Annotated in this window: 53 protein-coding genes and 2 tRNA genes (2 of these 55 cut by a window edge); 19 read left to right on the top strand and 36 right to left on the bottom strand. The window is 63.2% G+C overall.

The window, feature by feature from the left end; translation table 11 throughout:
- The 10 genes from serS to FJ958_RS07185 all read right to left on the bottom strand — a co-directional run.
- Positions 1-193, bottom strand: the beginning of a protein-coding gene (gene serS / locus FJ958_RS07230) for a serine--tRNA ligase (protein WP_140741079.1). It extends 1280 nt beyond the left edge of the window; the window shows 193 of its 1473 coding nt (coding positions 1-193); the start codon lies at positions 191-193; its stop codon lies beyond the left edge, outside the window.
- A gap of 204 nt (positions 194-397) precedes the next feature.
- The gene (gene tatC / locus FJ958_RS07225) at positions 398-1273 is read right to left on the bottom strand and encodes a twin-arginine translocase subunit TatC (RefSeq protein WP_140741077.1); all 876 of its coding nucleotides are present in this window, start codon (positions 1271-1273) and stop codon (positions 398-400) included.
- Positions 1270-2070 (bottom strand): Sec-independent protein translocase protein TatB, encoded by an 801-nt coding sequence (tatB, locus tag FJ958_RS07220; RefSeq protein ID WP_140741075.1) that lies wholly within the window; start codon positions 2068-2070, stop codon positions 1270-1272. The genes tatC and tatB overlap by 4 nt, the downstream gene beginning before the upstream one ends.
- A gap of 86 nt (positions 2071-2156) precedes the next feature.
- Positions 2157-2378 (bottom strand): twin-arginine translocase TatA/TatE family subunit, encoded by a 222-nt coding sequence (locus tag FJ958_RS07215; RefSeq protein ID WP_140607559.1) that lies wholly within the window; start codon positions 2376-2378, stop codon positions 2157-2159.
- A 179-nt stretch (positions 2379-2557) separates the two neighbouring features.
- A complete protein-coding gene (scpB, locus tag FJ958_RS07210; RefSeq protein WP_140741073.1) occupies positions 2558-3325 on the bottom strand; it encodes an SMC-Scp complex subunit ScpB in 768 nt (255 codons plus the stop codon).
- Complete coding sequence (locus FJ958_RS07205; protein WP_140741282.1) at positions 3322-4125, bottom strand: ScpA family protein; 804 nt, start codon at positions 4123-4125, stop codon at positions 3322-3324. Before FJ958_RS07205 ends, scpB begins: the two co-directional genes overlap by 4 nt.
- A gap of 62 nt (positions 4126-4187) precedes the next feature.
- Complete coding sequence (gene nagZ / locus FJ958_RS07200; protein WP_140741071.1) at positions 4188-5207, bottom strand: beta-N-acetylhexosaminidase; 1020 nt, start codon at positions 5205-5207, stop codon at positions 4188-4190.
- Between the two features lie 179 nt (positions 5208-5386).
- A complete protein-coding gene (locus FJ958_RS07195) occupies positions 5387-8881 on the bottom strand; it encodes an SPOR domain-containing protein (RefSeq protein WP_140741069.1) in 3495 nt (1164 codons plus the stop codon).
- 103 nt (positions 8882-8984) lie between these two features.
- Entirely contained in the window at positions 8985-10742 is a 1758-nt protein-coding gene (gene argS / locus FJ958_RS07190) for an arginine--tRNA ligase (RefSeq protein ID WP_140741067.1), read from the bottom strand.
- A 62-nt stretch (positions 10743-10804) separates the two neighbouring features.
- The gene (locus FJ958_RS07185; protein WP_140741065.1) at positions 10805-12019 is read right to left on the bottom strand and encodes a deoxyguanosinetriphosphate triphosphohydrolase; all 1215 of its coding nucleotides are present in this window, start codon (positions 12017-12019) and stop codon (positions 10805-10807) included.
- Positions 12020-12122: 103 nt separating this feature from the next.
- Between FJ958_RS07185 and erpA the strand changes: the two genes are divergently transcribed.
- From erpA to FJ958_RS07165, 4 genes are all read left to right on the top strand, one after another.
- Positions 12123-12470, top strand: a complete 348-nt coding sequence (gene erpA / locus FJ958_RS07180) for an iron-sulfur cluster insertion protein ErpA (protein ID WP_031259639.1) — start codon at positions 12123-12125, stop codon at positions 12468-12470.
- Positions 12471-12474: 4 nt separating this feature from the next.
- Positions 12475-12864 carry a VOC family protein gene (locus FJ958_RS07175; RefSeq protein ID WP_140741063.1) on the top strand — a complete coding sequence of 130 codons (390 nt, stop codon included), beginning with the start codon at positions 12475-12477 and terminating at the stop codon, positions 12862-12864.
- A gap of 10 nt (positions 12865-12874) precedes the next feature.
- On the top strand, positions 12875-13669 hold the full coding sequence (gene xth, locus FJ958_RS07170) for an exodeoxyribonuclease III (RefSeq protein WP_140741061.1): 795 nt from the start codon (positions 12875-12877) through the stop codon (positions 13667-13669).
- Between the two features lie 134 nt (positions 13670-13803).
- Positions 13804-14058: a hypothetical protein gene (locus tag FJ958_RS07165; RefSeq protein ID WP_246676873.1), complete on the top strand. Its 255-nt coding sequence runs from the start codon at positions 13804-13806 to the stop codon at positions 14056-14058.
- Between the two features lie 62 nt (positions 14059-14120).
- On the opposite strand, the gene FJ958_RS07160 is transcribed toward FJ958_RS07165, so the two are convergent.
- The 9 genes from FJ958_RS07160 to FJ958_RS07120 form a co-directional block, all read right to left on the bottom strand.
- Positions 14121-14948: a tetratricopeptide repeat protein gene (locus FJ958_RS07160; protein ID WP_140741058.1), complete on the bottom strand. Its 828-nt coding sequence runs from the start codon at positions 14946-14948 to the stop codon at positions 14121-14123.
- Complete coding sequence (ilvD, locus tag FJ958_RS07155) at positions 14935-16659, bottom strand: dihydroxy-acid dehydratase (RefSeq protein WP_140741057.1); 1725 nt, start codon at positions 16657-16659, stop codon at positions 14935-14937. The genes FJ958_RS07160 and ilvD overlap by 14 nt, the downstream gene beginning before the upstream one ends.
- 290 nt (positions 16660-16949) lie before the next feature.
- Positions 16950-18086 (bottom strand): outer membrane protein transport protein, encoded by a 1137-nt coding sequence (locus tag FJ958_RS07150; RefSeq protein WP_140741055.1) that lies wholly within the window; start codon positions 18084-18086, stop codon positions 16950-16952.
- Between the two features lie 359 nt (positions 18087-18445).
- Positions 18446-21229 carry a valine--tRNA ligase gene (locus tag FJ958_RS07145; protein WP_140741054.1) on the bottom strand — a complete coding sequence of 928 codons (2784 nt, stop codon included), beginning with the start codon at positions 21227-21229 and terminating at the stop codon, positions 18446-18448.
- A gap of 260 nt (positions 21230-21489) precedes the next feature.
- Positions 21490-22323, bottom strand: a complete 834-nt coding sequence (locus FJ958_RS07140; protein WP_140741052.1) for a PopZ family protein — start codon at positions 22321-22323, stop codon at positions 21490-21492.
- A 215-nt stretch (positions 22324-22538) separates the two neighbouring features.
- Positions 22539-23915, bottom strand: a complete 1377-nt coding sequence (locus FJ958_RS07135) for a TolC family outer membrane protein (RefSeq protein WP_140741050.1) — start codon at positions 23913-23915, stop codon at positions 22539-22541.
- Positions 23916-24095: 180 nt separating this feature from the next.
- Entirely contained in the window at positions 24096-24764 is a 669-nt protein-coding gene (locus tag FJ958_RS07130; RefSeq protein WP_140741048.1) for a protein-L-isoaspartate O-methyltransferase, read from the bottom strand.
- An 89-nt stretch (positions 24765-24853) separates the two neighbouring features.
- A tRNA-Cys gene (locus FJ958_RS07125) sits at positions 24854-24927 on the bottom strand.
- Between the two features lie 502 nt (positions 24928-25429).
- Positions 25430-25690: a hypothetical protein gene (locus FJ958_RS07120; protein ID WP_140741046.1), complete on the bottom strand. Its 261-nt coding sequence runs from the start codon at positions 25688-25690 to the stop codon at positions 25430-25432.
- 219 nt (positions 25691-25909) lie between these two features.
- On the opposite strand from FJ958_RS07120, the gene FJ958_RS07115 reads away from it, so the two are divergent.
- The 4 genes from FJ958_RS07115 (at position 25910) to FJ958_RS07100 (ending at position 28663) form a co-directional block, all read left to right on the top strand.
- Positions 25910-25984 (top strand) — tRNA-Asn (locus FJ958_RS07115).
- 155 nt (positions 25985-26139) lie between these two features.
- Positions 26140-26433 carry a hypothetical protein gene (locus FJ958_RS07110; protein WP_140741044.1) on the top strand — a complete coding sequence of 98 codons (294 nt, stop codon included), beginning with the start codon at positions 26140-26142 and terminating at the stop codon, positions 26431-26433.
- Between the two features lie 116 nt (positions 26434-26549).
- Positions 26550-26849, top strand: a complete 300-nt coding sequence (locus tag FJ958_RS31535; protein ID WP_181176313.1) for a hypothetical protein — start codon at positions 26550-26552, stop codon at positions 26847-26849.
- Between the two features lie 1382 nt (positions 26850-28231).
- Positions 28232-28663 carry a cupin domain-containing protein gene (locus FJ958_RS07100; RefSeq protein ID WP_140741042.1) on the top strand — a complete coding sequence of 144 codons (432 nt, stop codon included), beginning with the start codon at positions 28232-28234 and terminating at the stop codon, positions 28661-28663.
- Positions 28664-28761: 98 nt separating this feature from the next.
- On the opposite strand, the gene FJ958_RS07095 is transcribed toward FJ958_RS07100, so the two are convergent.
- Together FJ958_RS07095 and FJ958_RS07090 are read right to left on the bottom strand one after the other, a co-directional pair.
- Positions 28762-29217, bottom strand: a complete 456-nt coding sequence (locus FJ958_RS07095) for a carboxymuconolactone decarboxylase family protein (protein ID WP_140741040.1) — start codon at positions 29215-29217, stop codon at positions 28762-28764.
- A 110-nt stretch (positions 29218-29327) separates the two neighbouring features.
- Positions 29328-29759, bottom strand: coding sequence for an SRPBCC domain-containing protein (locus FJ958_RS07090; RefSeq protein WP_140741038.1), 432 nt, complete (start codon positions 29757-29759; stop codon positions 29328-29330).
- A gap of 200 nt (positions 29760-29959) precedes the next feature.
- Between FJ958_RS07090 and FJ958_RS07085 the strand changes: the two genes are divergently transcribed.
- The 3 genes from FJ958_RS07085 to FJ958_RS07075 all read left to right on the top strand — a co-directional run bounded on the left by FJ958_RS07085 (position 29960) and on the right by FJ958_RS07075 (position 31762).
- Positions 29960-30718, top strand: a complete 759-nt coding sequence (locus FJ958_RS07085) for a copper homeostasis protein CutC (protein WP_181176312.1) — start codon at positions 29960-29962, stop codon at positions 30716-30718.
- Entirely contained in the window at positions 30715-31203 is a 489-nt protein-coding gene (locus tag FJ958_RS07080; RefSeq protein ID WP_140741034.1) for a GNAT family N-acetyltransferase, read from the top strand. Before FJ958_RS07085 ends, FJ958_RS07080 begins: the two co-directional genes overlap by 4 nt.
- A gap of 67 nt (positions 31204-31270) precedes the next feature.
- Positions 31271-31762, top strand: a complete 492-nt coding sequence (locus FJ958_RS07075) for an SRPBCC family protein (RefSeq protein ID WP_140741033.1) — start codon at positions 31271-31273, stop codon at positions 31760-31762.
- A gap of 82 nt (positions 31763-31844) precedes the next feature.
- Here the strand turns inward: FJ958_RS07075 and FJ958_RS07070 are convergent, their stop codons facing one another.
- The 4 genes from FJ958_RS07070 to FJ958_RS07055 all read right to left on the bottom strand — a co-directional run bounded on the left by FJ958_RS07070 (position 31845) and on the right by FJ958_RS07055 (position 37117).
- Entirely contained in the window at positions 31845-32867 is a 1023-nt protein-coding gene (locus tag FJ958_RS07070) for an acyltransferase (protein ID WP_140741017.1), read from the bottom strand.
- A gap of 377 nt (positions 32868-33244) precedes the next feature.
- Positions 33245-34042: a xanthine dehydrogenase family protein subunit M gene (locus FJ958_RS07065; protein ID WP_140741015.1), complete on the bottom strand. Its 798-nt coding sequence runs from the start codon at positions 34040-34042 to the stop codon at positions 33245-33247.
- A 128-nt stretch (positions 34043-34170) separates the two neighbouring features.
- Positions 34171-36519, bottom strand: coding sequence for a xanthine dehydrogenase family protein molybdopterin-binding subunit (locus FJ958_RS07060; protein WP_140741013.1), 2349 nt, complete (start codon positions 36517-36519; stop codon positions 34171-34173).
- A 94-nt stretch (positions 36520-36613) separates the two neighbouring features.
- Positions 36614-37117, bottom strand: coding sequence for a (2Fe-2S)-binding protein (locus FJ958_RS07055; protein WP_140741280.1), 504 nt, complete (start codon positions 37115-37117; stop codon positions 36614-36616).
- Between the two features lie 308 nt (positions 37118-37425).
- Between FJ958_RS07055 and FJ958_RS07050 the strand changes: the two genes are divergently transcribed.
- Both FJ958_RS07050 and FJ958_RS07045 read left to right on the top strand, forming a co-directional pair.
- Positions 37426-38562, top strand: coding sequence for an FIST signal transduction protein (locus FJ958_RS07050; protein ID WP_140741012.1), 1137 nt, complete (start codon positions 37426-37428; stop codon positions 38560-38562).
- Positions 38563-38576: 14 nt separating this feature from the next.
- Positions 38577-39917: a hybrid sensor histidine kinase/response regulator gene (locus FJ958_RS07045; protein WP_140741010.1), complete on the top strand. Its 1341-nt coding sequence runs from the start codon at positions 38577-38579 to the stop codon at positions 39915-39917.
- 84 nt (positions 39918-40001) lie between these two features.
- Here the strand turns inward: FJ958_RS07045 and FJ958_RS07040 are convergent, their stop codons facing one another.
- Positions 40002-40685 (bottom strand): response regulator transcription factor, encoded by a 684-nt coding sequence (locus tag FJ958_RS07040; protein ID WP_140741008.1) that lies wholly within the window; start codon positions 40683-40685, stop codon positions 40002-40004.
- 206 nt (positions 40686-40891) lie between these two features.
- Here FJ958_RS07040 and FJ958_RS07035 point away from each other — a divergent pair, with 206 nt between their 5' ends.
- The 3 genes from FJ958_RS07035 (at position 40892) to FJ958_RS07025 (ending at position 43388) form a co-directional block, all read left to right on the top strand.
- The gene (locus FJ958_RS07035) at positions 40892-41590 is read left to right on the top strand and encodes a fumarylacetoacetate hydrolase family protein (RefSeq protein WP_140741006.1); all 699 of its coding nucleotides are present in this window, start codon (positions 40892-40894) and stop codon (positions 41588-41590) included.
- Positions 41587-42237, top strand: a complete 651-nt coding sequence (gene maiA / locus FJ958_RS07030; protein ID WP_140741004.1) for a maleylacetoacetate isomerase — start codon at positions 41587-41589, stop codon at positions 42235-42237. The genes FJ958_RS07035 and maiA overlap by 4 nt, the downstream gene beginning before the upstream one ends.
- Positions 42238-42347: 110 nt before the next feature.
- Positions 42348-43388 (top strand): zinc-dependent alcohol dehydrogenase family protein, encoded by a 1041-nt coding sequence (locus FJ958_RS07025; protein ID WP_140741002.1) that lies wholly within the window; start codon positions 42348-42350, stop codon positions 43386-43388.
- A 20-nt stretch (positions 43389-43408) separates the two neighbouring features.
- On the opposite strand, the gene FJ958_RS07020 is transcribed toward FJ958_RS07025, so the two are convergent.
- Positions 43409-44272 carry a DMT family transporter gene (locus FJ958_RS07020; RefSeq protein WP_140741001.1) on the bottom strand — a complete coding sequence of 288 codons (864 nt, stop codon included), beginning with the start codon at positions 44270-44272 and terminating at the stop codon, positions 43409-43411.
- Positions 44273-44377: 105 nt separating this feature from the next.
- On the opposite strand from FJ958_RS07020, the gene FJ958_RS07015 reads away from it, so the two are divergent.
- On the top strand, positions 44378-45778 hold the full coding sequence (locus FJ958_RS07015; protein ID WP_140740999.1) for a PLP-dependent aminotransferase family protein: 1401 nt from the start codon (positions 44378-44380) through the stop codon (positions 45776-45778).
- Between the two features lie 17 nt (positions 45779-45795).
- Here FJ958_RS07015 and FJ958_RS07010 read toward each other — a convergent pair whose 3' ends face one another.
- Complete coding sequence (locus FJ958_RS07010) at positions 45796-46686, bottom strand: LysR family transcriptional regulator (RefSeq protein WP_140741278.1); 891 nt, start codon at positions 46684-46686, stop codon at positions 45796-45798.
- 131 nt (positions 46687-46817) lie between these two features.
- On the opposite strand from FJ958_RS07010, the gene FJ958_RS07005 reads away from it, so the two are divergent.
- Entirely contained in the window at positions 46818-48278 is a 1461-nt protein-coding gene (locus tag FJ958_RS07005; protein ID WP_140740997.1) for an MFS transporter, read from the top strand.
- Between the two features lie 28 nt (positions 48279-48306).
- Here FJ958_RS07005 and FJ958_RS07000 read toward each other — a convergent pair whose 3' ends face one another.
- The 3 genes from FJ958_RS07000 to FJ958_RS06990 all read right to left on the bottom strand — a co-directional run bounded on the left by FJ958_RS07000 (position 48307) and on the right by FJ958_RS06990 (position 50887).
- Positions 48307-48804: a MaoC family dehydratase gene (locus FJ958_RS07000; RefSeq protein WP_140740995.1), complete on the bottom strand. Its 498-nt coding sequence runs from the start codon at positions 48802-48804 to the stop codon at positions 48307-48309.
- A gap of 254 nt (positions 48805-49058) precedes the next feature.
- Positions 49059-49487 carry a phasin family protein gene (locus FJ958_RS06995; RefSeq protein WP_140740993.1) on the bottom strand — a complete coding sequence of 143 codons (429 nt, stop codon included), beginning with the start codon at positions 49485-49487 and terminating at the stop codon, positions 49059-49061.
- A gap of 104 nt (positions 49488-49591) precedes the next feature.
- Complete coding sequence (locus FJ958_RS06990; protein WP_140740991.1) at positions 49592-50887, bottom strand: DUF445 domain-containing protein; 1296 nt, start codon at positions 50885-50887, stop codon at positions 49592-49594.
- Positions 50888-51155: 268 nt separating this feature from the next.
- Here FJ958_RS06990 and rirA point away from each other — a divergent pair, with 268 nt between their 5' ends.
- Positions 51156-51617, top strand: a complete 462-nt coding sequence (rirA, locus tag FJ958_RS06985; protein WP_137934645.1) for an iron-responsive transcriptional regulator RirA — start codon at positions 51156-51158, stop codon at positions 51615-51617.
- A 155-nt stretch (positions 51618-51772) separates the two neighbouring features.
- Here rirA and FJ958_RS06980 read toward each other — a convergent pair whose 3' ends face one another.
- The 5 genes in view from FJ958_RS06980 to hemP are tightly spaced (at most 22 nt apart) and all read right to left on the bottom strand, a layout consistent with a single transcriptional unit that may run on beyond the window.
- A complete protein-coding gene (locus FJ958_RS06980) occupies positions 51773-52561 on the bottom strand; it encodes a heme ABC transporter ATP-binding protein (protein WP_140740989.1) in 789 nt (262 codons plus the stop codon).
- A gap of 22 nt (positions 52562-52583) precedes the next feature.
- On the bottom strand, positions 52584-53684 hold the full coding sequence (locus tag FJ958_RS06975) for an iron ABC transporter permease (protein ID WP_140740988.1): 1101 nt from the start codon (positions 53682-53684) through the stop codon (positions 52584-52586).
- 11 nt (positions 53685-53695) lie between these two features.
- Positions 53696-54604, bottom strand: a complete 909-nt coding sequence (locus FJ958_RS06970; RefSeq protein WP_140740986.1) for a hemin ABC transporter substrate-binding protein — start codon at positions 54602-54604, stop codon at positions 53696-53698.
- An 11-nt stretch (positions 54605-54615) separates the two neighbouring features.
- Positions 54616-55674 (bottom strand): hemin-degrading factor, encoded by a 1059-nt coding sequence (locus tag FJ958_RS06965; RefSeq protein ID WP_140740984.1) that lies wholly within the window; start codon positions 55672-55674, stop codon positions 54616-54618.
- Positions 55675-55696: 22 nt separating this feature from the next.
- A protein-coding gene (gene hemP, locus FJ958_RS06960; RefSeq protein ID WP_140740983.1) for a hemin uptake protein HemP crosses the window boundary here: on the bottom strand, positions 55697-55727 show its 3' portion. Its footprint extends 176 nt past the window's final position; 31 of the gene's 207 nt are visible here — the last part of the coding sequence; its start codon lies off the right edge, out of view; the stop codon is at positions 55697-55699.

Raw genomic sequence — 55727 nt, 5'->3', positions numbered from 1 at the left:
TGCCGATCTCCTTCGAGGCGGCGTTGCGGCGCTCCTGCTTGGTCTGCAGCTCGGTCACATGTTCGCGCCGCGCCTCGTCCCTGGCGATCAACCCGTCGACAGTGGATTGCGCCTCGCCCGCCGGCCACGAGCGCTTGGTGAGCGCCTCGACAAGGGCTTTCGGGTTGTCGCGAATCCATTTGATGTCAAGCATGGTTTATCCGTCCTCAGGTAGCATGTCGCCCAAAAGTGCGCAGCGGTTTTGGGACAACGACATGCAAAGCAAAAACTGAAACGCATCGCCTTGATGGCGATGCGTTTCAGTTTGAGGGGCGTAAACCGCATCCTTGATCGATGCAAGATGAGGCTGGGCGGCGGTTGTCGTTTTCCGCCGCTGTCTCGGGCCTAGCTGCGTGCGTTACGAAGCTGCCGGCGCTGGAGGTTCGTCAGGGGTCTTGTCCGCGACGGTTTCGCCTGCCTCCTGCTTCTCGCGCGCCATGCGCTCGCGCTCCTGGCTGCGTTCGATCAGCCGGGACGACCAGATGGCGACCTCGTAGAGCAGGATGGTCGGGATGGCGAGACCGATCTGGCTCATCGGATCGGGCGGTGTCAGCACGGCGGCGACGACGAAGGCGATGACGATCGCCCATTTGCGCTTCTCGGCAAGCGCCTTGGACGACAGCATGCCGACGCGTGTCATCAGGCTGGTCACCACCGGCAGCTGGAACACCAGGCCGAAGGAGAAAATCAGCGTCATGATCAGGCTGAGATATTCCGACACTTTCGGCAGCAGCGAAATCTGGACCTGCTCGTCCGTGCCGGTCTGCTGCATGGCGAGGAAGAACCACATCACCATCGGCGTGAAGAAGAAATAGACCAGCGAAGCGCCCATCAGGAATAGGACGGGCGATGCGATCAGGAACGGCAGGAAGGCGTTGCGCTCGTTCTTGTAGAGGCCGGGCGCGATGAATTTGTAGATCTGCGTGGCGATCAGCGGAAAAGCGATGACCATGCCGCCGAACATGGCGAGCTTGACCTGGGTGAAGAAGAATTCCTGCGGCGCGGTGTAGATCAGCTCGACCTTGTGCGGATCGAGCCCCGCCCATTTCGTCGCCCATTTGAACGGGACGACCAGCAGGTTGAACAGCCGCTTGGCGAAGAAGAAGCACACCAGGAAGGCAACGAAGAAACCCCCGAGCGACCAGATCAGCCGGCGGCGCAACTCGATGAGATGCTCGATCAACGGCGCCGACGATTTTTCGATCTCGTCTTTTTCCTTGTCCGAAACGCTCACTTGGCGGCTCCCGCCGTCTTCCTGGTCACCGGCTTCGCCGGAGCAGGCTTCGGTTCGGCTTTCGCCCCAGCCTTTGCCGCAGTCACCTTGGCAGCAGGCGCCTTTGCAGCAGTCGTCTTTGCAGCTGTCGTCTTGGCAGCGGCGGGCTTCGTCGCGGCGGCCTCAGGCTTTGCCGCCGTCACGGGCTTTGCCGACGCCTTGGGCGCTGGTGCGGCTTTTGCCGTCACCGCCTTCGCGGGTGTCGAGGCCTTCGACGGCCCTTTTGCCTCCCGAGCCGTCCTGGCGGCCTTCTTTGCCGCAGGTGCCTTCGGCGCCACGGCAGGTTCCGTGGATGCCGGTACCACCGAAGCATCGGTCATTACCGGGAAAATCGGCGTTGCCGGCGCGGCATCTGGCCCGTTGACACCAGGCATTTCCGTCGCACCGTTCTTCAACGGCTCGGCCGCCTGCGGCGTCGAGGCGGCAGGTGCCGCCGGATCAGCGGCCGGCTTCGGCTTCATCGCCGCGTCGACGCCGGCGCGCACATCGGCCGCCGCCTGCTCGAACGGATTGAGCTGCTTGCGGATCTCTGCAACCGGGCTGAGGCCCCTGAGCTCGTCGACCGATTTCTTGACGTCGTCGAGCTCGGCTTCCTTCAGCGCCTCGTTGAACTGTTTCTGGAAGTCGGCCGCCATGGTGCGCAGCTTCGCCGTCGTGCGGCCGAAGGTGCGCAGCATGTTGGGCAAATCCTTCGGCCCGACGACCACGATCATGACGATCGCGATCACCAGCATTTCGGTCCAGCCGACTTCAAACATGGCTATCAGTTCCGACTAGTGCTTGTCGCCCAAAAGTGCGGAAGCGGTTTTGGGACAACGACATGCACAAAGCAACACCGTTGGGCTCAGCTCTTGCTGACTTTTTCCTTGGCTGCCGAAACGGTTTCGTCGGCGCGGTGCTCGACGGTGCGCTTGTCGTCGGCAACGTCGTCGTCGGCCATGCCCTTCTTGAAGCTCTTGATGCCCTTGGCCATGTCTCCCATCAGCTCCGGAATCTTGCCGCGGCCGAACACCAGAAGCACGATGACCAGCACGATCATCCAGTGCCAAATCGAAAATGAACCCATAGCAAATCTCTCTCGAATGTTTTCCCTGGCGATGATCTATGCGTTTTCGCGTTGGGATTCAAACACAACCGCGACAGAGTTTATGAAAGGGTGACGGATGTCACGCATTTTCAGCGAAGCGGCCCGCTACCAAACGGCGCATGTAAAGCCGGAAAGCAGCTTTTGATAGGCGCCCGTGGTCAATCTTCCGTGACGCGCGGCGTCAGCAGGCCGAGTTCCTCGAGATCGATGTCGGTCAACGGATCCTCGTCCTCGCTCAGCACGTCGGGGTCGGCCGGCGGCAGCGGGATCGAGAAATTCGACGGCATGCGGCCCGAAAGCAGGCCGGCGCCCTTCAATTCCTCCATGCCGGGAAGATCACGGATTTCCTCGAGCGCAAAATGGTCAAGGAAGGTTTCGGTGGTACCATAAGTGACGGGACGGCCAGGCGTTTTGCGGCGGCCGCGCATACGCACCCATTCCGTCTCCAGCAGCGTGTCGAGTGTGCCTTTCGAGGTTTCGACACCACGGATGTCCTCGATCTCGGCGCGCGTCACCGGCTGGTGATAGGCAATGATCGCCAGCACTTCGAGCGCGGCCCGCGACAGCTTGCGCTGCTGCACCGTGTCGCGGCTCATCAGGAAGGCAAGATCGCCGGCGGTGCGGAACGCCCAGGCATCGCCGACCCGGACCAGATTGACGCCGCGCCGGGCGTAGATCTGCTGCAATTCCACCATCGCAAGCGCGATATTGATGCCATCTGGAAGGCGTGCGGCAAGCTGCTTTTCACTGACCGGTTCGGCACTGGCGAAGACGATCGCCTCGGCCATGCGCATGGCCTCGGCCATATGCAGGCGCTCGGCCGGATTCTGTTCCGGATTCTGGACTGAAGCCTGGTCGAGTTCGCCCTCTTCCTGCTCGTCGTCCACCTTGAAGGGGATAACCGAAGCGTTGGCGCGTTCGCTCATGATGCCACCTCGACTGGCTCGATTGTCTGTGCGCGGTGGTCGCGCAGATAGATCGGTGCGAACACCTGGTCCTGCCGCATGTCCATCTTGCGCTCGCGCACCAGCTCCAGTGTCGCCGCGAATGAGCTGGCGATCGCCGTGCGCCGCTCTTCCGGGCTGGTCAGATATTGGATGAGGAAGCTGTCGAGCGCCGTCCAGTCCCGCAGCGAGCCGGTCAGCCGCGTCAGGATATCGCGGGCGTCCTTGAGCGACCAGACACCGCGCCTGGCGATCGTCACATTGGTGATCGCCTGCTTCTGCCGTTGCTGCGCGTAAGCGGTCAGAAGGTCGTAGAGCGAGGCCGAATAAGAGTTGCGCTTTTCGATGATGACCATTTCCGGCATGCCGCGCGCGAACACGTCGCGGCCGAGCCGGTTGCGGTTGACGAGACGCGCCGCCGCGTCGCGCATGGCCTCGAGCCGCTTCAGCCGGAATTGCAGCACCGCCGCCAGCTCCTCGCCGCTTTCACCCTCCTCGCCCGGCTGCTTGGGGATCAAAAGCTTCGACTTCAGGAACGCCAGCCACGCCGCCATCACCAGATAGTCGGCGGCAAGCTCGAGGCGCAGCGCCCTCGCCGTCTCGACAAAGGCCAGATATTGCTCGGCCAGCGCCAGGATGGAAATGCGCGCCAGGTCGACTTTCTGGTTGCGGGCAAGATGCAGCAAGAGATCGAGCGGACCTTCGAACCCGGCGACGTCAACCACCAGCGACGGATCGCCGGTCAGCCTTGAATCGTCATTCTCGGCCCACAGGCGGTCCATCGGTGCGGCCTTCGGGGCCTTGCTCTCCAATGTTTCCGCCACAGTCCTTCCACTTCCTCTGGTCAGGCCACCGCATCGAAATAGGTGGCGAATTCAGCGCGTATCTCGGTTTCCTCGACCGTGTCGCTTTTGCTGATATAGGTCATCGCCCGCTTTGCGCGCTCCAGCGACTTGCCTTCAAGCCCCCTGGTGCGCGACGCGATGCCCGCCATCTCCTCGAATACGCCGTTGCAGTGAAGGACCAGATCGCAGCCCGCCGCAAGGATCGAGGCCGCCTTTGTCGGGAAATCCCCAGAAAGTGCCTTCATCGAGGTGTCGTCGCTCATCAGGAGCCCGTCAAAGCCAATGTCGCGGCGAATGATCTCGTCGATGACCTTGCCGGACGTCGTCGCCGGATTCTTGGGATCGATCGCGCTGTAGACGACATGCGCGGTCATCGCCATCGGCAGATGGTTAAGCTCCCTGAACGGGGCGAAATCATGCCGCTGCAGGTCGCTGAGCGAGGCGTCGACCGTGGGCAACTCGAAGTGCGTGTCGGCAAAGGCCCGGCCATGGCCCGGAATGTGTTTCATGACAGGAAGCACGCCGCCGGACATCAGCCCTTCGGCGGCGGCGCGGCCGAGTTCGATGACCGCGCGCGGCTCCTTGCCATAGGCGCGCGCGCCGATGACGTCGCTGGCGCCTTCGATCGGCACGTCGAGCACCGGCAGGCAATCCGCCGTGATGCCGTAGCGCAGCAGGTCAAAGGCGTGCAGGCGCGCCATCAGCCAGGCAGCACGGGCGCCGGCGTCGTGATCGTCGCGCCACAGCGCGCCAAGCGCCCCGCCCGCCGGATAGTTTGGCGCCAGCGGTGGCCGAAGGCGTTGCACCCTGCCGCCTTCCTGATCGATGAACACCAGCGCATCCGGACGCCCGATGCAGTCGCGCATCTCGGCGACCAGATCGCGGATCTGCTCGGTCTCGCCAATGTTGCGGGCAAACAGGATGAAGGCCCATGGGCATTCATTGCGATAGAAATTGATTTCTTCGCGGGTGAGCGACTTCCCGGCACAGCCGAGGATCATGGATTTTGATTCGGTCATGACTGGAGTCTAGGGCTTCGCGCGGTCAAAGGGAATCATCTCGGCTCACAGGCCGCGTCCGCAAGATATGCTCCCACACGAAAAAGACGGGCACATGAAAAGCCGGGCGCATAAGGGCCGCCTCTACGAAAACCGGCGCGGCCTTGGGCCGCGCCGGTTTTTGAATGGTTGATCGGCGTCTAACGCGACACGAAGCAGTTGCCGCCGGCTGCCTTGTAGCTGGTGCACAAACTGATGGCATCGTTGCGCGACTGAGCCGGAACGCGGACGCGGTAGAATGTGCCTTTGCCTGCGATCTCGGCCTTGACGATGTTGGCGGTGCGGCCGGAAAGCACGCTGCCGTAGCGGCGTTGCAGATCCTGGTAGGTCGACTGCGCGCTTTCCACGGTCGGCTGCGAAGCGATCTGCATCGACCACGAACCGCCGGTCGCCGCCGTTGCCGGATCGATGGAAGCGACCTGATCGGGCTTGACCTCGCCAACGACATCGACCGGCTGGTCGGACGGACGCTGCGGCGCCACCGGAACCTTGGCCGGCGTGTTGGCCGACTGCGCCTTCGCCGGCGGCTTGGCTGCCGGCTTGAGCGCGGGCTCGTCCGCCTGGGCGGCGGCAGTCGCCACGGTACCGGTCTGGTCGGCATCGGCCTGGCCCGAAGGGGCGACATGCTGGGGCGCCGGATCGGCCGGTTCAGTGGCGGCCACCTGCGGTTCGGCCGGTGCCGGATCCTCGCGCGGCACCAGCGAGCCGTCTGACTTGACCACCATGGTCCTCACCTTGCGCGGCGCAACGGCGACGACGTCGGTGTTGGTGCCCTTGTCGGTATCCTGCAGCACCTGCGCGATGCGATCCTCGGACTTGGGCGCCGGTGCCGCATTGTCGGCCGGCGCGCTGGCGGCCGGTGCTGCATTGGCGGTCGCGACGGCATTGGAGGTCGGGGCGGCACTGCCGTCGCCCGTCGCGCTAGCGGCAGCACTCTGGTCAGACGAAAGATCGACGGCACGGGCCGGGTCCTTCGCCTGCACATCCACAGGTTGCTCGGTGTTGGTGACAAGCTTCTGCTGCACCGGCGCGGCCGGCTTGGCACCCTTGAGCACCGCGTCATAGACCTTGTTGTCCTGGTTCGGCACCACAGTGCCGCCCGGATTTTCCGGCTTGATCTTGATCGGCGAATTGTCGGCCTTCACGATCACAGGAGCCTCGCTGCCGCCCTTGCCGCCGAGAGACAGGGCAAAGGCACCAAGACCGCCTGCAACCGCCACCGCGCCCACGATCGCAGCAATGAACAGGCCGCGCCGGCCCGATGGCTTGGCCGCTTCCCGCTCGCCGAGCCCCGGAACGGACATGGCCTCGTCCAGTTCGGGATCGTAGTCGAGTTCATCGACGGTAAAATCGTCCGCCTGCGAGACCGGCTGGCTGCCGGGCAGGCTGTCGAGGTCGAAGCCGTCGGTGGCATTGGCGTAGCCTGTGGCCACCGCCGCGCGGGCGGGCATTTCGGCCGGCCGCGCCACATAGGTCCGCGCTTCCGGCTGATAGGCCGGCTTGGGCTGTTCGTATCCCTGATTGAGCGCATATCCCGGATTGGGCTCCCCATATCCCGGATTGGGCTCCCCATATCCCGGATTGAGCCCCTCATATCCCGGATTGAGCCCCTCATATCCCGGATTGGGGCCCCCATATCCCGGATTGAAACCCGCATTGTAGGATTCATCCGCATGGGACGCGCTGCTTGCGGCAGCAGCGGGAGCCGGCGCGACGTCCACCGAATTCATTTCCGTCAGAAGGCTGGCGAACTCGGCGTCAAGATCGTCATAGCCGGATGCCGCCGGTTCATCTTCCTCGAAATGCAGCTCCGGAATGTCGAGATCGTCAGCCAGCGCCACGACGCGCTCCGGCACGTCGACCGTCTCCACATCAGGCATCTCTTCGTAGCGGGAGGACTGGCGCGGCTGCGGCGCGGATACCGGCGCCGCATAAGGGGCGGCCGCAACAGGCTCGGACGAATGGTACGGCGGCACCGCGGCCACTTCCGGTGCCACGGCCCCGGTAGCCATCGAAGCGGCTGGCTGCGCGGCAAATGCCGGCTGCTGGGGAACCGGTGTCACGCGGCTCCACGAACGGGCCGGTTCCGCCGGTGCGGAGCGTTCCGCCAGCCAATCGGGAGAATCAGCCTGATCCTGCCGGGAGACTGCTCCGTCACGCGCATCCAGGCTCTTGGCCAAAGCGGCGTCGAACGCATCATTGTCGATATCGACATCGACTTGATCAGCATCAGTGGCATGCGAGCCAAGATCCTGGCTCTGAAGCTCGTCGAGCGGCAGATTATCGAGATCGGCATCGGCGGCCTGTGCAGCATCGGAGTGATGCATTTCCTCTTCGGATGCCGGTTCGTCGAGATCCCAGTCGAGTTCGCCAACAAGATCGGCGGGCTCCTCGATGGTCTTCGCGGCCGCGACAGGCGACTGAACGGGAATAGGGGCCGGTTGAGCCGCGACGGGCTCGGCCATGGCCGGCTCCTTGGCAGACGGCAGCGCGCGCGCGCTCATGGCGCCCAGAAGCGCGTTCAACTCGTCCTCGAGGCTCCGTTCATCGGCCATGGGGGCTTGCACCGGCGCGGCCATATTGGCAACCGGGGCTGCCATCGTCGCCGGTTCAACCGCAGCAGCCGCCATCTCGGCGGCGGGCTCTTCGGCAGGCTCGGCAAACGCGTCATCAAGGTCTAGGTCGAAAGCATCATCCGACACGGGTTCGGGGCTTGGGATCTCGCCCTTCGTGTCCTCGGCATGGGCGAGCACTTCGTCCGCTTCCGCCTCATCAAAAACCACCGGCTCGTCCGCCTGAATGTCAAAATCCGCGTCGACATCGGCCATGGCGTCGTCGAAGTGGCCCGCGAAAGCCTCATCGGAGACCGCCTGGGCCCCATTCGCGGCGGTCTGCGCCGGCTCTGGGTATTCGACGGCAGCCGCGTGGTGCTGATCCGCCGAATGGTCGTCAAGCATCAGCTCGTCTTCGAGCGACATCGCGACCGCATCGTCGAACTGATGATCCGAGGCCGGCTCCTCAGCCACCGGCACTTCGGCAACAGCGTGCTGGGTCTCGGCGGCCTCATCGACATGGAAGTCCCGGTCCAGTGACGCGGCAAGCTCGTCCTCCATCGGCAGATCGTCCTCGTAGGGCGAAACGCCTTCGAGCGAACTGGCGACGGCATTGTCGAAATCGGCGTCGAAGGCAGGCTCGACGGGTGGCGCTGGGTCGGCAGCACCGGCATTCGCATGGCTGGCGACGACTGCCTGGTCATCGACATCGGCCATGTCCAGGTGGAAATCGTCGTCGAGCGAAAGGGCAAGATCGTCGTCCGCCGCATGGTCGTCCGCCGCATGGATGGCCGCCGTTTCGAATGCCGGCTTATGAACCTCGACAATGGGAGCGACGACGCTGTCGCCAGCGTCGAACTCGCCCATCAGTTCCTTTTCGAGATCGATATCGAAATCGTCCTCTTGCACTGACGGACCCGCGACAGTGGCCTGTGACTGGACCGGCGCCTGTGACTGGACCGGCGCCTGCGGCTTGACCGGCTGGCGTGGGTCGAATCCCATGATCCTGGTCAGCTCCGCGAACGGATCATCGTCCGCGATGTCGTTGTTGTCGGCTATTCTCAGCTGGGTTCTGTCTGCCATTATTGTTCCCGAACTCGCACTCAGTCGGACGCCATGGACGTCGCGCAGGGTTGGCCCTTACCAGCGCAATGTGGGCAAAAGGTGACAGGTTTTTTAGTTAAACCTAACGCATTTCGGTGGGCGCGGCGGCTCCGATCAGCGTCAGGCCGGACGTCAAAACGTCCGATACAGCCTGCACCAGCCCTAGTCTGGCATGCGTCAATTCTCGGTCGTTAACCTTAACAAAACGTAAGTCCGGATTATCCGTGCCACGGTTCCAGTGGCCGTGGAAACTGGAAGCCAGATCATAGAGATAAAATGCCAGTCGATGCGGCTCGAGCGCAAGTGCCGCGGACTCGATCAGGCGCGGATATTCGGCGAGCTTGCGGATCAGGCCGATCTCGCCTTCGTCGGTCAACGACGTCACAGCGGCAGCCAGGCTCTTGCGGTCGAAATTCGCCTCGCCCAATTGCTCGCTCGCCTGCCGGAACACCGAATGGCAGCGCGCCGAGGCGTACTGGACATAAAACACCGGATTGTCCTTCGACTGCTCCGTCACCTTGGCGAAGTCGAAATCAAGCGGCGCATCGTTCTTGCGGTAAAGCATCATGAAGCGGATCGGGTCGCGCCCGACTTCTTCAACCACCTCGCGCAACGTCACGAAGTCGCCGGACCGCTTCGACATGCGAACCGGCTCGCCATCGCGAAACAGCTTGACCAGGTTACACAAAAGCACGGTGAGCTTGACATCGTCGCCGGCAATCGCCCGCGCCAGCGCTTCCAGCCGCTTGACGTAGCCGCCATGGTCGGCGCCAAGCACATAGATCAGGTCGACAAAGCCGCGATCGACCTTGTCCTTCAGATACGCCACATCGGCGGCGAAATAGGTGAAGGCGCCATCGGACTTGACCAGCGCCCGGTCCATGTCGTCGCCCACGGCGGTCGAACGGAACAGCGTCTGTTCGCGGTCTTCCCAGTCGTCCGGCTTCTCACCCTTGGGCGGCGGCAGCTTGCCCTTGTAGATGTGGCCCTTCAGCGTCAGGTCGTTGATCGCCGAGCGGATCTTCTTGGCATTGTCGGCATGCAGCGTGCGCTCGGAGAAGAACACGTCGTGGTGCACGTTGAGCAGCGCCAGATCCTCGCGGATCATCGCCATCATCGCATCGATGGTGCGGTCCTTGACAATCGCCAGCGCCTCGTCATCGGGCATCTGCAGCAAGGAGCGGCCAAACTCCCGGACCAAAGCCTCGCCGACCGGGACGAGATAGTCCCCGGGGTAAAGTCCGGCCGGAATCTCGCCGACGTCCTCGCCGAGCGCCTCGCGGTAGCGCAGCATTGCCGAACGGCCCAATACATCGATCTGCGAGCCGGCATCGTTGATGACATATTCCTTGGTCACGTCGTAGCCGGCGAACGCCATCAGGTTGGCGAGCGCGTCACCGACAACCGCGCCCCGGCAATGGCCGACATGCATCGGCCCCGTCGGATTGGCCGAGACATATTCGACATTGGTTTTCCGGGCAGCCCCGATCGTCGAGCGGCCATAGTTGCGGCCCTCGCCGAGAAGCGCCGACAGATGAGCCTGCCAGAAGCCGTCCTTGAGCCGGAGATTGACGAAGCCCGGGCCCGCGACCTCGGCGGCGGCGACATCCATGTCGGCCCGCAGCGCCTCCGCCAGTTTCTCGGCCAATGCGCGCGGGTTCTGGCCGGTTGGCTTGGCCAGCACCATCGCGGCATTGGTCGCGAGATCGCCATGGCTGGCGTCGCGCGGTGGTTCGACGGCAATGCGCGACAGGTCGGGCGAAACGCCGCCCTTATCTTTCAGATCGAGCGCTTCGACAGCCTTTATGACTCGCGCGGTGAAATCGGCGAAGATGTTCATGGGTATTGCTCTGGCGGCTTTATGGCGAATCCGGCTCGTTGGCCGGCAAAATCGCGCCCGCCCTAGCTCAAATCCGGTGTGCGGTCAAACAAACGCCGATGTTCCTTCAGCGCGTAGGTGTCGGTCATGCCCGCGAGGAAATCGGCCACGCTGCGCGCCTTGATGCGATCTTCGGCCCGGTCCAGTCCCTCGCGCCAGCCGTCCGGCATGGCACGAGGGTCGCCGAAATAGACGTCGAACAGGTCCCTGACGATCTGCTCGGCACCGGCGCGCACCCGCATCACCTCCGCGTGCCGGTAGAGGTGCTTGTAGAGAAAGGCCTTCAGTTCCTTCTCTGCCGCGGCCATCTCGGCGGAAAAGGTCACCATCGTCTCGCCCGCCGCCCTTACCGCATCGGCGCTAAGCGGTCCCACACGCTCCAGATTGGCGGTCGCGCGGACAATGACGTCCTCAACCATGGCGGTGATCTGCCGCCGCATCAGTTCGTGGCCGGTGCGTACGTCATCGAGCGCCGGATAGCGTTGGCGCACGCCCTTCAGGATCGCTCCCGGCAACGAGACGGCCTCCAGCATGTCGAGCGTCAGCAGCCCTGCCCGCAGGCCGTCGTCGATGTCGTGCGTGTTGTAGGCGATGTCGTCGGCGATCGCCGCGCATTGCGCCTCGATGCCGGCGAACCGGTCGAGTTCGAGGTCCTGCAACTGCGAATAATCGCGGATCGCCTGCGGCACCGGCCCTTTCAGGCCTTTGCCGCTGGCGTCCGTCAGCGGACCGTTGTGCTTGACAAGGCCCTCAAGCGTTTCCCAGGTCAGGTTCAACCCATCGAATTCGGCGTATCGCGCTTCCAGCCTCGTCACGATACGCAGCGATTGGGCATTGTGATCGAAGCCGCCCCAGGCGGCCATCTTGTCGTTCAGCGCGTCCTCGCCTGTATGGCCGAAGGGTGTGTGGCCGAAATCATGCACCAGCGCGACCGCCTCGGCGAGATCCTCGTCGCCGCGCAGCGCCCGCGCCAGCGCACGGGCAATCTGCGCCACTTCGATCGAATGGGTCAGCCTTGTGCGATAATGGTCGCTTTCATGGGCGATGAAGACCTGGGTCTTGTGCTTGAGCCGCCGGAACGCGGTCGAATGGATGATGCGGTCCCGGTCGCGCTGGAACGGCGTCCGGGTCGGGCTTTCGACCTCGTCGAACAGCCGGCCGCGCGAGCGCGCCGGATCGGTGGCATAAGCCGCGCGTGGCCGGTAGCCAAATCCGATGTCGCCCAACTCGTTGGTCATGATCGATGCCGCAGGTTGACTTGGTGCAGTTGACTTGGATGTGGTTGACTCGGCCGCTCGCGCTTCATACCTATCATGTGAAACCGAAAGCAAGGTGACGCCAATGGGCGCGGATGCCAAGACTGCCATGAAAGTCGACATGACCGAGGCCGCGGCCAAGCGGATTGCCAAGATCGTGTCTGGCGAAGCCGGCAAGACGGCGCTGCGCGTTTCCGTCGAAGGCGGCGGCTGCTCCGGCTTTTCCTACAAGTTCGACCTGGTCGATACGCGCAATGACGACGACGTTGCCATCGAAAAGGACGGCGCCACGGTGCTGATCGACGACCTGTCGCTGGTCTATATGGGCGGCTCGGTGATCGACTTCGTCGACGATCTGATGGGCCAATCGTTTCAGATCAGGAACCCGAATGCGGTCGCCTCCTGCGGCTGCGGCACCAGTTTCTCCATCTAACAGCATGCCTGCCATCGGCGCGGTCCGTCAGATCGCGCTGTCGGCCGGACGCGACCTTGATTCGACGCTGGCCTTCTGGCGCGGTGTGCTCGGCTTGGCCCTACATGCCCGCTACGATCCGCCAGGCATTGCCTTCATCATGGTCGGCGACATCAGGCTGCTGTTCACGGATGGCATACCGGCCGGTACCGTCTATCTCGATATATCAAACCTTGATGATTTCCACGCCGAGGCAAAAGCCGCGGGCGTTCCCTTCACCGCGCCGCCAACGCTCGTCCATCGCGATACCGAAGGCCAGTTCGGTCCGGCGGGGGAAAGCGAGTGGATGGCCTTCCTAAAGGACCCTGCTGGCAATACGATCGGTCTGGTCGAACGCCATCCGCCGCAAGAGTAATGAGACCGTCATGAAAATCGTCACCTGGAACATCAACGGCGTGCGCGCCCGCCTCGGCAACCTCACCCATTGGCTGACCGAGAGCGCGCCCGACATCGTGTGCCTGCAGGAGATCAAGACCGTCGACGATCAGTTCCCGCGCGCCGAGATCGAGGCGCTTGGCTACAATGTCGAGACCCATGGCCAGAAGGGGTTCAACGGCGTTGCCCTGCTGTCGAAGCTGCGCTTCGACGAAGTTATCAGAGGCCTGCCCGGTGACGATGCCGACGAGCAGGCGCGTTTCATCGAAGGCGTCTTCTCGACCGACAAGGGCGCCTTGCGTGTCGCTTCCCTCTATCTGCCGAACGGCAATCCGATCGATGACGAGAAGAAGTTCCCCTACAAGCTGTCCTGGATGACGCGGCTGGAGCGCTGGGCCGAGGAGCGCCTGAGGCTGGAAGAGGCCCTGGTGCTGGCCGGCGACTACAACGTCATTCCCGAGCCGATCGACGCGCGGTTTCCGGAAAACTGGTTGGGCGACGCGCTGTTCCAGCCGCAGACCCGGCAGGCCTTCCGCCGGCTGCTCAATCTCGGTTTCACCGAAGCGGTGCGAGCCGTCACCGACGCCCCCGACACCTACACCTTCTGGGACTATCAGGCCGGTGCCTGGCAGAAGAACAACGGCATCCGCATCGACCATTTGCTGCTGTCCCCGGAAGCCGCCAACCGGTTTTCGTCCGCCTCGATCGAAAAACACGTGCGCGCCTGGGAAAAACCGTCCGACCATGTGCCGGTGGCGATCGACCTCGCCCTGCAGCCGGCCTGACCGGGAAGCCTGCTCTTCGGCCGACGGCGGACCTTCTATCGCCACAAAGCGGGCGCATGATGAAAAATCATCATGGCGGCTGGGGTTCCATGGCCACTCGATTTGCTCTTTGTCCGATCGGCTTGGCATTCACCATGGCTGCGGTCGTGCCGGCCTTCGCCGCCCCGGAATGTCTGGCCAATGGAAAATCCTATGCGGTCGGTCAGGTCGTCTGCCTGACGGTTGCCGACCAAAGTCATCTGGCCCGCTGCGACATGGTGCTCAACAACACATCATGGACGAAGGTCAGCGACAGCTGTCCTGGAAACACCACGGCGCCGCACCTGCCCGCCACGCCGATCTCGACGCCGGCGCCAAGCAGGGTGCCGACAGAGCCGACCGAGAACTGATTTTTCCCGATAGCTTATCTCCACGTTCATCGAGGAGATTGGCAGGCTCAGCCGTCGCGCCTTTACTGATCGGTGTTGTTGCCCTTGGTCAGGATGTCGTCGGCGAGCGAGATCGCGGTGCGGCGGTCGGCTTCACCGGCTGCGGCGAAGGCCTCTTCCTGCATGCCACGAATCCAGGGCTGGTCGGCTGCCGGCGCCCGTTCAAGGGCGGCGGTCATCATCGCCAGGCCGCGAACAATCTTGCCGCTCTGGAACAGCAGATGGCCAAGCGTCGCCTGCGCGCCGGCATGGCCCTTCTCGGCGGCGAGCTGGAACCAGCGCCCAGCCTGCTTGACGCTGGCCTTCACGCCACCTTCGCCTTTCAGGAACATCTGCCCCACCTCGAACTGGGCGTTCGGGTTGCGGTAGTTGGCGGCGGCACGCATATAATATTCCTGGGCCGCCACCTCATTCTCGGTGACCGGACTGCCGGGAATACCTTTGCGCAGATAGTCGCCGAGCGCCACCAGCGCATCGGATACGTAGCTTTCTTCCGGCGAACCGGGCTCGACATCCTGGTCGACAATTTCCGAGAAGAACTTGAAAGCCTCATAGTCGTCGCGCGCCACGCCGTCGCCCTCGGCATACATGCGGGCAAGCTTCCAGGTGGCGCCGATCTGGCCGTTCTCGGCGGCGTATTTATAGGCCTCGGCGGCCTGTTCCTTGTGGCCGTTCTTGTAGGCGGAGAAGCCGAACTGGAACACCGCCCAGGGGCTCGACTGCGGCTTCACGCCGGTCTTGTCGTCGAACACCTTGTCGTCGAAGGCCATGGCCTGGCCCACGGCGCCAAAGATCGCAACCGCGACCAGTGCCGGAAGGACAGAGGACCTCAACAACTCAGATGTCCGCATAGCAGTGTGTTTCTTTCGCACCGCCCGGATGAGTGACCGCGCCATCGCGGGCAGACCCGACCGTCTGTGCGTATTTCCATATCGCGCCCGACTGATAGTCGGTCGTGCGCGCCTTCCAGGTCTTGGCCCGCGCCGCCAGCTCGGTCTCGGTCAGCGCCACTTCGATCGTGCCGTTCACCGCGTCGATCGAGATCACGTCGCCATCCCGGATGAGACCGATCGGACCGCCAACCGCCGCTTCGGGTCCGACATGGCCGATGCAGAAGCCGCGCGTCGCGCCTGAAAAGCGGCCGTCGGTGATCAGCGCCACCTTGCCCCCCATGCCCTGGCCGTAGAGCGCCGCTGTCGTCGACAGCATCTCGCGCATGCCCGGTCCGCCGCGCGGCCCTTCGTAACGGATGACCAGAACCTCCCCTTCCCGGTAGTTGCGGTGCGTCACCGCTTCGAAGCATTCCTCTTCCGAATCGAAGCAGCGCGCGGGACCGGAGAAGCTCAACTCCGTCATACCCGCGACCTTCACGATCGCGCCTTCGGGGGCAAGGTTTCCCTTCAAGCCCACGACACCGCCGGTTTGGGTAATAGGTCTGTTGGCCGGGCGGACCACATCCTGATGCTCATTCCAGGCAACGTGCTCCATATTTTCGGCCAAAGTGCGGCCAGTAACCGTCAGGCAATCGCCATGCAGATAGCCGTGGTCGAGCAGCGTCTTCATCAACAGCGGAATGCCGCCGGCCTCGAACATGTCCTTGGCCACATATTTGCCGCCGGGCTTGAGGTCCGCGATATAGGGCGTCTTCTCGAAGATGCGGGCGACATCGAACAAATCGAACTTTATCCCCGCCTCATGCGCGATTGCCGGCAGGTGCAGCGCTGCGTTGGTCGAGCCGCCAGTGGCCGAGACCACGGTCGCTGCGTTCTCCAGCGCCTTCAGCGTGACGATGTCGCGCGGCCGGATGTTTTTCGCGATGAGCTCCATGACCTTTTCGCCGGACGCGAAATTAAAACGATCGCGCATCTCGTAAGGCGCCGGCGCGCCGCAGGAATAAGGCAGTGCCAGGCCGATCGCCTCGGCGACGGTGGCCATGGTGTTGGCGGTGAACTGTGCGCCGCAGGAGCCGGCCGACGGACAGGCCGCCTGCTCGATTTCAAGCAGTTCGGAATCGCCGATCGTGCCGACCGAGTGCTGGCCGACCGCCTCGAACACATCCTGCACGGTGATCTGCCGGCCGCGATAGCTGCCCGGCAGAATCGAACCGCCATAGATGAAGATCGATGGCACGTTGAGACGCACCATGGCCATCATCATGCCCGGCAGCGACTTGTCACAGCCAGCGAGCCCCACCAGCGCGTCGTAGCAATGGCCGCGCATGGTGAGTTCGACCGAATCGGCGATGACCTCGCGCGACACCAGCGAGGACTTCATGCCCTGGTGGCCCATGGCGATGCCATCGGTGACCGTGATGGTGCAGAATTCGCGCGGCGTGCCATGCGCGGCGGCCACGCCCTTCTTGACCACTTGCGCCTGGCGCATCAGCGAGATGTTGCAGGGTGCCGCTTCGTTCCAGCAGGAGGCGACGCCGACCAGCGGCTGCGCGATTTCGGCGGCCGACAAGCCCATCGCATAGAGATAGGAGCGGTGCGGCGCACGCGCCGGCCCGACGGTAACATGGCGGCTGGGGAGCTTAGCCTTGGAAATGACTCTGGCGTCCATACTCTTCCTTGCCGCGAGCGGCGCGGCCTGCCCCATCGCCGAGCCTTTTGGCGCGTGTCCCGAGATAGGATCGAGGTGCGCCGGGTTTATGGCGGGAAATGGGCAATTTCCTCAGGCGGATTTGTAGCGCGGGGGTTGTTCAGAAAGTGTTGCCAAAACGTCACAATCGCAGGAGAGGGCATCAGTGCGGCTAATGTGCAACGCCCTTTGGCTAACGGGATCCTCGACGAGGTCCGGTCCAACAAAAAAGGCCGGGCAATGCCCGGCCTTTCATGTTGAATTTCAGATGGTTACCATTTGACGCTGTAGCCAGCCGACAGAGCGTATCCCCAGTCGCCCTGAACAGTACGGTTGAGCAAGGTGGGCACATACTGAGTCTCCGACACAGACGCCAGATATACGGCGGCAACGCCCAACCGAAGCTCGCCACCCAGCTTATCTTTCATCGCAACACCCGTGCCAAGGCTGTAGGTATCGCCGGTCAAATCCCAGCCGGTGCTGACGCCCCGATCATAAGAAGCAAAGACCGTTCCAGAGAATTGGTCGTTGAACTTGTGACCAACGCCACCGGTGACGGTCCAGCCGTCACGCCAGAAATAGTCGTTGCCATTCTCGATACCCAAGGTCGGAGCATGAAGATTGAGCTGCTCGGTGACCGACCAATCGGTCCACTTAACGCTACCATAGACAAGCCAACCGGGTGCCACACCGGTTTGAGCCTTGAACTCCAGCGACTGCGGAAATTTGGTGTCGCCAGTTGCGGGCTGGGTAATCGATACGGGGAAGGGGCTCAACGGAGGGTTAGCGGTCGCCGAACCGGTCGCATCGATCGATACACCCGAACGGTACATCAACTGAGCGCGCAACGCGATGTCCGGAATTTCATAGGCAACGCCTGCACGCCACCCCATGTTGCTGTCCTTCAGATTGACATTAAGCAATCCGGCAACCGCGAGCAGGTTGTAGTCCACATCCTCATGGTAGATACCGCCGAGTACCCAAAAACGACCTTTGCTCAAATCGAACTTTACGCCGCAGGTGACAGCGCCTTCGTAGATCGTGAAATTTTCCTTGAGCTTGGCAAGAGTTCCGCTAGGCGAAGACCATGTCGCTCCGCCGCCGTAAGACTCTGTATAGGTACCCGCGCAAGACAGGCTGTCCGACAGCTTGAATTTCACCGCGGCCGAGGGGACAGCGTAGGCATCCGAATAATTCTCGCCAACCAAATTGGGATTGAGAAGGTTTTTCGAATATTTTCTGGTGGGCGCGACATAGGTCACACTCGTGCGCATATTGAAATTGCCGTCCTCAAAAAGGATGTCGGTATCAGCCGTGCCGCGCGAAAAACCGCCAGCATGCGCCGAGCCTGCCAAAGCCAGCGAAAAGCCCCCTGCCCCCAGCAGTGCTTTCAGACGCAAATTGTTCATGGATGTCCTCCCCGAATAACCAGTGCATCAAGCTAGAACCAATTCAGGTTAACGGTGCAACAACGAATTCCTGGAGCGTACATGTACAGGTCCGCCAAACGTATTTTGGACAAAATGCGCGGCCGTGCTGGAGGGCGGAAAAACGCCTCCCGGAGCCTCGATCCCTCGTTCCGATGGGAAGAAACCGGCTAAAAAGGCCCGAAAACGGCCAAATTGAGGAGCTTACGGCCCCATTGTTACATTATGGCAACAATGGGGCTAAAAGTTTCCGTTTACGTCAAGATTAACGCTGCGGAATGCCTGTTTTGGAGGCAAAAAAGACCCACGCTCGGGGCAACGCCAAGGCGCCGAATCTACCTTCAACCAGCGTCCCGGACCCTGTTCAGCGCCACTGAAAGCTTGTCCTGCGCGTCGCGATATTCGGCGAGCTTTTCGCGCTCGGCTTCGACGATCTCGGCCGGCGCGCTGGCGACGAACCGTTCGTTGGACAGCTTCTTGTGCAGACGTGCTATTTCCTCAGTGACCTTGGCCAGTTCCTTCTGCAGCCGCGCGGCCTCGGCGGCGAGATCGATCAGACTGCCAAGCGGCAGGCAGATCGTCGCCTCGTTCAACACGATCTGGGCCGATCCCTTGGGTGCCGCGTCAGCCAGCGAGATGTCACCAACGCGCGCCAGCCGCTTGATCGCCGACTCCTCGCGAACCAGCCGTTCACGCGTCACGCCGTTGGCGCCGACCACGACCAGCGGCGCTATCGCCCCAGGCGGCACGTTCATCTCCGAGCGCACCGAACGGATGCCCGACACGAGATCGACCAGCCAGTTGATGTCTGCGGCCGCTTCAGCATCCTCGAAATCCGGCGACGGCCAGGCGGCATGGCAAAGCAGCGAGTCGCGTTCCTTGCCCTCGCCCGCCGTCTGCGCCCACAATTCTTCCGTCATGAACGGCATTATCGGGTGCAAGAGCTTGTAGATCTCATCCAGAACGAAGGCGACACAGGCGCGGCTTTCGGCCTTGGCCGCCTCGTCCGTGCCCATGAACACTGGTTTCAAGAGCTCCAGATACCAGTCGCAGAACAGGTTCCAGACGAAGCGGTAGGCAGCACCGGCCGCCTCGTTGAAGCGGTATGAAGTGATGCCGTCAGTGATCTCGCGCGCGGCGCGTGTCAGTTCGGTGAGGATCCAGCGATTGACCGCCAGCTTGGCGTCGTTCAGCCAGAAATCATCATTGCGCGCGACTTCATTCATCTCGGCGAAGCGCGTGGCGTTCCACAATTTGGTGCCGAAATTGCGATAGCCGGCAATGCGCGCCGGATCGAGCTTCACGTCGCGCCCCTGCGCCGCCATCACTGCCAGCGTGAAGCGCAGCGCGTCCGCCCCATACTCGTCGATCAGGTCGAGCGGATCGATGACGTTGCCTTTCGACTTCGACATCTTCTGTCCGTTCTTGTCGCGCACCAGCGCGTGCACGTAAACCGTGCGGAACGGCTCCTCGTCCATGAAGTGCAGGCCCATCATCATCATCCGGGCAACCCAGAAGAAGATGATGTCGAAGCCCGTGACCAGCACGTCGGTCTGGTAGTAGGTCTTCAGCTCCGGCGTCTGGTCAGGCCAACCCAGCGTCGAGAATGGCCACAGCGCCGACGAGAACCAGGTGTCGAGCACATCCTCGTCGCGGGTCAGGATCTCGCCCGGCTTGAAGTTCTCGAGCTTGTCCTCGACCCAGGCCTTCCATGGCCCTTCGAGCGCCAGGTAATATTCGATCGCGGCACTCAGCGCCTCTCCCTCGGACTTCTCGACGAAGACGCGTCCATCCGGCCCGTACCAGGCCGGGATCTGATGCCCCCACCACAGCTGGCGCGAAATGCACCAGGGCTGGATGTTTTCCATCCAGTCGAAATAGGTCTTCTCCCAGTTCTTCGGCACGAAATTGGTGCGGCCTTCGCGCACCGAGGCGATCGCCGGCTTGGCGAGTTCGGCCGCGTTCGCATACCACTGCTCGGTCAGGAACGGCTCGATCGGCACACCGCCGCGGTCGCCATGCGGCACGGCGTGGCGATGCGGCTCGACCTTGTCGAGGAAGCCGCCGGCTTCCATCAGTTCGACGATCTTCTTGCGCGCCACGAAACGATCGAGGCCATCGAGCTCGTCCCAGACAGCCTGGCGCTCCGGCGTCACATCGAGCCCGGCGAGGAAGTCCTCATTGTCTTTCAGCTTTATGGCAGCCTCGACGGACAGGATGTTAATCGCCGGCAATTTGTGGCGCTTGCCGACCTCAAAGTCATTGAAATCGTGCGCCGGCGTGATCTTGACCGCGCCTGAGCCTTTTTCAGGATCGGAATATTCATCCGCGATCACTGGAATCCTACGACCGACGATCGGCAGGACGAGATTCTTGCCGACCAGATGCCGGAACCGATCGTCCTCGGGATTGACCGCTACCGCCGTATCGCCGAGCATCGTCTCCGGGCGCGTCGTCGCAACCGTGATGAAGGTCTTCGGGTTCTCCGGATCGAAGGTGACGCCCTCGATCGGATAGCGGAAGTGCCAGAGGTTGCCGTTGACCTCCTGCTGCTCGACCTCGAGATCCGAGATCGCCGTCAACAGTTTTGGGTCCCAGTTCACAAGGCGCTTGTCCTTGTAGATCAGCCCTTCCTTGTAGAGCGTGACGAAGACTTCGAGCACGGCCTGGGACAGGCCCTCGTCCATGGTGAAGCGTTCCCTGCTCCAGTCTGCAGAGGCGCCGAGCCGCTTCAACTGATTGAAGATCGCGCCGCCGGATTCGGCTTTCCACTCCCACACTTTCTCGATGAACTGCTCACGCGTCAGGTCGCGGCGGTGGATCTGCTTTTCCATCAGCTGGCGCTCGACCACCATTTGCGTGGCGATGCCGGCATGGTCCATGCCCGGCTGCCACAGCACATTCTTGCCGCGCATGCGCTCGAAGCGCACGAGGATGTCTTGCAGCGTGTTGTTGAGCGCGTGGCCCATGTGCAGCGAGCCGGTGACATTGGGTGGCGGGATGACGATGGTGAAGGCCTCGGCGCCCTCCTCCGCCCCAGCGCCGGCGCGAAACGCGTCGGCCTTTTCCCACACTTTGGCGATCTTCGGCTCGACGGTTTTTGCGTCGTAGGTCTTTTCAAGCATGGGGAAACGGTCCGCGCTGTCGGGATTTTTGCTAGTTTGCTGTAAATCGGAAGGTCTTGGCCAAGTCAACCGCAAGGGCCGGCTTGGCATCACAAGCAGATAGGCGCGGCCGGGTTCATTTCAACGGAAGGCACCCGCACATTCATTGTCATAGGCCCCGACGCAAATCTCGTCTGTTTCGCGGCAAGCGCGAGCTGATGGCGCTGCAACGAAAAACGCCGCCTCGGGCGGCGGCGTTTACATCGGCAATTGCCTGGAGCTTACTGCGCCCCGCGTGCCACGCGTTCGATCTCCTCGCGCACCAGCCTCTCGACCAGCGTCGGCAGGTTGTTGTCGAGCCAATCCTGCAGCATCGGCCGCAGCATTTCTTCGGCCATCTCGTCGAACGTCTTCTTGCTGCGGCTGGCAAAAGCGTCGGACAGCTCGCCAAAGGCCGCGGCAACCTGCCTGCCCGCATGCTCGGAAAGGATTGCCGGACGGGCCGCGGGTGCTTCATTTGCCGCCGCACGCACCTCGGTAGCGCCCGTAGGAGCACCGCTTGAAGCAGGTTGCTCGAAGGCAGGCTCCGCCACCGGTTCGCTCACCGGCACATCGGGCTGAACAACCGGCTTGCGGATGCTCCTGTCCGGCATCGCTTTGGCCTGCTCGCCAACCGCAGCGATCTCGCGCCGCCAATCGGCAACGATGGCATCGCTTGTCGCGCCGGCCTCCGGGGCCTCGTCGGACCTTACGGCAGCCACCGGCTCCGCGGCGATCCTGGCGCTGACCTCGGCCAGCGTCATCGACGTCTTCACGGGCACGGGATCGACGCGCGACTGCGCTTCCTTGCGTGCGATCACCGGCTCTGGCGATGGCGCCTGGACCTCGGCAAGCGCGACCGGCTTCCGGGCTTCAGGGGCAGCATGCAGTTCGGTGCGAAACGCATCGACGTCGGCGGCTGGAGCCTCGCCTGGCGCCGGCGCCAGGTCCTGCCGCAGCTCATCCGGCTCACCCGGCTGCTTGCGGCCGTTGTCGCTGTCCTCGATGATCCTCCGGATGGAAGCCAGTATCTCTTCCATGGAAGGTTCGCGCTGTGCGCTGCTTGCCGTTGCCATTGTCACATCCGCCGCCCTTGTGACCTCTGTGGATTTCCGCTCCGGCAAGAGCCGGATTCGAATCATGGCAACAGCGTAACCGACGGATCGCCGCACGAGAATCCCCAATCTGGGGACATGTGGGATTTCAACAGATTAGAGCACGAAACCGAAGTGGCGACGGCCTGGGGAAGGTCCTGTTCCGACATCCCCCAAGGAATTCAGGCAGCGGCCCGTTAGCGGCCGTCCGGCGTGCGCAGGCCGATCCACTTGTCCTTGACGGCGTTGTAATGCTCCTCAGGCTTGTACTTGGACACCTGCAGGGCAAGGCGCTCGGCCGACAAACGGCCGATTGCCGACAGGATGGCATAGCTCGCCACGACCACGTCATGTTCGGAATTGGCCTGGTTGATCTTGGCGGTGATGACGGTGGCCTGCGCGTTGAGCACGTCGAGTGTCGTGCGCTGGCCGACATTACGCTCTTCGATGACGCCGTTGAGCGCCAGCTGCGCGGCATCGATCACCTGCCTGTTGGCGGCGACGCTTTGCTGCGCGGCGGTGTACTGCGACCATGCCGAGGCAACGGCCTGGCGCACCTGGTCGCGGCTGACATCAACCTGGATACGTGCTTCGCCGAGCGATTCCTTGTTCTGCCGCACGACCGCCGAGGTCCGCCCGCCCGAATAGATCGGAATGGTCAGCGTCGCGCCAATATTGGCCGACGTCGAATTGCCGTTCGTCCCGATGCTCGGATTGCGGTTCAGATAGTCGTCCGAAATGCCTGCCGAGGCTGAAAGTTGCGGCAACAGTGCGCCCTCTGCCGATTTCACCGAAAACGCAGCCGCGTCGACAAGATGCTGGGTGGCCAGGATGGCCGGATGTTCATTCGATGCGATCCCGATCGCTGCCTCGAGACTTGATGGCAACAGCCTGGATACCGGCGAAGCCGGCTTGAGCTTGCCGGGTTCGTCGCCGACGATCTGGTGGTAGGTCGCGGCGCTTGCCAGGGCTTGTGCGCGAGCGGCGCTGAGCGAAGCCACCGCCGAGGCACGAGAGGCGTCGGCCTGTGCGACATCGGTGCGGGTGCCCTCGCCGACCTCGAAACGCGAGCGCGCGGCGCGCGCCTGCTCGGTCAGGAACTGCAGGTTCTGTTGGGTCAGCACCGCGATTTGCCGGTCGCGAATCACGTTCATATAGGCCGTGGCCGCGTTGAACAGGGTGTTTTCCTCGGTGTTGCGCAGGCTCTCCACCGACGCCTTCACCTGGGATTCGGCGGCCGCCACGTTGTTCCTTGTCTGAAAGCCGTCGAACAGGCTCTGGTTGATCACAATTCCTGCGCTGGCGGACGATGTCTTGCTGGTGGCACCCCTGGCGTGGGTGTTCACATAATTGGCGTCGGCGGAGCCGGTGATGGTCGGGCGCCAGCCGGACTTGGCGATCGCCACGCCCTCGTCGGTGACGCGCACGCCGGCTCGGGAGGCGTTCAGCGAGGAATTGTATTGATAGGCCTTGGCGAGCGCGCCGGAGATGGTTTCGGCCGAGGCGGCCAGCGGAGACAACGCGGTCGCGGAAACCAGGACAGCGGCAAGAAGGGTCTTGGATACAGACGGCACGGTATATCCCTCATTCGTTTTCCATGGGAACCACGCCGCGCCAGCTTCTCCTTTGAGTAGCCGGAGCAGCGTGTTTGATGCTCCCTGTCGCTCGGCCCGAAGTGCCCCCAGTTCGGGACCGGCAACGATTGTTCAAATGCAAGCGACCATGACAAAGCCTTTGCTGCAAGGCCAAATCATTCAGAATTCGAAAGCATGCTCACGTTCGAATCCCGGTAGTGGCTTAATTGCCGCATTAAATGCCCTTCTTCCGGTTACAATCCCCCCAGATTTGAAAAATAGTCGCGCCATGCCGGAATTGCCCTGTCCTTCCACCGCGACGAGGCGACCGCCTTCGGCGAGCTGGTCGAGCAGCGTTGCCGGCACTTTCGCGACGCTGCCGCCGACGAAAATGACATCATAGGGTGCCGTGGCGGCGTGGCCTTGCGCCAGCGGCCCCTGGACCACGGTCACATTGCCGCAGCCAAGCGATGACAGTAACGATTCGGCGGTTTCGGCCAGCGTCGATTCGCTTTCGAGCGCCACGACAGACCTTGCCAGCCGTGACAGGATGGCCGAGGCGTAGCCCGTGCCGCAGCCGACATCGAGCGCCGAATCGGCCGAACTGATCCCGGCCAGTTGCATCAGTTTGGCCAGTGGCGAAGGTTCCATGAGGTAGCGAGCGCCACTGGCGCCGTCCGCGATGCGGATATCCTCATCGATATAGGCGAGATCGCGCTGGGGGCCGCCGACGAAAATCTCGCGCGGCACGACAAGCATGGCTTCCAGCAGCGGTGCGCTGGTGACGTCGGTGGTGCGAACCTGACCGTCGACCATCTTGACCCGACGTTCGGAAAAATCAGCGTTCATGTCCCAACCAATCGCTTGCCGCGCCAAAACCGCGGTTCATTTCGACCGGAACTTCAAGCTCCTGCGCTGGCGCGCGGGAGCCCGGGCATTGGAGGCCTCGCCCGGAATCGAACCGGGGTGCAAGGATTTGCAGTCCTCTGCGTAACCACTCCGCCACGAGGCCTCGTTGCTCCCGGCGTTCCACCCGGTTCCAATAGGTTGCGGCGAAAATGCCGTCAAGCGGCCACCGCGCATTCCGCGCGGTTTCCCTCTGCATCAATCCAACCTCCGCATGCAGCGTCGCGGACCAGTGCGCCCGCGACACACATTAGTATCTCATTATGTATAACAGGCGATCCCGAGAAACTCCAAGACCCCGGCGCCGTTGAGGAATGAGGAGGACCGCCCATGAGACCGGCAAGCCTGAACACCGCGACAGATGCTTGGGGCGGCTTGCCGCGACCGGGATGCGAGGAATTGCTGCGTCACGCCATCGACTGTATCGCGATAGAAGCACCAGCCGGCTTTCGCCACGCGACCGCGAGGGCCTCGCTTCCGCCGCCGCCGTTCTCAAGGAGATTCGCGGGGATCTGGAAAGAACCGCAGGCCGTAGAACCGAACCGCGAAAATCTGCAGGCCGGGCGTAACGCCGACAAGCGCGGCGCGGTCAAAGGCGCGCCTGCCGTTCAATCCGGCCGTCGCCGCCGCTCCCACCAGACGACGAAACGGCGACGATGGCGGCGCATCATGGCGAACTCATAGGAGAGCACCAGCAATCCGAGCGGCACCATCCAGAAGCCCAGGATAGGCAGAAACCCGAGAATGCCGCCGATGGTCAAAAGGACACCGATCGTGATTCTGAGGCCGCGCGAACGCGGCATGGTGAACTCCCGCCCGAAAACCGAGATCTTTCGCGCCGGTACCCGGTTTTCGTCTGCTGCCGTCATCGCCAATGGCTGCCCTCTGGTGATTCGAGAATGCCTGTTTACGAAAGCCGCGACCGCCATTTCGGTTCCGCGCCGGTCGCCAGACGGCTAATATGAGAGCGGACACCGCCGATTGCGAGAAAGCGCCGCGTGAAAAAGTCTCGTAAAAATACGAAATGCTTCTTTGCAAAGCCGAAAAGGGTTTGCTATAGGCTGCGCCACTTGCTGAAGAGCCTCTGTTCCCCGGTAGCTCAGTGGTAGAGCAACCGGCTGTTAACCGGTTGGTCGCTGGTTCGAATCCGGCCCGGGGAGCCAACATTTCCAAGCATTTGAGAGTTTCGGCGCAACAGGCAGGGCTGTCGCCGCTGTTTTCCGGCGGCTTGGCTCGCTGCATCGTGACAGCGCGACCATTGCGGAACTGCGTCACAAGATGCGACTTTGCTGATAGGATGTGCCGCGAGGATGCCGCCATGTCGCTACGCAAGATCGTGCTCTGCGCGGCAGCGATGACGATTGCCGCTACAAGTTTCGCCAGCGCCCGACCGGACACGCGCAAGATGACTTGCGCACAAACCCAGGCACTCATCCAGAGCCAGCATGCAACGGTGCTGACCACCGGGCCAAACACCTACGATCGCTATGTCCGCCAATTCGGCAATGAATGCGACGCTCCTTACGTGCCGATGGTTGCCTATGTTCCGACGAGTGACGGTCAATGCATGGTCTATCGATGCGATGAGCCCTCACCCATGGTTCCGAACTGATCGGCGGATTGCCCGCGGGTGACCCGTACAGAACGTCCGCCGGTCGTTTAGAGGCCTGCTTGCGCGCGCGCTCAAGTTGCGCGAATATGCAACCGGGGATTGGGGAGGCTCCGAAGATGGCGATCTATCTTGTCGAAGAAATGGACATGAACAAAGTCCTGGCCGTGCATCAGGCGCGTGCCATCAGTCCGTTGAAGGCCGCGTCCAAGGCCGTCGGCCGTGACGTCACCTTGCGAACCTGGAAGAGAAGATGGGTTCGTGTCACAGACGAAAATCGTGGAAGAGTTTTTGCATTCAGCTTCGCCGACAAGATGGGGCTGGGTATGGAGGATGACCCTAAACAGCCGGGCGGCACTTCCACCGACATTTGTGCAAACAATTCCATAAGCGTTCTCCCCGGTGGCGCGAGCGCCTGACTTCGCAAGGACTGAAGTCGTCGAGCGCTTTCGAAAGGGTGCTTGCGTGCGCCCTAAATGGCCCCAGCATCCCCGAGGGACTCTTGGGCAAGCAAATGCTTTGGGAGCACTGTCCTCATAAGAGTTGGCACGATCTCCACGACCGGCTCGATAAGTGGCGCGCAGTCTATGGAGATATCGCGGGAGCAATGTGAATTAATCCGGCAGCACCTCGTCGCCAGCGCGACGGCTGAGAAGAACTGCGCGAAAACCCTTGCTCGGTCCGGAATGGTTGCGGTGGATCTCAACTCGCTAGATTTCGAATTGACCGCGCTATCGCCGCCTGATCTCGATCGGCAGAAACCCGTCCAGCGGGGAACTGAGCGGGTAATTGCTCCCGGGAGGATACTTGCACATGGCCGCCGCGAGCACGTCTACAGTGCACGAGGCACAAGCCCGACTTTGACCGGTTGCCATGGGAAGCTGAGTACAGAGCCGCGGAGCCAAGTCCTAGGAGGAAGCCCGCCGGGCGAAGACCCAACCACCTCAAGCCCGGCGAGCCTACAACCTGATCGGAAGTGCGCGATCAGGACCGGGGTCAACCGGCAGCGATTTCGGTGCAAGACGGATGCCGGTGTCTTTGTATCGAAATGAAACAGATATTGATTGGAAAACGCCTCCGCGGTGTTCTTATGCGGGATTGCTAATATTACGCTTCGACTCAGCCGGCAGGCCCTGGCCGGTCAGGCCCGGCGGCCCGTGCTAATTTACCCCAACAGGCTGTCGGGCCGCTATCGGCATCCGATTATTCGAAATGGCCCGCCGCGCGGTGTGCGCGACGGGCCAATGCGCCTGACTAACAACGTGTACGAGGGGGGACACTCCTCAACTGGCGCTCCGTAGCGCAATTTCGCACTACACGTATCAGCCTATACGGGCGGCGCATTGCCCTCATCCATCGATTGGATGACGCGCGCCAATATAGATTAGATAACACTGATGTCGCCGGTGACTCACACCACCGGTGCAGCTCGGCAGCCTCCGCCACACACCCAACCTGACGTCGGTTGCCGAGCTGGCTTTTCAACGTCAGCGCCAGCCCGCGATCGCGCCGCCGCCACCTGCGGTCAAATTCGACAACGGGCTGGAAGCCGAGATTAAAACCGTCAGCGATTGGTGCTTCCAACGGTTGGCGCCTCGGCAATTGCAACGCCATTGGGTCTGGGTTGAGCGGCCTTCGCGTTCGCCCTCAAACGACGAAATTGGGAAAGGGCGAGCAACAAGAGATTGATCGGCAGTCCATCGTAGATGCTTGTCCGCCTGGTTCCAAGCCTCTGCCGAAGGGCAACGCGCTTGCGCGCAAGCGCCCACCGCGCGATGGTGGCAAGGCTTCGGGAGGAATCATGCGGAAAATCTTGATACCGGCACTACTGGTCGCGGCCGCGCTTTATGCAACCGGCGCCCTTGCGCTGGACAGCGGCGGAACCCCGGTGGTTGTCACTCCGCTTGCCTCACGCACGGCAACCGCTTCCGGCCAGCCGATCACGCTGCCGCAGAAGAATGTCCAGGTGCTGGTGTCGACCTACGATATCGCGCCGGGGGCGACCCTGCCGGTGCACCGGCACCCCTTCCCCCGCTACGCCTATGTCGAGGCCGGCACTTTGAAGGTCACCAATGTCGAGACCGGCAACAGCAACACCTACAGGACAGGCGATTTCATCATCGAAATGATCGGCCAGTGGCATCAGGCCACCAATGTCGGCGACGGCCCGGTCAAGCTCCTGGTGATCGATCAGGTCGAGGAAGGCGCCAAGAATACGGAATTGCGTCAGTAGCTATCAAGCCACGCCCGGAAGCGGGAAGGCAAGCGCCACACGCCTTCCCGTGTCCTCATGGGCAGCCGCCCTGCCCCGGGGACGCTTGAACCCGCCCGTCAGCCCCAGGCGCCGACCATCTGTCGTGTGGCCGCGTTCAGCCGGTTGAAGGCATTGATCAGGGCGATCTGGATAACCAAGGCAGCGAGCGCATTTTCGTCATAGTGCCGCGCGGCTTCATCCCAGACATCGTCCGGCACGGCATCGGGGCGGTCGGCGAGCCTCGTTCCGGCCTCGGTCAGGGCGAGTGCCGCGCGTTCGGCATCGGTGAAGTACGGCGTCTCGCGCCATGCCGACAGCGCAAAGATACGCTCGTCCTTCTCCCCGGCCTTCTTCAGTTCGCGCGCATGCATGTCGACGCAGACGGCGCAGTTGTTGATCTGGCTGGCGCGCAGATGGATGAGCTTGCGCGTCACATAGGGCACGTCGGCCGCCTCGGTCGACCTGTCCAGCGCCAGCAGTGCCTGCAGGGCGCCCGGAATGAGCATCACCGGGTTCTTGATTCTCGCTTGCATGATCTTCTCCTTTGAAGTGCTTGGTCAGGACGCGTTTTTCCGACCCGGGCGCAGCGCGTCCAGGCTTGGAATTTGACAGAGATGGTCGGCTGCGCCGGCTGTCGGCTGGGCTATCCGCCCTGCTTGGCGGCCACCTGCTCGAGCCGTTCGAGAATTCGCGGCCAGCCGCTTCCCATGCCGATATAGCCCCGCTCGTCGGCGGGCCGGAATCCCGACTGCTCCATCCGCACCCGCGTCACCGGGCCTTCGGGTGTCAGCGACCACGTAACCACGGTTTTCAACCCGCTGTCCGATTCCGTTCCGTCGCCCCAACTATAGGCCAGCAGCCGCGGCGCCTCGATCTTCAGCACCACGCAATTCGTCACGCCGGACCAGCCCGTCACCGGCGCCGCCCGGAAGGTGAAATGATGTCCCTCTTGCGCAGAAAAGTCATTCTGCATGAGCCATTCGGCGACGAGCGCCGGCACGGTCAATGCGCGCCATATCCTTTCCGCCGAATAGGGAATCAGTCTTTCGACGACGATCGATTTGGTTTCGGTCATGCCTTGCTCCTTTTGTTGTCGTCGCACCGTGCATGGGCAATCAATAACCCGTCAGCTATGGGTTAACTCATAACTCTGCGGTTATAAGACTGTCAAGCAGGGAAATGTCATCTGGTCCAAATGGCGGCGCACCGTTCACGCTTTCGCGCTGCCCGCCCGAGTGCTAGGGCTTTCCACAACATCATGGACTGGATCGCCCCTTGACCGCAGAACCTCGCCCGCCGCTGACCGAAATCTGTGTCGAAGGTATTGATGGCCTGCTCGCCGCGCAAGCTGCCGGCGCCGACCGGGTCGAACTGTGCGCCAGCCTTGTCGAAGGCGGCATCACGCCGAGCCTCGGCACGGTGCGCGCCGCGCTGGACCAGGCAACCGTCCCGTTCCACGTCATGGTGCGGCCGCGCGGCGGCGATTTTCTCTACAGCGAGACCGAGTACCGCTCGATGCTCGCCGATGTCGCCGCGCTGCGTGAGCTCGGCGTGCCCGGCGTGGTGTTCGGCTGCCTCAACGCCGACGGCACCATCGACGAGAAGCGCATGGGCGAACTGACCGAGGCCGCGGGCTCCCTGAACGTCACCTGCCACCGCGCCTTCGACATGACGCGCGATCCCATCGAGGCGCTGGAAGCGCTGATCCGCTGCAAGATCGGCCGCGTGCTGACCAGCGGCCAGCGCGACACGGCGATCGAAGGTTTGGCGTTGTTGGCCGATCTGGTGCGGCAGGCCGGCGACCGCATCATCATCCTGGGCTGCGGCGGGCTCGATCTCGGCAACATCGCCGAGGTGCGCGCAAAGACCGGGCTGGCCGAAATGCATTTCGCCGCCCTCAAGAACGTGCCGAGCGCCATGCGCTACCGCAATCCGAAGGTCGGCATGGGCGGCTCCGATCTCGACCGCGAGTACCGCAACACACTGACCGATACGCCGCTGGTGGCGGCAACGATCGCGGCGGCCAAGGCATGACCGCCTCGATAGACCGCATAGCGCAGGACGACGAAGCGGCCATACTGGCGCTCAACAACGAGCATGCCGCTGAATTGTCATGGCTCGAAGCCGAGCGGCTGTCGTACCTGCTCGGCGAGTCCTTCTATGCGCGCCGCATCGGCGACCTTGAAGCCTTCATCATGACCTTCGACCAGGACGCGAATTACGACAGCCCGAACTTCGTCTGGTTCCGCGAACGCTACGAACGCTTCATCTATGTCGATCGCGTCGTCGTGGCGGCGCATGCAAGGGGCCGCGGCCATGCACGTCGGCTTTATCAGGACCTGTTCGACCATGCCCGGCGCGCCGGCCACGCGCTGGTCACCTGCGAGGTCAACACGGACCCGCCCAACCCCACATCGGATGCCTTCCACGCCGCCCTTGGCTTTGCCGAAGTGGGCGACGCGGTGATCCATGGCGGCAAGAAAGCGGTACGCTATTACGTCAGGCAGATCGTCGCCTGACCTCTGTGGCCCTGGCTACATAAAGAAGCAGTACCTAATATAGCGTTCCCCCATCGGAGGAACCGCGATGCCGAGCAACGTCTTCCGCTTCGACGAAAGCTGGCACATTCCCGAAGGCACGCCGCAGGAGGTCTGGGAGGTGCTGTCGGACGCCGAATTGCTGCCGCTCTGGTGGGGAGATGTCTACAAGGAGGTGGTGCCGCTCGACAGGAAGGGCAAGGCGACCATCGGTTCGCGTGCAAGGGCAAGGGCGCGCGGCGCCCTGCCCTATGAGTTGAACTTCATCATCGAGGCCGCGGAACTTGAACCCGCCCGGCTGGTCGTGGTGAAAACCCTTGGCGATTTCGACGGGCTGTGGCGGGCGGAACTGTCGCCGTCAGACACCGGCACACATGTCCGGTTGACGTGGCAAGTCACGGTCGAGAGGCCGATCCTCAAATTCCTCGCCCCGTTGCTGCGACCGGCGTTCGCCTGGAATCATCGCTGGACCACGCCGCGCGGCGAAGCGGGTCTGCGGCGCTATCTGGTCGAGAAGAAGAAGAAGGGGCGATCCGTTTAGTCTTACCATGAAGGTCGGCCTGCCTCCTGGGCAACCCGCCAGGTCGGTCCAACCCAATCGGACGCTGCTGCGGTTGCCACATTCACCAGTTGCGGTTGAGCCATTCGCGCGCCGGGCGCTCGATGACATAGTAGCTGCAGAGTGCGCAGGCAAAAACGCCGGCCAGCATCGGCCACGGGTTGCCGCCTTGCTCATAGACGAATTTGTAGAACGGCTGCTGCCATAGATAGAGCGAATAAGACCACAGGCCGAGCATCGTCATTGGCAGGCAGGACAGCAATCCGCGGAGGTAGCCAGTGCTGAAATCGAGCGCATTCACGGCCAGGGCCAGGAGCGGCACCGCCAGGAGATAGTGGATCGGCGTTGGCACCGCATCCATGAAAAGAAAGATCGCCGTGGCTGCCGCAAGCGGAGCGACATAGGGCCCCTTCAACACCGCCGGCAGCCTGCCGTCGGCTTTGAGCAGGCAGATCGAGGCCGACAGCAGGATCGATGCGATGTGCACATCGGTTCGCCAGTAAGTGGCCTCGTAGTCCAGCTTGAACGCCCAGTACGAGACCGCGCCATTCGCCATGGCGAGCAGGGCCAGCCCCAGCAGCAACGGGATGACGCGATCGCGGCTGACAACGGTCGCGCTGATCAGGGCCAGGATCACATAGGCGTGCTCCTCCACGCAGAGCGACCAGATATGGTCCAGCGCCCCGGCACGGGTGACGAGAATTCCGGCGTAGTTGTAGGTGAAGGTCAGCGCCGTCAGCGCCGCCTTCCATTTGAAGGCGACGAACGTACCGGAGAGCGCGACCATGGCAGCGATGACGAAGACCAGAAGCGCCGGATAGATGCGCGAGAAACGGCGTTTGAAGAATTTCTTCAGCGGGTAGCGTTCGATGAACAGGATCTCGGCCATCAGCCGGCCGCTGAGGACGAAGAAGAATTCGACGCCCAGCACGCCGAGATTGATTCCGGGAATCGGGAAAAAATGCCCGATCAGCACCAGGGCGATCGAGAGGCCGCGCCAGCCATCGAGATAGGCCAGTCTTGTTCTGGCCGATCTGTCGACGACGGATCGGGACGGAACCATTTGGGTCGCGGAAATTTCGGACATGCCGATCCCTTCGCATTGGCATGCGAAAGGGCACGGCGGTACGCATTCCGAACCCGGCTCGCATTCCCGCCCAACCCATACTGCAGTGCAATATAAATTTGTGCAAGTGCGAGATTGCCGCCGACGCAGTTCCGAGGCAGGCAGGGGTCGGAATTGCTTCCAGCAAAAGGATGGTGCGCTGCAGCCATTCCATCAGCAACTGGGGCAGCTACAGGCCGCCGCATACGCGAAAAAGGGGCCCGCGACGGCCCCTTTCCTGTCTGCAACTGGCAAGCAATTCCAGGAAAAGTGTGAAGCGGTTTTCCGTCAGGAATTGCGTCAAAAACAAGGGATAGAGCGGTTCGGCGTTTCCGTGGAAACGATGAGCCGCTCTAATGTCAGGCATTGGCCGCAGCCACCGCGCGCTTGGCCATGACCGTGATCAGATTGGCGCGGTAGTCGGCGGAAGCGTGCATGTCGCTCATCAGGTTCTTGGCCGGCACGTTGACGCCGTTGAGCGCAGCGGCGTCGAAACTCTTCGCCAGTGCTGCCTCGATCTCCTTCGAGCGGAAGACACCCTCATCGCCGGCGCCGGTGACGGCAACGCTGACGCCGTCCTTGCCCTTGGCCACGAACACGCCGACGATCGCGTAGCGCGAGGCGGGGTTGCGAAACTTTTCATAGGCAGCTTTCGCAGGCGCCGTGAAGGAGACCGCCGTGATGATCTCGCCATCCTTCAAGGCCGTCTCGAACAGCCCCTTGAAGAACTTGTCGGCTGACATCTCGCGCTTGTTGGTGACGATGGTGGCGCCCAGCGCCAGCAGCGCCGCCGGATAGTCGGCCGCCGGATCGTTGTTGGCGATCGAGCCGCCGATCGTGCCCTTGTAGCGTACCGCCGGGTCGCCGATCAGCGACGCCAGATGGGCAAGCGCCGGACAGGCCTTCCGCAGCTTCTCGTCGTTGGAGACGTCATAATGCGTCGTGGCGGCGCCAATGGTGATCGTCTTGCCCGATACTTTGACGCCTTGCAGTTCCTTGATGCGCGACAGATCGACGAGATCGGAAGGCGCCGCGAGCCGCGTCTTCATGGCCGCGATCAAGGTCATGCCGCCCGATAGCAGCTTGGCATCGCCGCTCTTGACCAGCTTCGCGGCATCGGCGACCGAGGCGGCACGGTGGTAATTGACTGCGTACATTAGATTTCTCCCCTGGGGTGAAAAGTGCGTAGCCTGTAGTGAGTAGTGGGTAATGGGTAGTCAGTAGTCAGCTGCCCGTTGGCGAAGGCCTTTCTATTCACTACTCACTACTTCCTACTCACTCCGTTTCAGTGCTTCGCGGCGCGGATCGCGGCCCACACGGTGGACGGCGAAGCCGGCATGGCGATATCGGCGATGCCGACGGCATCGGTGACGGCATTGATAACCGCCGGCGGCGAGCCGATGGCGCCCGCCTCGCCGCAGCCCTTGATGCCGAGCGGATTGCCGGGACATGGGGTATTCGACGTCGAGACCTTGAACGACGGCAGGTCGCCGGCACGCGGCATGGTGTAATCCATGTAGCTCGCCGTCAGCAGCTGTCCGCTGGCGTCGTAATGGGCGCCTTCCAGCAGCGCCTGGCCGATGCCCTGGGCGATGCCGCCATGCACCTGGCCTTCGACGATCATCGGATTGATGATGTTGCCGAAATCGTCGGCGGCCACGAACTGGACGATCTCGGTCGTCCCGGTCTCCGGATCGATCTCGACCTCGCAGATATAGCAGCCCGCCGGGAAGGTGAAGTTCGACGGATCGTAGAACGCCGTCTCCTTCAGCCCCGGCTCCATGCCGGCCGGCAGATTATGGGCGGTATAGGCGGCAAGCGCCATCTGGAACCAAGGCACGTTCTTGTCGGTGCCGGCGACCTTCAGTGCGCCATTCTCGATGACGATGTCGCCCTCGTCGGCCTCAAGCAGGTGGGCGGCGATCTTCTTCGCTTTGGCCTCGACCTTGTCGAGCGCCTTGGCAATCGCCGACATGCCGACCGCGCCCGAACGCGAACCGTAGGTGCCCATGCCCATCTGCACCTTGTCGGTGTCGCCATGGACGATCGAGACGCTGTCGATCGGCACCCCAAGGCGCTGGTTGACGAGTTGTGCGAACGTTGTCTCATGGCCTTGGCCATGGCTGTGCGAACCGGTCAGCACCTCGATCGTGCCGACCGCGTTGACGCGCACCTCGGCCGATTCCCACAGGCCGACGCCGGCGCCGAGCGAGCCGACCGCGGCCGACGGTGCGATACCGCAGGCCTCGATGTAACAGCTCATGCCGATACCGCGCAGCAGCCCTCTCTTGGCCGCGTCGGCCTTGCGCGCGGCAAACCCGGCATAGTCCGAGGCCTCCATCGCCGCGTCGAGCGAGGCGCCATAGTCGCCGGCGTCATAGTTCATGATCACCGGTGTCTGGTGCGGGAAGGAGGTGACGAAGTTCTGCCGTCGCAGTTCGGCGGGAGAGACGCCGAGCTCGCGCGCGGCGGCTTCCATCGTGCGTTCCAGCACATACGTCGCCTCCGGCCGCCCCGCCCCGCGATAGGCGTCGACGGGAGCCGTGTTGGTGTAGACGGCGCGCACATTGGCATGGATGGCCGGGATGTCATACTGGCCCGACAGCAGCGTGGCGTAAAGATAGGTCGGCACGCAGGACGAGAACAGCGACATGTAGGCGCCGAGATTGGCGATCGTGTCGACCTTCAGGCCGGTGATCCTGTTGTTCTTGTCGAAGGCCATTTCCACGGTCGAGACGTGGTCGCGCCCATGCGCGTCGGACAGGAAGCTCTCGGTGCGGTCGGCGACCCATTTGACCGGCACGCCGGTTTTCTTGGAAGCCCACAGGCAGACGATCTCTTCCGGGTAGATGTAGATCTTGGAGCCGAACCCACCGCCAACGTCCGGTGCGATCACGCGCAGCTTGTTTTCCGGCGCGATGTTGTAGAACGCGCTCATCACCAGCCGCGCGACATGCGGGTTCTGCGATGTCGTCCAGCAGGTGTAGTGGTCCTCGGCCTTGTCGTAGTGGCCGAGCGCCGCGCGCGGCTCCATGGCGTTCGGCACCAGCCGGTTGTTGACGATCTTCATGCGGGTGACATGGGCCGCCGCCTTGATCGCCGCGTCGGTCGCCTTGCCGTCGCCGAGCTCCCAGTCGAAGATCAGATTGTTCTCGGCCTCGGCATGAATTTGCGGCGCGCCCTTCTCAAGTGCCTTGGTCGCATCGACGACAGCCTTCAGCTCCTTGTAGGTGATTTCGACGGCCTCGGCCGCGTCGCGCGCCTGGCCCCTGGTTTCCGCCACCACCACCACGACCGCATCGCCGACATAACGGACCTTGTCGACGGCCAGCGGCGACCATGCGCCCATCTTCATCGGCGAGCCATCCTTGGAATGGATCATCCAGCCGCAGATCAGGTTGCCGATGCCGTCGGCCTTCAGCTCCTTGCCGGTCAGGACACCGATGACGCCAGGCATGCCTTGTGCCTTCTTGACGTCGATCTTCTTGATCTGCGCATGCGCGTGCGGGCTGCGCACGAAGGCCGCATGCTTCATGCCGGGAACCACCATGTCGTCGACATAACGGCCGGCGCCGGTGATGAACCTTTTGTCTTCCTTGCGCGCCACGCGAGCGCCAACACCTTCGATGCCCATTGCAGAAATCCTCCCGAATTACTGGAGCAGTAGTGAGCAGTGAGTAGATCAGGCCTAGCCAATCACTACTGACTACTGACCACTCACTCTTCTTTCACGCAGCTTGTTTCGCTTTGCCCTTGGTGGCGCCCTTCGACATCGTTTTCGATGCGGCCATGATCGCCTTGACGATGTTATGGTAGCCGGTGCAGCGGCAGATATTGCCTTCGAGCTCGGCTCGCACCGTCGCCTCGTCGAGGCCTTCGGGATGGCGGTTGATCATGTCGGTCGCCGCCATGATCATGCCTGGCGTGCAGAATCCGCATTGCAGGCCGTGATATTCCTTGAACGCGGCCTGCACGGGATGCAGGTCGGCGCCGTTGGCGAGACCTTCGATCGTGACAACGGTCGACCCTGAAGCCTGGACGGCTAGCATGGTACAGGACTTCACGGCCTTCCCGTCGACATGGACGACGCAAGCGCCGCATTGCGAGGTATCGCAACCCACATGCGTGCCGGTCAGGCCAAGATTCTCCCGCAGGAAGTGAACCAGCAGCGTTCGGTCCTCGGCAACGCCACTGACCCGCCTGCCGTTGACCATCAACGAAACGTCCGACATGAATCCTCCCTGGGTATCGACCTTGGTCATCACGCTGCCGACGCGCCGCTGGCACTCGGCCATGCGTTATTCGTACACCGCATAACGGGCAAAAAACAGCGCGACGGAAAAGGCGGATCATTGTACTTTCGGTCATGGCCAGGGCCAAAGGTGCGCTCCCCTCGCCCCCATTGCCAAACCGCCGATTGGAAGCAACAATGCCTTCGACGCTGCGCGCCAGAAGCTTGTAACAGCCGCGCATAAAACAGCGTTGGAGGAAATGCGGGAGAACGCCGCTGACCAGTTCACGGACGCGCTACGGATGCGGCTTGTCGGCGCTGACCACGGACGAGCCGGATCCGGATGCCTTCGCACGCGCGGTGGCCGCAGAGGCCGGCGCGATCGACGCCGGCTTTGCCCTCCTGTTCTTTTCCCAGAGTCTTGTCGAAGCCGGCGCTCTGTCACGGGCGCTTTCGGTCCATGCGCCGGGGCTCCATCACGCCGGCTGTTCCACTGCCGGCGAGATCACGCCGCAGGGGCTCGAGGAAGGTCACATGCTGGCGATGCTGCTTCCTTCGGCCTCGTTCACCGCGGTCAGTGCCATGGTCGACAACCTGTCCTCATCGGGTATGGACAGGATCACCGGCGAGGTCGAGGCGCTTCGGCGCACGCTGCGCGGCCGGGTCGGCGGCGAGAGGACCAGGAATACCTTCGCCCTCTGCTTCATCGACGGGCTGTCCTATGCCGAGGAAGCGGTCAGCTCCGCCATCCACTGGGGCCTTGACGACATCCCTTTGCTCGGCGGCTCGGCCGGCGACGATCTGAAATTCGAAACGACGCGCCTGATCTCCAATGGCAAGGTCACCTCCGACAGCGCGATCATTGTGCTGGTCGTCACGGAAATTCCCTTCCACGTCTTCAAGACCGACAATTTCGTTCCGACCGACGAGAAGCTGGTGGTGACGGCGTCCGATGCCGATCATCGCATCGTGCGGGAGTTCAACGCCACCAACGCGGCCGAGGAATATGCCGCTTCCGTCGGCATCGTGCCGCAGACCCTGACGCCGCTGAGCTTCGCCTCGCACCCGGTGGTGGTGAAGGTGGGCGGCGAATATTACTGCCGTTCGATCCAGAGGATGCACGCCGATGGCTCGCTGTCGTTCTTCTGCGCCATCGACGACGGTGTCGTGCTGTCGATCGCGCAGCCCATGGACATGGTGGAATCGACGCGCGCGGCCTTGCGCGAGGTCGAGGAGAGGCTGGGCGGCATCGACCTGATCCTCGGCTTCGACTGCGTGCTGCGCCGCCTCGATGCGCGCAACCGGCAGGTCTTTCGCGATATTTCGGAACTCTACCGGGTCAACAATGTCATTGGCTTCGGCACCTATGGTGAGCAATACCGGTCGATGCATCTGAACCAGACTTTCACCGGCATCGCTTTCGGCGAGCGCCAAGCGGCTGAATAGGGCGGCGGAATAAGATGCCGCTCAGGGACATAAGCGATCTCGAAAAGCTGAAGAAGATCAACGCCGCACTGGTCAGCCGCGTCGAGCGGTCGATGGACCAGCAAGGCAATGCCTTCTCGCTGTTCCAGACCGCCATCTCACTCGAAAATCGGGTGCGCACGCGCACGGAGGAACTGCACTCGACCTTGCGGCGGCTGGAGCAGTCGAACATCGATCTCAGCGCCGCCAAGGAAAATGCCGAGCTGGCGAACCTCTCCAAGACAAGGTTTCTCGCTGCTGCCAGCCATGACGTGCTGCAGCCGCTGAACGCGGCCCACCTCTCCGTCTCGGCGCTCGCCGAGGTGCAGACCAGCGACGAAGGCAGGAAGCTGGTTCGGCAGGTCGAGCGCTCGCTGGAAACAATGGAGGATCTGCTGCGCACCCTGCTCGACATTTCCAAGCTCGATGCCGGCGTCGTGCGGCCCGACATCGGCGACGTCAGCCTGGAGGCGCTGTTCTCGTCGCTGCGCTCGGATTTCCAGCCGGTCGCGGAAATGAAACGGCTGTCGCTGAAATTCCGGCCGGTCAATGCCGTGGTCCGCTCCGACCGGACGCTGCTGCGCCGCATCCTGCAGAATATTCTGTCCAACGCGTTGGGCTACACGCGTTCGGGTGGCGTCCTTGTCGGCACACGCCATCGCGGCGATACGATCCGCATCGACGTCGCCGACACCGGCTGCGGTATTCCCGAGGATCAGCGCGAGGCGGTGTTCGAGGAGTTCCATCGCGGCACCTCGCAGGCCGGAGCCGAATTCGACGGCGGCGGGCTTGGGCTCGGCCTGGCCATCGTGCGCCGCATGGCCAGCGCGCTTGGCCACCCCGTGACATTTTCATCCAAGGTCGGACGCGGCACAATCTTCCACATCGATGTCCCCGTCGGCATCGGCGCGCCGGCCGATGCCATCGCCAACGCCGCCAGCCTGGAGCGGCCCCGCGGCTACGGCCTGTTCGGCACCAAGGTGCTGCTGGTCGAAAACGACGCCGAGGTTCTGGAGGCGATGACCTTCCTGCTCGAGCGCTGGCAATGCCTGGTGCGATCCGCGACCTCGACTGACGACGCGCTCGATCTGCTCGGCGACACCGACTGGGTTCCGGACATCATCATCGCCGACCAGCATCTCAACGACGGCGATCTCGGCACCGCCACCATATCGGAGGTCCGCGACTATCTTGGCCGCGCCGTGCCGGCGCTGATCGTTACCGCCGACAGTTCCGAGGACGTTGCGAAGGCGGCCCGGGCCGGCGGTATCGAACTGATGCGCAAGCCGCTGAAGCCGGCGCAATTGCGCGCGCTGCTGGCGCATTTGCTGGCATAGCGCCGAGGCAGGTTGACTTGCGCAGCGCGGGCCCCACCCCGCTCCGTTTCGCGGATCAACCCTCCCACAAGGGGAGCGTGAAGACTAAAACCCTGCCTGATCGCGAAACAACTCCGCATTGTCCAGCTTGGACACCTCGATCACCGCTTGCGTGCGGCTGTAGACATTGAGCTTGCGAAGGATTTCCGAGACATGCGCCTTGACGGTGGTCTCGCCCACCTGCAATTCATAGGCGATCTGCTTGTTGAGCAGGCCCTGGCGCAGCATCTGCAGCACCCTCAGCTGCTGCGGCGTCAGCGTCGACAGGCGCTGGACCATGTCGGCGCGGTTGCTGCTGTCGGCGTCCCGCGGCTGGCCCTCATAGGTTTCCGGCACATAGATCGCGCCGTCCATCACCGAGCGGATGGCATTGGCTAGGTCGCTCTTGCGCGCCGATTTCGGGATGAAGCCGGCGGCTCCATAGGAAAGCGCTTCCGAAATGATCCTTGGCTCCTCATGCCCGGACACGATCACCACCGGCAGGCGCGGATAGCGGGTCCTGAGCTGCAGCAGCCCATCGAAACCATGGACGCCGGGCATGCTGAGATCGAGCAGCGCAAGGTCGAAGGGCTTCGCGTCGGCCAGCAATTCCACCGCCTCCGTGATCGAGCGCGCTTCCACCGTGTCGACCTCTGGATAAGCCATCTGCACGGCGCTGTGCAGCGCCTCGCGAAACAACGGGTGATCGTCGATGATCAGGAACCGGGCACAATCAGTGGCTGACGTCATGGCGTTGGTTTCGAGCCCTATTCAGTTTCGGGCATAAGGTAGCCCCGCGATCACGAGCGGATTATTGCCAAATAGTATACCGCCGCCATCTGGATTCCTTGTACGACCTTTTGCGAATTGTTGCCGCGCCAAATGCGGCGGCTTGCCCGCCCCTCGAAATCGACCGAAGGTGCCGTAATTCTCCGATAGTCGTTCCAGGGCTCCACATGACCGCATTCGTCCTACCCGTGCCGCCAACGCCTTCTGTCGCCATCGCCGGCTCAGCCGAGCGCTTTGCCGTGCGGCGAATCTTCTGCGTTGGCCGCAACTACGCGGCGCACGCGCGCGAGTTCGGCAATGACGAGCGCGATCCGCCCTTCTTCTTCACCAAGCCCGGCGATGCCGTGGTCGATTCCGGCACGACGATTCCCTACCCGCCTCTCACCGAGAACCTGCATTTCGAGATCGAGCTGGTGGTCGCGATCGGTGCCGCCGGTTTTCGCATTACCCACGGCAAGGCGGTCGATCACGTCTGGGGCTACGGCGTCGGCATCGACCTCACCCGCCGCGATCTGCAGGATGCCGCCAAGAAGGCGGCGCGGCCATGGGACTGGTCAAAGGCCTTCGACCGCTCCGCCCCCTGCGGCCCACTGGTTCCCGCGCAAAAATCCGGGCACCCGGCGAAAGGTCGTATCTGGCTCGCCGTCGACGGCACGGTGAAACAGGATGCCGATCTGGCCGAACTCATCTGGCCGGTGACCGACATCGTCTCGATCTGCAGCGAAGCAGTCGAGCTGCAACCGGGCGACCTGATCTTCACCGGCACGCCCGCCGGTGTCGGCGCGGTCAAGCCGGGCGAGACGATGACCGGGGGGATCGACGGCATCGGCACGATCGAGATAACCATCGGCCAGCCGAAATCATGAGCGACATCGTCCTGCACAACTACTATCGTTCCTCCACCTCCCACCGGGTGCGGATCGCGCTGGAGATGAAGGGGCTGAGCTATGACTACGTCCCGCATCATCTGCGCCATGGCGAGCATCTGGAGCCCGCCTATCTCGCGCTCAATCCGCAGGGACTGGTGCCGACAATCGTATGGAACGACGGCACGATGCTCACGCAGTCGCTGGCAATTATCGAATTCCTCGACGAGACGCAGCCCGATCCGCCATTGCTGCCGAAGGATCCGTCGGGCCGGGCTCGTGTCAGGATGCTGGCGCAGATAATCGCCTGCGACATCCACCCGGTGAACAATCTGCGCGTGCTGACCTCGCTGCGAACCCTTTTCGGCGCGGGCGACCAGGACATCACCAACTGGTTCCGCCACTGGGTCAATGAAGGCTTCGGGCCGCTTGAGAAGATTCTGGCCTCCTCACCGCGGACCGGAACATTCTGCCATGGCGAAGCGCCGGGGCTGGCCGACATCTGCCTCGCGGCACAGGTCACCAGCAATGCGCGCTTCGGCGTCGACCTGACGCCCTACCCGACGATCGCCCGCATCAACGCCGCCTGCACGGCGCTGCCAGCCTTCCAGAAAGCCGCGCCGCAGAACCAGATCGATGCCGAATAGGGAAGCCTGCGGAGTTGCCGCCGCTCTGGCGGAATCGATTTCCGCTTGACCGGACACGGAATCGGCTATCGTTCCCGCCAGCGTATGCCGTCTCAAGGGTGGAGTTGCCAATGAAAGCCGTCGTCTTCGAGAAATTCGGCGAAGCGCCGACGATCCAGACCGTGCCCGATCCGAAGCCGGCTGCTGACGGCGTCGTCATCAAGGTCGAGGCGACCGGGCTCTGCCGCAGCGACTGGCATGGCTGGATGGGCCATGACGCCGATATCCGCCTGCCCCATGTTCCGGGCCACGAACTCGCCGGCATTGTGGTTGCCGCCGGCAAGCATGTCACCCGCTGGAAGGCGGGCGAGCGCGTCACCGTGCCGTTCGCCGTCGGCTGCGGCCGCTGCTTCGAATGCACGTCAGGCAATCACCAGGTTTGCGAGCATCAGTCGCAGCCCGGCTTCAACGCTTGGGGCTCCTTCGCCGAATATGTCGCCATCGAGCATGCCGACACCAACCTGGTGCGCCTGCCCGACGAGATGGAATTCGCCACCGCCGCCAGCCTCGGCTGCCGCTTCGTCACCTCGTTCCGCGCCATCGTCGATCAGGGCCGGGTGAAACCGGGCGAATGGGTGGCCGTGCACGGCTGCGGCGGCGTCGGCCTGTCGGCGATCATGATCGCCAGTTCGATGGGCGCCAATGTCATTGGCATCGATCTCTCCGACGAGAAGCTGGACTTCGCCAGGAAGATCGGCGCGGTCGCCACCATCAACGCCTCGACGACGCCGAATGTGGTCAAGGCCGTCAAGCAGATCACCAATGGCGGCGCGCATATGTCGATGGACGCGCTCGGCCACCCCACGACATCGTTCAATTCCATCGCCAATCTGCGCCGGCGCGGCCGCCACGTGCAGGTCGGCCTGATGCTGGGCGAGCACGCCCGCCCGCAAGTGCCGATGGACAAGATCATCGCCTTCGAACTCGAGATCCTCGGCAGCCATGGCATGCAGGCCTATCGCTACCCAGCGCTGATGGAGATGATCCGCACCGGCAAGCTCAAGCCCGAACTGCTGGTCGGCAAAAAGATCAGTCTCGAGGAGGCGCCCGCGGCCTTGATGGCGATGGGTGGCTTCGAGGGCATCGGCATTGGGGTGGTGACGAAATTCTAGGTGCGGGAGTCTCTTCCCGACTACCGCGCGAATTTCTTCGCCCCGAACACACATGCCACCACGCCGAGCGTGACGACGATCATCAGCGGGCTGACCTTCTCGTGCAGCAGGGTCGCCGCCAGCGCAAGGCCGAAGAAAGGCTGCAGCAGCTGCAACTGGCCGACCGCCGCGATGCCGCCTTGCGCCAGGCCGCGATACCAGAACACGAAGCCGATCAGCATGCTGAACAGCGAGACATAGGCGAGACCAATCCAGGCGTTGGGGCCGACGCCGGCGAAGGACGGTGGCAGCGTCGCGAAAGTCAGCACCAGCATGATAGGCAACGACAGCGTCAGCGCCCAGCAGATAACCTGCCAGCCGCCAAGCCGGCGCGACAACGCGGCCCCTTCGGCATAGCCCAGCCCGCAAACGATGATGGCGGCCAGCATCAAACTGTCGCCGACCGGTGAAGCGGTCACGCCTTGCATCAGGGCGAAACCCGCGACCAGCGCGCTGCCCAGACATGAAAACAGCCAGAAGGCCGGGCGGGGACGGTCGCCGCCGCGCAGCACGCCAAAGGTCGCGGTCGCCAGCGGCAGCAGGCCGACGAAGATGATGGAATGCGCGGAGGTGACGTGCTTCAGCGCCAGCGCGGTCAAGAGGGGAAAACCGACCACCACACCAAGCGCGATGATCGCCAGGGACAGCAAGTCGCCCCGCTCGGGTCGCTTCTCGCGAAACAAGAGCAGAAGCGCCAGACCGAGCAGGCCGGCTATGGCGGCGCGGGCCGAGGTCAGGAAGATCGGATCGAAATCCATCACCGCCACGCGTGTCGCCGGCAAGGATCCACTGAAGATCAACACGCCGATGAAACCGCTCACCCAGCCGCTCGCAGCCTTGTCCATGAAAAGCTCCTTCTGTTGGGCCTTCTATCGGGCTCACCCCATGGCGCCACCAGAGACAATGCAGTACAATTCCACAAAACTGTAATGGCCACACGAGGAGTACAGATGGAGCTGACCACAAGGCTCGACGGCGGCGCGACGCTTGTCGAAAGCGTCATGGCGACCATCCGTCATAGGATTGCCGCGCGCAGCCTGACACCGGGAGCCCGGCTGCCCTCGATCCGGGCCTTCGCAAAGTCCATGCGGGTGTCGAAATCCACCGTCGTCGAAGCCTATGAGCGGCTCGCCGCCGAAGGCGCGATCCGCTCGCGGCCAGGCTCCGGCTTCTACGCCGCCGGATCGCTGGCGCCGTTGTCGCTGGCCGAGATCGGTCCTCGGCTCGACCGTGCCGTCGATCCGCTCTGGGTGTCACGCCAGTCGCTGGATGCCGGCGGCGAAACCCTGAAACCCGGCTGCGGCTGGCTGCCGGCCTCATGGATGCCCCAGGCCGGCTTGCGCCGCGCCCTGCGCACGGTCGCGCGTGCCGAGGATATCGCGCTTGCCGATTACGGAACGCCGCTTGGCCTGCCGCCGCTGCGGCAGCTGCTGGCGCGGCGCATGGCCGGGCATGGCATCGAAGCCTCCCCCGAACAGATCATGCTGACGGAATCGGGCACGCAGTCCATCGACCTCCTGTGCCGGTTCCTGATCGAACCTGGCGACACGGTGCTGGTCGACGACCCCTGCTATTTCAATTTCCACGCTTTGCTGCGCGCCCATCGCGCCAAGGTCGTCAGCGTTCCCTATACGCCGTCAGGACCGGATATCGAGCTGTTCGCGCAGGCGTTGGCCGAACACCGGCCGCGCCTCTACATCACCAACTCCGCCATCCACAATCCGACCGGTGCGATCCTGTCGCCGGTCACCGCGCACCGTCTGTTGAAGCTCGCCGACCAGTCGGACCTGACCATCGTCGAGGACGACATCTTCGCCGATTTCGAACACACCCCTGCCCCGAGGCTGGCAGCGTTCGATGGCCTCAGCCGCGTCGTCCATATCGGCAGTTTCTCCAAGACGCTGTCGGCGTCGGTCCGCTGCGGTTTCATCGCCGCGCCCCGCGACTGGATCGAGGGCCTGACCGACCTCAAGATTGCCACGACCTTCGGCGGCGGACGGCTGGCGGCCGAACTGGTCCTGACGCTGCTGAAGGATGGCAGCTACCGCAAGCATATGGATTTGCTGCGCGCGAAGCTTGCACGCGCAATGGCCGAGACCGGCGCCCGGCTGAAGGCAATCGGCATCACGCCTTGGATCGACCAGCCGGCCGGCCTGTTCCTGTGGTGCGGCCTACCCGATGGCGTCGCCGCGGCCGAAGTTGCCCGTCGCGCTTTGGCCGATAATGTCGTGCTGGCGCCCGGCAATGCGTTCAGCCTGTCGCAGACAGCGAGCCGTTTCGTGCGCTTTAACGTCGCCCAGTGCGGAGACGACCGGATTTTCAAGGTGCTTGAAACGGCGATGGCGCACTGATCCCGCGCCGCATTCGCTCAGCGGCCGGCGCAGACCTCCCGCACGCACTCGCGCAACCAGCGTTGCGCCGGATCGGCATCCAGGCGCGGGTGCCAAAGCATGGAAATGGTGACTTCCACGGTGGCGACAGGCAGCGCAAAACTGTGCATCCCGGCGCGCGCGCCGGCGCTATGCCGTTCGGGCACGCTGGCGATCAGGTCGGAAGCACGTGCCATGGCAAGCGCCGCCGAGAAACCCGAGACCATGCACACGACCATCCGCTGCAAGCCAAGCGCGCTCAAGGCGTCGTCGATCGGCCCCTTCTCACGGCCATGCCGGGAAACGCTGATATGCCGGCCCGCCGCGTAGCGCTCGGGCGTCACCGTGCTTTCGCCCAGGGGATGGCCTGCTCGAACCGCGCCGATGAAGCGGTCGCGAAACAGCGCCTGGATGCGCACTTCGGGCCCGGTTTCGCCTGCCACGCCGATTTCCAGGTCGATCGCCGCGTCGCGCGGCGACATCGCATCCTTGTCGGACTTCGGCGCGAAACGCAGCCGCACCCCAGGCGCATCGGCCTCGACGCGGGCGACAAGACGCGGCCCGAACTCCTCGACAAAGCCCTCATTGGTGCGCAGCGTGAAGACCCTGTCCAGGCGCGGGAGATCAAGCAACTCGGCAGGACGCAGCAGCGCTTCCGCGTCCTGGACAGCCCGGCCGACCTGTTGCCGCAACTCCTCCGCGCGCGGTGTCGCCACCAGGCCGCGCCCGGCGCGGACCAGCAGAGGATCGCCCGTCGCCTCGCGCAGCCGCGCCAGCGTCCGGCTCATCGCCGAGGGGCTGAGCCGCAGACGGCGCGCGGCCCGCGCCACGCTGCCTTCCGCCAGCAAGGCGTCGAGTGCGAAGAGCAGATTGAGATCGGGGGATGTCATCCGCGGTGCATAACATGATGTGGCGTCTGATGCACGAATATGATGCAAATGCTGCGCCTTCCGCCATATCAGAGACAGGGCTAGATCTCCGGTTGCTCCGGTAGGACGGAGCGAGTGGAAAGGAGATCGCCATGGCAGCCGCTGAGCAAAATCGGGAGAGGCCGATACCAGCTTCGCAGAAAATTCAATCCGCCGGTTGGGCGCTGGCGAGCCTGTCGCTCGCCACCCTGCTGTCATCGTTGGGAACCAGCATTGCCAGCGTCGGGCTGCCCTCGCTGATGCAGGCGTTCGGCGTGTCCTTCCAGGGCGTGCAATGGGTGGTTCTCGCCTATCTCCTCGCCATCACCACGCTGATCGTCAGCGCCGGCCGGCTGGCCGATATGTTCGGGCGCCGGCCGTTGCTGCTTGGCGGCATCGCGCTGTTCACATCGGCATCGGTGCTCTGCGGCCTGGCGCCGACGCTCTCGCTGCTGATCGCGGCTCGCGCCATGCAGGGACTTGGCGCGGCGCTGATGATGGCGCTGACGTTGGCGTTCGTCGCGGAGACCGTGAGCAAGGACCGGACCGGTAGTGCCATGGGCCTGCTCGGCGCCATGTCTGCGATCGGCACGACACTCGGCCCCTCGCTCGGCGGCTTGATGATCGCCGGCCTCGGCTGGCGGGCAATCTTCCTCGTCAACGTTCCGTTGGGCCTGCTGACCTTCGTCCTCGCCTGGCGCGCGCTGCCTGGCGCCAACAAGGCAGCCCAGGCCGCCCAAGGCAAGTTCGACGCGACAGGCACCGTCCTGCTGGGCTTGACGCTGGCCGCCTATGCGATGGCCATGACGCTTGGCCGGGGTAATTTCGGCGTGCTCAATGTCGGCCTGCTGGCTGCCACCGCGACCGGCATCGTGCTGTTCGCTGTCGCGCAGAGGAGCGTGAAGAACCCTCTGGTCCAGCTTGCCAGCTTCCGGGATCTGCGGCTCAGTGCCAGCCTGGCCATGAGCCTCATCGTCGCCACGGTGATGATGGCGACCCTGGTCGTCGCCCCGTTCTATCTGTCGCGGGGGCTGGGGCTCGATGCCGCGATGGTCGGCGTGGTGCTTTCGACCGGGCCGCTCGTCTCGACCCTGTCGGCGCTGCTTGCCGGGCGGCTTTCGGATCGGTTTGGTGCCTACAGGATGATGGTCGCCGGCCTGATCAGCCTCGCCACGGGTACAGCCCTTCTATCCCTCGCCATGACGAAACTCGGCATTGCCAGCTATGTCGTTCCGATCACCGTCACCTGCTTCGGCTACGCCCTGTTCCAGACATCCAACAACGCGGCTGTCATGAGCGGTGTCGGTGCCGGCGAGCGTGGTGTCATATCGGGGTTGCTCAACCTGTCGCGCAATCTCGGCCTCATCACCGGCGCATCCTTGATGGGCGCAATATTCGCGGTCGCATCGGCCGGTGCTCGGCAAGGAACAGGTCAGGACATGCTGAGTTCCGCTTCGGCCGCCCGGGGCATGCAGGTCACCTTTGCGACGGCAACGGCCATGGCGCTGGTTGCGCTGGTGCTCGCGCTCTTATCGTTGCGCATTTCCGGCCGTCCACAGCCCGGGATTGCGTGACCTGCGGGGGGCTTTGGGCGAACGCTGCTCAGGCCCCTGCCCGCTTGCGGCGCTCATAGAGCATGACCAGCGTCTCCGCCGTCAATGCAGGCTTCTCCTCACCCTCGATCTCGACCGTGTTGGCGGCCTTCATCAGGTATTGGCCGGGGCCCCTGTCTTCCATGGAAAGCAGCGTGGTGCGCAGCCTGATGCGCGCACCGACCTTGACCGGCGCCAGGAATCGCACCTTGTCGAAGCCATAGTTGAAGGCGGCCTGGGTGTTCTCCGGCACGATGCCCATGCCGAGCGCCAGCGCGCCGATGATCGACAGCGTCAGGTAGCCATGCGCGATCGTCGTGCGAAACGGGCTCTGCCGCCGCGCCCGTTCGGGATCGACATGAATCCATTGATGATCGCCGGTGCATTCGGCGAACTGGTTGATACGGTTCTGGTCGACCGTGGTCCATTCCGAGACGCCGAGCTCCTGCCCGGACATCGTCCTCAACTGCTCGTAGGTTGGCGGCGTTTTAAGCCGTACTTCAGTCATTCCTGCTTTCCCGATAGCTTGCAGCGCCTCCGGACCACGAACTGACCGCCTCTGTCAATTCGCCCTGCGTGAATCCGTTCCGCCGAATTCCGGCTGAATCGTGCCATGCCTTGCCATGCAATGGCAGGTCGAATTCGGATTTTCGGACCGTCCAAAGCTGCCGGGAGCCTGTGGCGTGGCGCCAATGCAACTATGCGCAAGGTTGCGGAATTGCCAACCGGCATGCTTGGCCGAAGGCGGAACGACAGGGAAGCCTACTTCTGCCCGTAGCCGGCGCGTATCTCCTCCATCGCCTCCTTGATGCGCGCGCGCAGGATGTCGATCGATTCGGTGCCGGATTTCCTGGCCAGTTCGGCCACTTCACCGGCATTTTTGAGCGCGGCCTCGAAGGATTTCCTGGCGAAGTCCGTCTGCCTGGCCATGAGTTCCTGGGGGTTCCCCGGCGCCCGGTAGCTCTGTGCCATGTCGGTAACCTCGCGCAGCGTGTCCTGCAGCATTTCGCGTTGCCTCGACAGCAGCGAGGACGCTCCGGCGGCACTGGCGCGCGCCGATTTCTCCAAGGCTTCGAGGTTCTTGCGGTGATGGGCGAGGATCGCCTCGACATCGACATTGGGCACCTTCAGGTCGCGGCCAAACCTGCCGAACATGTCCATGAAGGAATCGGATTCCGGTTGCTTTGCCATGAGTGTCTTCTCCCCTGTTGCCGCGGATGCGGTGCCCTCATCGGGAGAATAGCACTGGGCTGCCGTATGTCCATTTCGAACACAGGCCTGGCGAGCGAGGCGCATCAATTGACCGGGAGCAGCAGCTCGATCGTGTAGAGCACGATACCCGCCAGTCCGCCGATGATCATGCCGTTGAACCTGATATATTGCAGGTCCCTGCCGATGTTCATCTCGATCAGCCGCGTCAGTTGCGCCAGGTCCCAGCGCTTGACCTGGTCGGCGATGAATTTCGATACGCCGCTCTTCTGGCTTTCGACGAAGGAGGCCAGCGCCACGACGAACCCCTGGTTCATGTCGGCCCGGATCTGCGCATCGCCGGCAAGGTGCCGCCCGACCTCGACGAACATGTTGGCGAGATGCGCGCGGATCACCGAATTCGGCGCCTTGGCGTCCTGTTCGATGAACAGGCTGAGGCTCTCCCACATATCGCCGGCCAGCGCCCTGACTTCCGGTCTGGCGAGGAAATCGTGCTTCATCTTCTCGGCACGCCTGGCATACTGCTTCGACGTCCGCAGCCGCTCGACGAAGCCTTGCGCGAAACGGTCGAACTCGGCGCGCATCGGATGGTTCGGGTCGGCCCGCACCTCGTCGAGCAAGGAGCCCGCCGAGGCGACGATCTTCTTCAGCAGATAGGCGTCGGCCCTGAACAGGTTGAACAGCGACGGCAGTTCCTCGCGGATCTTCTCGCGCATCGTCGCCAGCGCCTGCTCATCGTTGAGGAAACGGCCAATCACCTTGATGAATTCGTCGAACAGCTTCTGATGGCGGCGGTCATCGGTGAGTGCGGATAACAGCTCGGCTGCCAGTGGCGCCAACGGCACCTTTTCGATCTGCTCGAGCATGCGGCTGGTGACGAAGCCGCGCAGCCCAGATTGCTCGACGGCGGCAAGCGTCTGCGGCACCAGGCGCACGACGAAGCGCGACAGGCCGGCGGCGCGCTCGGCATCGGCCAGCCAGTCGGCGACCAGCGCCGAAAAGTCGACCTCGGCCAGCTTTTCCCGCACCGGCTCCGGCGCCAGGAAGTTGACCTCGATGAAACGGCCGAGATTGTCGGCGATGCGGTTCTGGTTTTCCGGAATGATGGCGGTGTGCGGGATCGGCAGCCCGAGCGGCCGCCTGAACAGCGCCACCACCGCGTACCAATCGGCGAGGCCGCCGATGGTCGCCGCCTCGGCGAATGCAGCGACGAACCCCAGCCATGGATAGGTGCCCTGGAACGATTTGGCCAGCACAAACACCAGCACGCAAAGCGCCAGCGCGGCCGTAGCTATGAATTTGGTTCGCCGCAGCGCGGAGAGTTTGGCGACCGCGTCGGTGTCGAAACGGATAGACGCCAGGGACTGGGCCGATTGAGACATGATGAGCCGCTCCTCGTCGATCCCAGCCTATCTAGTGCTTCGGCCGCCAAAATGCCCGCGACGGCCGATTTCCCAAGCTTTCGCACCGCCGCGCACATAAAGTTGACGAGAATATTCATCTATCAAACGATGCCAGTCTGGAATTATTCCAAGGTATAAGCCATATTCGGGTCGAGGCCAGCGTGGCGAATCCGAATTCCGGATAGGAGCCGCGCGGCAAAGTTTTTGGAAACTGGCGTGGGTTGCGCCAGCGTCTAGCGAGGACAAGATGCGGCTAACGCGCCAAACCAACTATGCCATGCGCATCCTGATGTATTGTGCCGCCAACAATGACCGGTTGAGCCGCATTCCAGAGATCGCGGCCGCCTATTCCGTGTCGGAGCTTTTCCTGTTCAAGATCCTGCAGCCGCTGGTCGAGAACGGTCTCGTCGAGACGGTTCGCGGCAGGAATGGCGGCGTCCGGCTTGGCCGGGCCGCCGAGGCGATCAGCCTGTTCGACGTCGTGCGCGTCACCGAGGAAAGCTTCGCCATGGCAGAATGCTTCGAGAACGACGCCGCCGAATGCCCGCTGGTCGACAGCTGCGCGCTGAATTCGGCACTGCGCGAGGCGCTCAACGCCTTCTTCGCCGTGCTTGCCCGCTACACGATCGCCGATCTCGTGGCGGCACGGCCGAATGTGCGCAACCTGCTCGGCATCGACATGCTGGAGCGCCGCGCGCCGGCCGCGTAGTCCACAACACGGCTTTAACGGCTCGATTCTATTGACGCATTGGTGCGCGATGCCGCCCATGATTTCGTCATTCCAGGGCGGAGCAAGGAGCGAAGCGACGCGCGTAGAGGATGGCGAAGTGGGAAGGGTTTGGCAAATCTTTCCTCGTGCCAAGCCTAAGCCAATGATTGCGGCAGCACGAATGGCATGTTGCCGGCCGGCAGAGCGCCGACTCTTAGCCGGCAATCGAACACTTTCTCGATCAGATCATCGCTCAGCACATCCTTTGGCGAACCGTTCGCGGCTAACCTGCCGCGATGCATGACGAAGATCCGGTCGGCATACATGGCCGTCAGATTGAGATCATGCAGGATGGCGATCACGCCGCCGCCCCTTCGTGCGAAGTCGCGGGCGATGTTCATGATGATCAGCTGGTGCTTGATGTCGAGGCTGGAAACCGGCTCGTCAAGGAATAGATAGCGGGGCTTGCCGTCGAACACCGGCGCCCAGACCTGGCACAGCACGCGCGCAAGCTGGACGCGTTGCTGTTCGCCGCCCGAAAGCTCCTGGTAGAAACGCCCGGCGAAGCCGTCGAGATCGACGCGGGCCAGAGCCCGCTCCGGCAACCTCGCATCCTCGCCCGGCAAGACGCCCGAGCGGCCGCCGACAAGGCCGAGCTTGACCACTTCGCGCACCGTGAATGGGAACGACAGCGTCGTTGCCTGCGGCAGCACCGCGCGCAGGACGGCAATTTCGACCGGCTTCATCGCCGAAAGATCGCGGCCGTTGAGGGCGATGCATCCGGTATAGGCAAGCTCGCCGGACAACGCCCTCAAGAAGGTGGTCTTGCCGGAGCCGTTGGGGCCGACGATTGCCGCCACTTCGCCCGGCCGTGCATCGAAATCGACGCCGCCGACAATGCATTTGCCCCCAATCGCCACCGAAACATTTCTTGCCTCGATCATCCAAGCCTCACAGGTTCCAATTTCAGAGATCGACGACGCCGCGCTTGCGCAGCAGGATCCACAGGAAGAATGGCGCGCCTGATATTGCGGTGACGATGCCGATCGGCAATTCGGCCGGCGCCACGATGGTGCGGGCAACGGCGTCGGCGAGCAGCAGCAGCGAAGCACCGAGCAGCGCCGAGGCCGGCAGGAGGTAGCGATTGTCCGGGCCGATCAGCAGGCGCAGCAGATGCGGCACGACGATGCCGACGAAGCCGATCCCGCCGCTGACCGCGACGGAAGCGCCGACCGCCGCCGAGACGCCGACGATGGCCGTGTATTTCAGCCGCTGCACCGGTATGCCGAGATGGCCGGCGGTCGCCTCTCCGAGCGCCAGCGCGTTGAGCCCGCGCGCCAGGAACGGCATCGCAGCCAAGGCGATCACGATGATCGGTCCGACGGACCCGATCTTCGCCCAGCTCGCGCCGCCCAGCGATCCGAGCGACCAGAAGGTCAAGTCGCGCAACTGGCGATCATCCGCCATGAAGATGAGGATGCCGGTCAGCGCCATCGCAAGCGCGCCAAGCGCGATGCCGGCGAGCAGCATGGTGGCGACCGATGTGCGGCCCTGCCGCGTGGCGACTTGGTAGAGCACCAATGTCGCGACAAGCCCACCGCAGAAGGCGGCCAGAGGCAGCGCAAACGTGCCAAGCAAGGCCATCATCGGTGCCAGGATGGTGCCGCCGAGCACGATGATGGCAACCGCGCCGAGGCTGGAGCCAGCGGAAACGCCGATCAGGCCGGGGTCGGCCAGCGGATTGCGGAACAGCCCCTGCATGACGGCGCCACAGACCGCGAGCGCTGCCCCCACCAGCATGCCGAGAATGACGCGCGGCAGGCGGATGTCGTAGACGATAAGGCTGTCGCGGGCGCTCAGGGCAGCGTCGCTTGGAACAGCCCCAAACAGCCGATCCCTGAGAACGTTGACAGCCGACGCGTCCGATGCTCCCGACGTGAGCGACAGCAAGACGGCAACGGCAAGCCCCAGGCACAGCAGAAGAATGACGGCGCGGGCGCGCCCGGAACGGTCGCCTTCGGATGCATCCATCGCCTTCACCGGACCGGCGATCGATTGATCGACCATGATATGCCCCGCTAGTCCGTGACCTGCCCGCCATAGAGCGAGACGGTGAGGTCGTGGATGGCGTCGGCGGTGCGCGGCCCGAAGCCGAGCAGGTAGGCACCGTCTATGCGGATTATCTTGCGCGCGGTTCCAGCCGGCGTCGATGCGATCGCCGGATTGCCGAACAATTCCTCGTCCGACACCGGCGGCCCGGCATTGCTCATCATCAGGACCACATCCGGGCTGGCGGTGACGATGGCCTCGTCGGACATCTGCTTGTAGCCGGAAAAGCCTTCGACCGCGTTGACCGCGCCGGCGAGCTTGACCATGCCGTCGGCCGCGGTCTCGCTACCGGCCGCCAGGATCTTGCCGCCTTGTATCGACAGCACGAACAGGACGCGTTTGCGCTGCTTGATCGAGGCTGTCTGCTTTTCGGCGGCCGCGAGTTTGGCCTCAAGCTCGTTGGCCAATGCGTCAGCCTTGGCGTCGATGCCGAGCGCCTTGCCGACAATGCGGACCTTCTCGAGAATGCCTTCGCGGCTATAATGCTCAGGCACTTCGATGAACGGGATGCTGGTCTTCTTCAGCACATCGATGGCTTCCCTGGGCCCGCTGCCCTGCAGCGCCAATATGCCGGTCGGATTGACCGACAGCACACCCTCCGGCGACAGCTGGCGCATATAGCCGACATCGGGCAGGCCGAGCGCGGCTCTGGGATAGCGGCTGGTGGAATCGCGGGCCACCAGATGCTTCTCCTCGCCAAGCGCGTAGACGATTTCGGTGATCGAGCCACCGATGGCCGCGATCTTGGAAGGATCCGGGAAGACAGCGACGTCCTCAGCGGCGCCAGCCGGTTGTAGCGCGGCAAAAGCAAGCGAAAGGCCGACCATCGGCCCAAGCATCGAGCCGCGCATGACTGGCAGGTTCGGGAAAAACCGCATCACACTGTTCCTCAGGCTGCCGTCGGGCTGGGAATGCGCGGCAAGGTCTCGGCCAGGAATCGCCAGTCGTCGCGCTCGCCTTCGTCTTCATGCCGCTTGCCGAAGAACTGAATGATCATGTCGCCATTGGCGGCATAGACCTCCAGCGAGGTGACATGGCCGTCCTTGGTCGGCTTGCGCACCGCCCAGATTTCATGGATGTGGTCGGTTCGCAAATGCAGGTGGAAGGTCTCGTCCAGCACGTTGATCCACGGCCCCATCGGCTTGATCGACTTGACAGGCCCCGAATGGATCTGGATGCAGCCGCGGTTTCCCACAAAGCACATGATCGGCATCCCGCCTTCGGCGGCATGATCGAACATGGCGCGGACCGCGTCCTTGTCGAGCAGCCAGGCATAGTCCTGGCCGACCATGCGCACCGCCTGGCGGCGGCTGAGCTTCAGTGTCTTCAGCATGCCGAAGAACTGGTGCACATCGGTCAGCCGGCTCCAGCGGTCGCGCAGGTCGTGGAGACTGGCCGTGGTTGCCGCAGCCTCGCTCTCGTCCGGGATTGGCACTGAAATGTCGATCGCCGGCTCCTGGTTCGACGATTCCAGCGAAGCGATCAGCTTCTGGTAGGCGTAGAGGCTGGAAGCCGGCCGCAGATGCACCTTGTGCACCGCCTCGCCCGCCACATCGAAGAACTGCAGGCTGCGGCGGATGTCGTCGCCGTCGCGCTCTTCCACGGCAAAGCCATGCGCCCAGACTTTCGGAAAGATGCGCAGGTCGATGTTCTCGCCGAGCACCATGGCATTATGATTGCCGGTGACAACCTTGTCGTAGACGCCGATCTTCTCGTGCACGGCACTTTCATTTCGGGTCAGTGCCATCACCTCGCCGACGGCCTCGAGCCCGGTCAGAAGATCATTGACGCGCGGCTCGATGCGAATGACGCCGTCGCCGCAATGCGCGGCGACGAGTTCGGCTTCGGAAATGCCGATCTGGACGGCCAGGTCACGCTCGCGCGCTTTCGGATTCTCCCTCCGTGCCCGCCGGATTTCATGTGCGGTGGGTTTTACGCGCTGATCCATCTCTTACCCCTGATGCCTTGTCTTACTTGTTGAGAATGAGCTTGCCCTGCCGG

This window comes from Mesorhizobium sp. B2-3-5, assembly GCF_006442395.1.
Taxonomy (GTDB): Bacteria; Pseudomonadota; Alphaproteobacteria; order Rhizobiales; family Rhizobiaceae; genus Mesorhizobium.
The sequence above is the reverse complement of the archived record's forward strand: the minus strand, read 5'-3'. Positions and strand labels throughout refer to the sequence as shown.

What these genes read in the sequence shown, in the direction of transcription:
- FJ958_RS07070 (WP_140741017.1), bottom strand. Translation starts at nt 32,867, where the DNA reads ATGTCCGAAATTTCCGCGACCCAAATGGTTCCGTCCCGATCCGTCGTC.
- FJ958_RS07045 (WP_140741010.1), top strand. Translation starts at nt 38,577, where the DNA reads ATGCCGCTCAGGGACATAAGCGATCTCGAAAAGCTGAAGAAGATCAAC.
- FJ958_RS07095 (WP_140741040.1), bottom strand. Translation starts at nt 29,217, where the DNA reads ATGCAAGCGAGAATCAAGAACCCGGTGATGCTCATTCCGGGCGCCCTG.
- nagZ (WP_140741071.1), bottom strand. Translation starts at nt 5,207, where the DNA reads ATGACCGAATCAAAATCCATGATCCTCGGCTGTGCCGGGAAGTCGCTC.
- FJ958_RS07185 (WP_140741065.1), bottom strand. Translation starts at nt 12,019, where the DNA reads ATGACCAACGAGTTGGGCGACATCGGATTTGGCTACCGGCCACGCGCG.
- FJ958_RS07005 (WP_140740997.1), top strand. Translation starts at nt 46,818, where the DNA reads ATGGCAGCCGCTGAGCAAAATCGGGAGAGGCCGATACCAGCTTCGCAG.
- FJ958_RS07040 (WP_140741008.1), bottom strand. Translation starts at nt 40,685, where the DNA reads ATGACGTCAGCCACTGATTGTGCCCGGTTCCTGATCATCGACGATCAC.
- FJ958_RS07175 (WP_140741063.1), top strand. Translation starts at nt 12,475, where the DNA reads ATGCCTGCCATCGGCGCGGTCCGTCAGATCGCGCTGTCGGCCGGACGC.
- FJ958_RS07020 (WP_140741001.1), bottom strand. Translation starts at nt 44,272, where the DNA reads ATGGACAAGGCTGCGAGCGGCTGGGTGAGCGGTTTCATCGGCGTGTTG.
- FJ958_RS07120 (WP_140741046.1), bottom strand. Translation starts at nt 25,690, where the DNA reads ATGACGGCAGCAGACGAAAACCGGGTACCGGCGCGAAAGATCTCGGTT.
- erpA (WP_031259639.1), top strand. Translation starts at nt 12,123, where the DNA reads ATGGGCGCGGATGCCAAGACTGCCATGAAAGTCGACATGACCGAGGCC.
- FJ958_RS07100 (WP_140741042.1), top strand. Translation starts at nt 28,232, where the DNA reads ATGCGGAAAATCTTGATACCGGCACTACTGGTCGCGGCCGCGCTTTAT.
- tatB (WP_140741075.1), bottom strand. Translation starts at nt 2,070, where the DNA reads ATGTTTGAAGTCGGCTGGACCGAAATGCTGGTGATCGCGATCGTCATG.
- scpB (WP_140741073.1), bottom strand. Translation starts at nt 3,325, where the DNA reads ATGAGCGAACGCGCCAACGCTTCGGTTATCCCCTTCAAGGTGGACGAC.
- FJ958_RS06970 (WP_140740986.1), bottom strand. Translation starts at nt 54,604, where the DNA reads ATGCGGTTTTTCCCGAACCTGCCAGTCATGCGCGGCTCGATGCTTGGG.
- FJ958_RS07055 (WP_140741280.1), bottom strand. Translation starts at nt 37,117, where the DNA reads ATGTCGGACGTTTCGTTGATGGTCAACGGCAGGCGGGTCAGTGGCGTT.
- maiA (WP_140741004.1), top strand. Translation starts at nt 41,587, where the DNA reads ATGAGCGACATCGTCCTGCACAACTACTATCGTTCCTCCACCTCCCAC.
- xth (WP_140741061.1), top strand. Translation starts at nt 12,875, where the DNA reads ATGAAAATCGTCACCTGGAACATCAACGGCGTGCGCGCCCGCCTCGGC.
- FJ958_RS07080 (WP_140741034.1), top strand. Translation starts at nt 30,715, where the DNA reads ATGACCGCCTCGATAGACCGCATAGCGCAGGACGACGAAGCGGCCATA.
- FJ958_RS06990 (WP_140740991.1), bottom strand. Translation starts at nt 50,887, where the DNA reads ATGTCTCAATCGGCCCAGTCCCTGGCGTCTATCCGTTTCGACACCGAC.
- FJ958_RS07195 (WP_140741069.1), bottom strand. Translation starts at nt 8,881, where the DNA reads ATGGCAGACAGAACCCAGCTGAGAATAGCCGACAACAACGACATCGCG.
- FJ958_RS07150 (WP_140741055.1), bottom strand. Translation starts at nt 18,086, where the DNA reads ATGAACAATTTGCGTCTGAAAGCACTGCTGGGGGCAGGGGGCTTTTCG.
- argS (WP_140741067.1), bottom strand. Translation starts at nt 10,742, where the DNA reads ATGAACATCTTCGCCGATTTCACCGCGCGAGTCATAAAGGCTGTCGAA.
- FJ958_RS07130 (WP_140741048.1), bottom strand. Translation starts at nt 24,764, where the DNA reads ATGAACGCTGATTTTTCCGAACGTCGGGTCAAGATGGTCGACGGTCAG.
- FJ958_RS07205 (WP_140741282.1), bottom strand. Translation starts at nt 4,125, where the DNA reads ATGGACCGCCTGTGGGCCGAGAATGACGATTCAAGGCTGACCGGCGAT.
- FJ958_RS06995 (WP_140740993.1), bottom strand. Translation starts at nt 49,487, where the DNA reads ATGGCAAAGCAACCGGAATCCGATTCCTTCATGGACATGTTCGGCAGG.
- FJ958_RS31535 (WP_181176313.1), top strand. Translation starts at nt 26,550, where the DNA reads ATGGCGATCTATCTTGTCGAAGAAATGGACATGAACAAAGTCCTGGCC.
- FJ958_RS07060 (WP_140741013.1), bottom strand. Translation starts at nt 36,519, where the DNA reads ATGGGCATCGAAGGTGTTGGCGCTCGCGTGGCGCGCAAGGAAGACAAA.
- FJ958_RS07010 (WP_140741278.1), bottom strand. Translation starts at nt 46,686, where the DNA reads ATGACATCCCCCGATCTCAATCTGCTCTTCGCACTCGACGCCTTGCTG.
- FJ958_RS07165 (WP_246676873.1), top strand. Translation starts at nt 13,804, where the DNA reads ATGGCTGCGGTCGTGCCGGCCTTCGCCGCCCCGGAATGTCTGGCCAAT.
- FJ958_RS07000 (WP_140740995.1), bottom strand. Translation starts at nt 48,804, where the DNA reads ATGACTGAAGTACGGCTTAAAACGCCGCCAACCTACGAGCAGTTGAGG.
- FJ958_RS07090 (WP_140741038.1), bottom strand. Translation starts at nt 29,759, where the DNA reads ATGACCGAAACCAAATCGATCGTCGTCGAAAGACTGATTCCCTATTCG.
- FJ958_RS07160 (WP_140741058.1), bottom strand. Translation starts at nt 14,948, where the DNA reads ATGCGGACATCTGAGTTGTTGAGGTCCTCTGTCCTTCCGGCACTGGTC.
- rirA (WP_137934645.1), top strand. Translation starts at nt 51,156, where the DNA reads ATGCGGCTAACGCGCCAAACCAACTATGCCATGCGCATCCTGATGTAT.
- FJ958_RS07215 (WP_140607559.1), bottom strand. Translation starts at nt 2,378, where the DNA reads ATGGGTTCATTTTCGATTTGGCACTGGATGATCGTGCTGGTCATCGTG.
- FJ958_RS07025 (WP_140741002.1), top strand. Translation starts at nt 42,348, where the DNA reads ATGAAAGCCGTCGTCTTCGAGAAATTCGGCGAAGCGCCGACGATCCAG.
- FJ958_RS07110 (WP_140741044.1), top strand. Translation starts at nt 26,140, where the DNA reads ATGTCGCTACGCAAGATCGTGCTCTGCGCGGCAGCGATGACGATTGCC.
- FJ958_RS06965 (WP_140740984.1), bottom strand. Translation starts at nt 55,674, where the DNA reads ATGGATCAGCGCGTAAAACCCACCGCACATGAAATCCGGCGGGCACGG.
- FJ958_RS07065 (WP_140741015.1), bottom strand. Translation starts at nt 34,042, where the DNA reads ATGTACGCAGTCAATTACCACCGTGCCGCCTCGGTCGCCGATGCCGCG.
- FJ958_RS07140 (WP_140741052.1), bottom strand. Translation starts at nt 22,323, where the DNA reads ATGGCAACGGCAAGCAGCGCACAGCGCGAACCTTCCATGGAAGAGATA.
- FJ958_RS06975 (WP_140740988.1), bottom strand. Translation starts at nt 53,684, where the DNA reads ATGGTCGATCAATCGATCGCCGGTCCGGTGAAGGCGATGGATGCATCC.
- FJ958_RS07015 (WP_140740999.1), top strand. Translation starts at nt 44,378, where the DNA reads ATGGAGCTGACCACAAGGCTCGACGGCGGCGCGACGCTTGTCGAAAGC.
- FJ958_RS07075 (WP_140741033.1), top strand. Translation starts at nt 31,271, where the DNA reads ATGCCGAGCAACGTCTTCCGCTTCGACGAAAGCTGGCACATTCCCGAA.
- ilvD (WP_140741057.1), bottom strand. Translation starts at nt 16,659, where the DNA reads ATGGACGCCAGAGTCATTTCCAAGGCTAAGCTCCCCAGCCGCCATGTT.
- FJ958_RS06980 (WP_140740989.1), bottom strand. Translation starts at nt 52,561, where the DNA reads ATGATCGAGGCAAGAAATGTTTCGGTGGCGATTGGGGGCAAATGCATT.
- FJ958_RS07145 (WP_140741054.1), bottom strand. Translation starts at nt 21,229, where the DNA reads ATGCTTGAAAAGACCTACGACGCAAAAACCGTCGAGCCGAAGATCGCC.
- FJ958_RS07035 (WP_140741006.1), top strand. Translation starts at nt 40,892, where the DNA reads ATGACCGCATTCGTCCTACCCGTGCCGCCAACGCCTTCTGTCGCCATC.